This is a genomic window from Klebsiella michiganensis (assembly GCF_002925905.1).
Taxonomy (GTDB): Bacteria; Pseudomonadota; Gammaproteobacteria; order Enterobacterales; family Enterobacteriaceae; genus Klebsiella; species Klebsiella michiganensis.
This window is the reverse complement of sequence record NZ_PRDB01000024.1, coordinates 1-55,853: the sequence shown is the minus strand read 5'-3', so window position 1 is coordinate 55,853 and position 55,853 is coordinate 1. Positions and strand designations below refer to the sequence as shown.

60 protein-coding genes and 3 pseudogenes (1 of these 63 running past the window's edge) are annotated in these 55,853 nt (G+C 56.4%); 42 read left to right on the top strand and 21 right to left on the bottom strand.

Annotation, left to right across the window (positions count from 1 at the left end):
* The 6 genes from CDA56_RS28175 to CDA56_RS28150 form a co-directional block, all read left to right on the top strand.
* On the top strand, positions 1–320 hold the end of the coding sequence (locus CDA56_RS28175; RefSeq protein WP_103814039.1) for an NAD(P)-dependent alcohol dehydrogenase. 724 nt of this gene lie to the left of the window's left edge; only the last 320 of its 1,044 coding nucleotides appear in the window; the start codon falls outside the window, past its left edge; the stop codon is at positions 318–320.
* A gap of 24 nt (positions 321–344) precedes the next feature.
* Positions 345–1,181 (top strand): ketose-bisphosphate aldolase, encoded by an 837-nt coding sequence (locus CDA56_RS28170; RefSeq protein WP_103814041.1) that lies wholly within the window; start codon positions 345–347, stop codon positions 1,179–1,181.
* A gap of 4 nt (positions 1,182–1,185) precedes the next feature.
* On the top strand, positions 1,186–2,133 hold the full coding sequence (locus CDA56_RS28165; protein WP_048261794.1) for a sugar kinase: 948 nt from the start codon (positions 1,186–1,188) through the stop codon (positions 2,131–2,133).
* A gap of 9 nt (positions 2,134–2,142) precedes the next feature.
* Positions 2,143–3,126 carry an NADH-dependent methylglyoxal reductase gene (ydjG, locus tag CDA56_RS28160; RefSeq protein ID WP_032749514.1) on the top strand — a complete coding sequence of 328 codons (984 nt, stop codon included), beginning with the start codon at positions 2,143–2,145 and terminating at the stop codon, positions 3,124–3,126.
* A 133-nt stretch (positions 3,127–3,259) separates the two neighbouring features.
* Positions 3,260–4,018 (top strand): DeoR/GlpR family DNA-binding transcription regulator, encoded by a 759-nt coding sequence (locus CDA56_RS28155; protein WP_014228959.1) that lies wholly within the window; start codon positions 3,260–3,262, stop codon positions 4,016–4,018.
* A 141-nt stretch (positions 4,019–4,159) separates the two neighbouring features.
* Positions 4,160–5,518 (top strand): MFS transporter, encoded by a 1,359-nt coding sequence (locus tag CDA56_RS28150; RefSeq protein ID WP_047724040.1) that lies wholly within the window; start codon positions 4,160–4,162, stop codon positions 5,516–5,518.
* Positions 5,519–5,555: 37 nt separating this feature from the next.
* Here CDA56_RS28150 and pncA read toward each other — a convergent pair whose 3' ends face one another.
* The 3 genes from pncA to sppA all read right to left on the bottom strand — a co-directional run bounded on the left by pncA (position 5,556) and on the right by sppA (position 9,172).
* The gene (gene pncA, locus CDA56_RS28145) at positions 5,556–6,197 is read right to left on the bottom strand and encodes a bifunctional nicotinamidase/pyrazinamidase (RefSeq protein ID WP_049082155.1); all 642 of its coding nucleotides are present in this window, start codon (positions 6,195–6,197) and stop codon (positions 5,556–5,558) included.
* A 10-nt stretch (positions 6,198–6,207) separates the two neighbouring features.
* The gene (gene ansA / locus CDA56_RS28140) at positions 6,208–7,224 is read right to left on the bottom strand and encodes an asparaginase (protein ID WP_102802810.1); all 1,017 of its coding nucleotides are present in this window, start codon (positions 7,222–7,224) and stop codon (positions 6,208–6,210) included.
* Positions 7,225–7,318: 94 nt separating this feature from the next.
* On the bottom strand, positions 7,319–9,172 hold the full coding sequence (sppA, locus tag CDA56_RS28135) for a signal peptide peptidase SppA (RefSeq protein WP_014228962.1): 1,854 nt from the start codon (positions 9,170–9,172) through the stop codon (positions 7,319–7,321).
* Between the two features lie 166 nt (positions 9,173–9,338).
* On the opposite strand from sppA, the gene CDA56_RS28130 reads away from it, so the two are divergent.
* Positions 9,339–9,890, top strand: a complete 552-nt coding sequence (locus CDA56_RS28130; RefSeq protein ID WP_038424334.1) for an NAD(P)H nitroreductase — start codon at positions 9,339–9,341, stop codon at positions 9,888–9,890.
* 231 nt (positions 9,891–10,121) lie between these two features.
* Here the strand turns inward: CDA56_RS28130 and phoC are convergent, their stop codons facing one another.
* Entirely contained in the window at positions 10,122–10,868 is a 747-nt protein-coding gene (gene phoC / locus CDA56_RS28125) for an acid phosphatase PhoC (RefSeq protein WP_032749502.1), read from the bottom strand.
* Between the two features lie 227 nt (positions 10,869–11,095).
* Here phoC and selD point away from each other — a divergent pair, with 227 nt between their 5' ends.
* Entirely contained in the window at positions 11,096–12,139 is a 1,044-nt protein-coding gene (gene selD, locus CDA56_RS28115) for a selenide, water dikinase SelD (RefSeq protein WP_014228965.1), read from the top strand.
* 4 nt (positions 12,140–12,143) lie between these two features.
* Positions 12,144–14,157: pseudogene (locus CDA56_RS28110) on the top strand (DNA topoisomerase III).
* A 33-nt stretch (positions 14,158–14,190) separates the two neighbouring features.
* Here CDA56_RS28110 and CDA56_RS28105 read toward each other — a convergent pair.
* Positions 14,191–15,198: a phage integrase gene (locus CDA56_RS28105; RefSeq protein ID WP_104011495.1), complete on the bottom strand. Its 1,008-nt coding sequence runs from the start codon at positions 15,196–15,198 to the stop codon at positions 14,191–14,193.
* A gap of 87 nt (positions 15,199–15,285) precedes the next feature.
* The gene (locus CDA56_RS28100; protein WP_004201485.1) at positions 15,286–15,588 is read right to left on the bottom strand and encodes a helix-turn-helix domain-containing protein; all 303 of its coding nucleotides are present in this window, start codon (positions 15,586–15,588) and stop codon (positions 15,286–15,288) included.
* A 94-nt stretch (positions 15,589–15,682) separates the two neighbouring features.
* Here CDA56_RS28100 and CDA56_RS28095 point away from each other — a divergent pair, with 94 nt between their 5' ends.
* The 11 genes and pseudogenes from CDA56_RS28095 to CDA56_RS28050 all read left to right on the top strand — a co-directional run bounded on the left by CDA56_RS28095 (position 15,683) and on the right by CDA56_RS28050 (position 22,879).
* Positions 15,683–16,015 (top strand): Cox family DNA-binding protein, encoded by a 333-nt coding sequence (locus tag CDA56_RS28095; RefSeq protein WP_104011494.1) that lies wholly within the window; start codon positions 15,683–15,685, stop codon positions 16,013–16,015.
* A gap of 125 nt (positions 16,016–16,140) precedes the next feature.
* Entirely contained in the window at positions 16,141–16,419 is a 279-nt protein-coding gene (locus tag CDA56_RS28090) for a hypothetical protein (protein WP_228276616.1), read from the top strand.
* Positions 16,416–16,655 carry a DUF4754 family protein gene (locus tag CDA56_RS28085; RefSeq protein WP_032737937.1) on the top strand — a complete coding sequence of 80 codons (240 nt, stop codon included), beginning with the start codon at positions 16,416–16,418 and terminating at the stop codon, positions 16,653–16,655. The genes CDA56_RS28090 and CDA56_RS28085 overlap by 4 nt, the downstream gene beginning before the upstream one ends.
* 2 nt (positions 16,656–16,657) lie before the next feature.
* Entirely contained in the window at positions 16,658–16,930 is a 273-nt protein-coding gene (locus CDA56_RS28080) for a hypothetical protein (RefSeq protein WP_104011498.1), read from the top strand.
* Between the two features lie 68 nt (positions 16,931–16,998).
* On the top strand, positions 16,999–17,223 hold the full coding sequence (locus CDA56_RS28075) for a hypothetical protein (RefSeq protein WP_104011493.1): 225 nt from the start codon (positions 16,999–17,001) through the stop codon (positions 17,221–17,223).
* An 8-nt stretch (positions 17,224–17,231) separates the two neighbouring features.
* A complete protein-coding gene (locus CDA56_RS28070) occupies positions 17,232–17,798 on the top strand; it encodes a 3'-5' exonuclease (protein ID WP_242446381.1) in 567 nt (188 codons plus the stop codon).
* A 10-nt stretch (positions 17,799–17,808) separates the two neighbouring features.
* A pseudogene (locus CDA56_RS28065) lies at positions 17,809–18,764 on the top strand (DNA adenine methylase).
* Positions 18,764–18,988, top strand: coding sequence for a hypothetical protein (locus tag CDA56_RS28060; protein ID WP_228276615.1), 225 nt, complete (start codon positions 18,764–18,766; stop codon positions 18,986–18,988). The pseudogene CDA56_RS28065 and the gene CDA56_RS28060 overlap by 1 nt, the downstream one beginning before the upstream one ends.
* A gap of 10 nt (positions 18,989–18,998) precedes the next feature.
* The gene (locus CDA56_RS31015) at positions 18,999–19,154 is read left to right on the top strand and encodes a hypothetical protein (RefSeq protein ID WP_170064948.1); all 156 of its coding nucleotides are present in this window, start codon (positions 18,999–19,001) and stop codon (positions 19,152–19,154) included.
* Positions 19,130–20,239 carry a DNA cytosine methyltransferase gene (locus tag CDA56_RS28055; RefSeq protein ID WP_242446380.1) on the top strand — a complete coding sequence of 370 codons (1,110 nt, stop codon included), beginning with the start codon at positions 19,130–19,132 and terminating at the stop codon, positions 20,237–20,239. The genes CDA56_RS31015 and CDA56_RS28055 overlap by 25 nt, the downstream gene beginning before the upstream one ends.
* A gap of 24 nt (positions 20,240–20,263) precedes the next feature.
* The gene (locus tag CDA56_RS28050; RefSeq protein ID WP_104011490.1) at positions 20,264–22,879 is read left to right on the top strand and encodes a replication endonuclease; all 2,616 of its coding nucleotides are present in this window, start codon (positions 20,264–20,266) and stop codon (positions 22,877–22,879) included.
* A 10-nt stretch (positions 22,880–22,889) separates the two neighbouring features.
* Here the strand turns inward: CDA56_RS28050 and CDA56_RS28045 are convergent, their stop codons facing one another.
* From CDA56_RS28045 to CDA56_RS28035, 3 genes are all read right to left on the bottom strand, one after another.
* Positions 22,890–23,243, bottom strand: a complete 354-nt coding sequence (locus CDA56_RS28045; protein ID WP_104011489.1) for a hypothetical protein — start codon at positions 23,241–23,243, stop codon at positions 22,890–22,892.
* 440 nt (positions 23,244–23,683) lie between these two features.
* Positions 23,684–24,736, bottom strand: coding sequence for a phage portal protein (locus CDA56_RS28040; RefSeq protein ID WP_104011488.1), 1,053 nt, complete (start codon positions 24,734–24,736; stop codon positions 23,684–23,686).
* Positions 24,736–26,457 carry a terminase large subunit domain-containing protein gene (locus CDA56_RS28035; protein ID WP_104011487.1) on the bottom strand — a complete coding sequence of 574 codons (1,722 nt, stop codon included), beginning with the start codon at positions 26,455–26,457 and terminating at the stop codon, positions 24,736–24,738. The genes CDA56_RS28040 and CDA56_RS28035 overlap by 1 nt, the downstream gene beginning before the upstream one ends.
* Before the next feature lie 159 nt (positions 26,458–26,616).
* On the opposite strand from CDA56_RS28035, the gene CDA56_RS28030 reads away from it, so the two are divergent.
* From CDA56_RS28030 to CDA56_RS27955, 17 genes are all read left to right on the top strand, one after another.
* Positions 26,617–27,450 (top strand): GPO family capsid scaffolding protein, encoded by an 834-nt coding sequence (locus CDA56_RS28030; RefSeq protein ID WP_104011486.1) that lies wholly within the window; start codon positions 26,617–26,619, stop codon positions 27,448–27,450.
* A gap of 24 nt (positions 27,451–27,474) precedes the next feature.
* Complete coding sequence (locus CDA56_RS28025; protein WP_104011485.1) at positions 27,475–28,524, top strand: phage major capsid protein, P2 family; 1,050 nt, start codon at positions 27,475–27,477, stop codon at positions 28,522–28,524.
* 47 nt (positions 28,525–28,571) lie between these two features.
* Complete coding sequence (gene gpM / locus CDA56_RS28020; protein ID WP_104011484.1) at positions 28,572–29,468, top strand: phage terminase small subunit; 897 nt, start codon at positions 28,572–28,574, stop codon at positions 29,466–29,468.
* 102 nt (positions 29,469–29,570) lie between these two features.
* Positions 29,571–30,068, top strand: coding sequence for a head completion/stabilization protein (locus CDA56_RS28015; protein WP_104011497.1), 498 nt, complete (start codon positions 29,571–29,573; stop codon positions 30,066–30,068).
* Positions 30,068–30,268: a tail protein X gene (locus tag CDA56_RS28010; protein ID WP_064156990.1), complete on the top strand. Its 201-nt coding sequence runs from the start codon at positions 30,068–30,070 to the stop codon at positions 30,266–30,268. Before CDA56_RS28015 ends, CDA56_RS28010 begins: the two co-directional genes overlap by 1 nt.
* Positions 30,259–30,540 (top strand): hypothetical protein, encoded by a 282-nt coding sequence (locus CDA56_RS28005; protein WP_019724763.1) that lies wholly within the window; start codon positions 30,259–30,261, stop codon positions 30,538–30,540. The genes CDA56_RS28010 and CDA56_RS28005 overlap by 10 nt, the downstream gene beginning before the upstream one ends.
* The gene (locus CDA56_RS28000) at positions 30,537–31,088 is read left to right on the top strand and encodes a lysozyme (protein WP_104011483.1); all 552 of its coding nucleotides are present in this window, start codon (positions 30,537–30,539) and stop codon (positions 31,086–31,088) included. The genes CDA56_RS28005 and CDA56_RS28000 overlap by 4 nt, the downstream gene beginning before the upstream one ends.
* Entirely contained in the window at positions 31,085–31,480 is a 396-nt protein-coding gene (locus CDA56_RS30800; RefSeq protein ID WP_139536115.1) for a DUF2570 domain-containing protein, read from the top strand. The genes CDA56_RS28000 and CDA56_RS30800 overlap by 4 nt, the downstream gene beginning before the upstream one ends.
* The gene (lysC, locus tag CDA56_RS31725; RefSeq protein WP_419717588.1) at positions 31,371–31,628 is read left to right on the top strand and encodes an Rz1-like lysis system protein LysC; all 258 of its coding nucleotides are present in this window, start codon (positions 31,371–31,373) and stop codon (positions 31,626–31,628) included. Before CDA56_RS30800 ends, lysC begins: the two co-directional genes overlap by 110 nt.
* Positions 31,625–32,086 carry a phage tail protein gene (locus tag CDA56_RS27990; RefSeq protein ID WP_104011481.1) on the top strand — a complete coding sequence of 154 codons (462 nt, stop codon included), beginning with the start codon at positions 31,625–31,627 and terminating at the stop codon, positions 32,084–32,086. Before lysC ends, CDA56_RS27990 begins: the two co-directional genes overlap by 4 nt.
* Positions 32,083–32,721 carry a phage virion morphogenesis protein gene (locus CDA56_RS27985; RefSeq protein WP_104011480.1) on the top strand — a complete coding sequence of 213 codons (639 nt, stop codon included), beginning with the start codon at positions 32,083–32,085 and terminating at the stop codon, positions 32,719–32,721. Before CDA56_RS27990 ends, CDA56_RS27985 begins: the two co-directional genes overlap by 4 nt.
* Positions 32,721–33,305, top strand: a complete 585-nt coding sequence (locus CDA56_RS27980) for a phage baseplate assembly protein V (RefSeq protein WP_104011479.1) — start codon at positions 32,721–32,723, stop codon at positions 33,303–33,305. Before CDA56_RS27985 ends, CDA56_RS27980 begins: the two co-directional genes overlap by 1 nt.
* On the top strand, positions 33,302–33,670 hold the full coding sequence (locus CDA56_RS27975) for a GPW/gp25 family protein (RefSeq protein ID WP_104011478.1): 369 nt from the start codon (positions 33,302–33,304) through the stop codon (positions 33,668–33,670). Before CDA56_RS27980 ends, CDA56_RS27975 begins: the two co-directional genes overlap by 4 nt.
* Positions 33,657–34,556, top strand: a complete 900-nt coding sequence (locus tag CDA56_RS27970) for a baseplate assembly protein (RefSeq protein ID WP_104011477.1) — start codon at positions 33,657–33,659, stop codon at positions 34,554–34,556. The genes CDA56_RS27975 and CDA56_RS27970 overlap by 14 nt, the downstream gene beginning before the upstream one ends.
* Positions 34,549–35,151: a phage tail protein I gene (locus CDA56_RS27965; protein WP_104011476.1), complete on the top strand. Its 603-nt coding sequence runs from the start codon at positions 34,549–34,551 to the stop codon at positions 35,149–35,151. The genes CDA56_RS27970 and CDA56_RS27965 overlap by 8 nt, the downstream gene beginning before the upstream one ends.
* On the top strand, positions 35,102–39,385 hold the full coding sequence (locus CDA56_RS27960) for a hypothetical protein (protein ID WP_139536114.1): 4,284 nt from the start codon (positions 35,102–35,104) through the stop codon (positions 39,383–39,385). Before CDA56_RS27965 ends, CDA56_RS27960 begins: the two co-directional genes overlap by 50 nt.
* Before the next feature lie 79 nt (positions 39,386–39,464).
* On the top strand, positions 39,465–40,541 hold the full coding sequence (locus tag CDA56_RS27955; RefSeq protein ID WP_104011474.1) for a phage tail protein: 1,077 nt from the start codon (positions 39,465–39,467) through the stop codon (positions 40,539–40,541).
* 97 nt (positions 40,542–40,638) lie between these two features.
* On the opposite strand, the gene CDA56_RS27950 is transcribed toward CDA56_RS27955, so the two are convergent.
* Genes CDA56_RS27950 through CDA56_RS27925 form a run of 6 tightly spaced genes read right to left on the bottom strand, consistent with a single transcriptional unit; the run spans position 40,639 to position 46,135 of the window.
* Entirely contained in the window at positions 40,639–41,127 is a 489-nt protein-coding gene (locus tag CDA56_RS27950; RefSeq protein WP_104011473.1) for a phage tail protein, read from the bottom strand.
* Between the two features lie 14 nt (positions 41,128–41,141).
* Entirely contained in the window at positions 41,142–43,922 is a 2,781-nt protein-coding gene (locus CDA56_RS27945) for a phage tail tape measure protein (protein ID WP_104011472.1), read from the bottom strand.
* On the bottom strand, positions 43,912–44,052 hold the full coding sequence (locus CDA56_RS27940) for a GpE family phage tail protein (RefSeq protein WP_032415160.1): 141 nt from the start codon (positions 44,050–44,052) through the stop codon (positions 43,912–43,914). Before CDA56_RS27940 ends, CDA56_RS27945 begins: the two co-directional genes overlap by 11 nt.
* Before the next feature lie 32 nt (positions 44,053–44,084).
* The gene (locus CDA56_RS27935; protein ID WP_104011471.1) at positions 44,085–44,384 is read right to left on the bottom strand and encodes a phage tail assembly protein; all 300 of its coding nucleotides are present in this window, start codon (positions 44,382–44,384) and stop codon (positions 44,085–44,087) included.
* A 54-nt stretch (positions 44,385–44,438) separates the two neighbouring features.
* Positions 44,439–44,954 (bottom strand): phage major tail tube protein, encoded by a 516-nt coding sequence (locus CDA56_RS27930; protein WP_104011470.1) that lies wholly within the window; start codon positions 44,952–44,954, stop codon positions 44,439–44,441.
* Positions 44,954–46,135 carry a phage tail sheath subtilisin-like domain-containing protein gene (locus CDA56_RS27925; protein ID WP_104011469.1) on the bottom strand — a complete coding sequence of 394 codons (1,182 nt, stop codon included), beginning with the start codon at positions 46,133–46,135 and terminating at the stop codon, positions 44,954–44,956. The genes CDA56_RS27930 and CDA56_RS27925 overlap by 1 nt, the downstream gene beginning before the upstream one ends.
* A gap of 152 nt (positions 46,136–46,287) precedes the next feature.
* On the opposite strand from CDA56_RS27925, the gene CDA56_RS27920 reads away from it, so the two are divergent.
* The 4 genes from CDA56_RS27920 (at position 46,288) to CDA56_RS27905 (ending at position 49,077) form a co-directional block, all read left to right on the top strand.
* Positions 46,288–47,442: a phage late control D family protein gene (locus CDA56_RS27920; RefSeq protein ID WP_104011468.1), complete on the top strand. Its 1,155-nt coding sequence runs from the start codon at positions 46,288–46,290 to the stop codon at positions 47,440–47,442.
* Positions 47,443–47,486: 44 nt separating this feature from the next.
* A complete protein-coding gene (locus CDA56_RS27915; protein ID WP_104011467.1) occupies positions 47,487–47,735 on the top strand; it encodes an ogr/Delta-like zinc finger family protein in 249 nt (82 codons plus the stop codon).
* A gap of 108 nt (positions 47,736–47,843) precedes the next feature.
* Positions 47,844–48,176 (top strand): zinc ribbon domain-containing protein, encoded by a 333-nt coding sequence (locus CDA56_RS27910; protein WP_086073996.1) that lies wholly within the window; start codon positions 47,844–47,846, stop codon positions 48,174–48,176.
* Between the two features lie 4 nt (positions 48,177–48,180).
* The gene (locus CDA56_RS27905) at positions 48,181–49,077 is read left to right on the top strand and encodes a type VI secretion system-associated protein TagO (RefSeq protein WP_086073995.1); all 897 of its coding nucleotides are present in this window, start codon (positions 48,181–48,183) and stop codon (positions 49,075–49,077) included.
* A gap of 343 nt (positions 49,078–49,420) precedes the next feature.
* On the opposite strand, the gene gdhA is transcribed toward CDA56_RS27905, so the two are convergent.
* On the bottom strand, positions 49,421–50,764 hold the full coding sequence (gene gdhA / locus CDA56_RS27900) for an NADP-specific glutamate dehydrogenase (protein ID WP_004850048.1): 1,344 nt from the start codon (positions 50,762–50,764) through the stop codon (positions 49,421–49,423).
* Between the two features lie 182 nt (positions 50,765–50,946).
* Positions 50,947–51,357: a pyrimidine (deoxy)nucleoside triphosphate diphosphatase gene (locus tag CDA56_RS27890; RefSeq protein ID WP_009653472.1), complete on the bottom strand. Its 411-nt coding sequence runs from the start codon at positions 51,355–51,357 to the stop codon at positions 50,947–50,949.
* An 86-nt stretch (positions 51,358–51,443) separates the two neighbouring features.
* Between CDA56_RS27890 and CDA56_RS27885 the strand changes: the two genes are divergently transcribed.
* The gene (locus CDA56_RS27885) at positions 51,444–52,061 is read left to right on the top strand and encodes a CDP-alcohol phosphatidyltransferase family protein (RefSeq protein ID WP_046878586.1); all 618 of its coding nucleotides are present in this window, start codon (positions 51,444–51,446) and stop codon (positions 52,059–52,061) included.
* 139 nt (positions 52,062–52,200) lie between these two features.
* Here CDA56_RS27885 and CDA56_RS27880 read toward each other — a convergent pair whose 3' ends face one another.
* From CDA56_RS27880 to CDA56_RS31405, 4 genes and pseudogenes are all read right to left on the bottom strand, one after another.
* Positions 52,201–53,508, bottom strand: a complete 1,308-nt coding sequence (locus CDA56_RS27880; RefSeq protein WP_102802809.1) for a rhodanese-like domain-containing protein — start codon at positions 53,506–53,508, stop codon at positions 52,201–52,203.
* 78 nt (positions 53,509–53,586) lie between these two features.
* Positions 53,587–54,219: an ATP-binding cassette domain-containing protein gene (locus CDA56_RS27875; RefSeq protein ID WP_102802808.1), complete on the bottom strand. Its 633-nt coding sequence runs from the start codon at positions 54,217–54,219 to the stop codon at positions 53,587–53,589.
* A complete protein-coding gene (locus tag CDA56_RS27870; protein WP_104011466.1) occupies positions 54,219–55,754 on the bottom strand; it encodes an ABC transporter permease subunit in 1,536 nt (511 codons plus the stop codon). The genes CDA56_RS27875 and CDA56_RS27870 overlap by 1 nt, the downstream gene beginning before the upstream one ends.
* Positions 55,727–55,853, bottom strand: a pseudogene (locus CDA56_RS31405) (ABC transporter substrate-binding protein); the annotation flags it as partial. The gene CDA56_RS27870 and the pseudogene CDA56_RS31405, both read right to left, overlap by 28 nt.

Sequence of the window (55,853 nt, the reverse complement as noted above, 5' to 3'; positions counted from 1 at the left end):
TTGAAACGGCCGGGTCTGCCATCACCGTTAAGCAGGCTCCTTACCTGGTGATGCGCGGAGGAAAAATCATGATCGTCGGTACGGTTCCCGGTGATTCAGCCATCAATTTCCTCAAAATTAACCGTGAGGTCTCGATTCAGACCGTCTTCCGCTATGCCAACCGCTATCCGGTCACCATAGAAGCGATCTCCTCCGGGCGTTTCGATGTGAAATCGATGGTGACGCATATTTATGATTTTGAGGATGTTCAGCGCGCGTTTGATGAATCCGTTAATAACAAACGCGAGATTATTAAAGGCGTTATTAAAGTTAACCATTAATGTATTGCAAAGGGAGAAACAACCATGCTGGCAGATATTAAATATTGGGAAAGCGATGCCCAGAATAAACATTATGCGATTGCCCACTTTAACGTGTGGAATGCGGAAATGCTGATGGGAGTTATTGATGCAGCGGAAGAGGCTAAGTCGCCGGTGATTATCTCTTTCGGTACCGGATTTGTGGGCAATACCTCGTTTGAAGATTTTTCGCATATGATGGTTTCGATGGCCAAAAAGGCGTCGGTTCCGGTGATTGCTCACTGGGACCACGGGCGCAGCATGGAGATAATCCACAACGCCTGGGTCCACGGCATGAATTCGCTGATGCGCGACGCTTCAGCCTTTGATTTTGAAGAGAACATTCGCCTGACCAAAGAGGCGGTGGATTTCTTCCATCCGCTGGGTATTCCGGTTGAGGCGGAGCTGGGGCATGTGGGGAATGAAACGGTCTACGAAGAAGCGCTGGCGGACTATCACTATACCGACCCGGATCAGGCGGCGGAGTTCGTCGAGCGTACCGGCTGCGATTCGCTGGCGGTGGCGATTGGCAACCAGCACGGCGTCTATACCTCAGAACCGAAATTGAATTTTGATGTAGTGAAACGCGTGCGCGAGGCGGTATCCGTTCCGCTGGTGCTACACGGCGCGTCCGGCATTAGCGACGCGGATATTAAGCAGGCCATTTCGTTAGGTATTTCGAAGATTAACATCCATACCGAACTGTGCCAGGCGGCGATGGCGGCGGTACAGGAGAACCACAATCAGCCGTTCCTGCACGTAGAACGTGAAGTTCGCAAAGCGGTGAAAGCGCGCGCGCTGGAGAAGATCAAACTGTTTGGTTCTGACGGGAAAACGGAATGACAATATGGATAATATCGAGGTTATTTGTCTGGGTGCGGCTATCGTAGATATTCCTCTGCAGCCGGTGAGTAAAAATATCTTTGATGTCGACTCTTATCCGTTAGAACGCATCGCCATGACCACCGGGGGAGATGCCATTAATGAGGCCACTATTATTTCCCGACTCGGTCACCGAACAGCATTAATTAGCCGGATAGGGAACGACGCAGCAGGACATTTTATTCTTGAACACTGCCGCCGGGAGAATATTGATATCCATAGCCTGAAGCAGGATAGCGAAATCGATACCTCAATCAACGTGGGCTTAGTCACCGCCGATGGCGAGCGTACTTTTGTGACTAACCGCAACGGGAGCCTGTGGAAGCTGAATATTAACGATGTTGATTTTGACCGCTTCTCTCAGGCAACGCTGCTGTCGCTGGCGAGCATTTTTAATAGCCCGCTGCTCGACGGCAAAGCGTTAACGGAGATCTTCATTCAGGCCAAAGCGCATGGGTTAATTATTTGCGCCGATATGATTAAGCCGCGGCTTAACGAAACCCTTGAGGATATTCGTGAGGCGCTGAGCTACGTCGATTATCTGTTTCCCAATTTTGCCGAGGCAAAACTGCTCACCGGCAAAGAGACGCTGGATGAGATTGCCGACTGTTTCCTGAGCTGCGGCGTAAAAACGGTCGTCATCAAGACCGGTAAGAGAGGCTGCTTTATTAAGCGTGCCGATATGAAAATGGCGGTTCCGGCGGTTTCTGGCATTACCGCCATCGACACCATTGGCGCGGGGGACAATTTTGCCTCGGGATTTATCTCCGCGCTGCTGGAAGGCAAGCCGCTGCGCGACTGCGCGCTGTTTGCTAACGCAACGGCCGCGATCTCGGTGCTTAGCGTAGGCGCCACCACGGGCGTGAAGAACAGAAAGCTGGTTGAACAACTTCTCGACGAATACGAAGGGTAATAGCAGCAGATGAAAATGATTCCTTTAGGCAGTACGGATATGACGCTTTCCCGCATGGGATTAGGCACATGGGCCATTGGCGGCGGCCCGGCATGGAACGGCGATCTCGACCTGCAGATATGTATCGATACCATTGTTGAGGCACATCGCTGCGGGATCAATCTGATTGATACCGCGCCGGGCTACAACTTCGGCAACAGCGAAGTGATTGTCGGCCAGGCGCTTAAACAGCTTCCGCGCCGTGAAGTCGTCGTCGAAACCAAATGCGGTATCGTCTGGGAGCGGACGGGTAGCCTGTTTAACAAGGTCGGCGATCGCCAGCTGTACAAAAACCTGACGCCCGAGTCGATTCGCGAAGAGGTGGAGGCCAGCCTGCAAAGGCTGGGTATCGACACCATTGATATCTATATGACCCACTGGCAGTCGGTGGAGCCCTGCTTTACGCCAATTGCGGAGACCGTCGCCACGCTGAACGCGCTAAAGAAAGAGGGCAAGATTCGCGCCATCGGCGCGGCGAATGTCGATGTCGGGCATATCAGGGAGTACCTCAAACACGGCGAGCTGGATATCGTGCAGGCCAAGTACAGCATTCTTGACCGGGCGCTGGAAGCCGAGCTGCTGCCGCTCTGTCAGCAGAACGGTATTGTGGTGCAGGTCTACTCGCCGCTTGAACAGGGGCTACTGACCGGCACTATCGGCCGCGATTATGTTCCCGGCGGCGCGCGCGCTAATAAGGTCTGGTTCCAGCGGGAAAATATGCTGCGCGTGATTGATATGCTTGAGCAGTGGCAGCCGCTGTGCGAAAAATACCGCTGCACCATCCCCGCGCTGGCGCTGGCGTGGATTTTAAAGCAAAGCGATTTAATCACCTTACTCAGCGGCGCCACGGCGCCCGAACAGGTGCGTGAGAATATTGCCGCGCTGACCATCGCTCTGACGGATGATGATTCATTATTGATGAGACGAATGGCGGAAGCGGTGGAGACAAAATAAGAGCGGCATCATTGACCTCTGTTTCTGTGTAAAAGAATATTGGAATCTGCTATTCGGACATGTTATTTTGAAAACAAACATATCCTGGCAGAAGCCAGGGGGTTATTACTTTGCGGGAAACAGAGGTGTTATCGTGGCGGCAAAAGACAGGATTCAGGCCATTAAGCAAATGGTGACTAACGATAAGAAAGTGGCGGTTTCTAATTTAAGCGCAATTTTTCAGGTCACTGAGGAAACCATACGCCGCGATCTGGAAAAGCTCGAAGATGAAGGTTTTTTGACCCGAACGTACGGCGGTGCGGTATTAAATACCAGTGCTTTATCCGACAATATTCATTTTTATAAACGGGCAAAGTCTCATTTTGAAGAGAAGCAAATTATTGCCCGTAATGCCTTGCCGTTTATTAAAAATAAAACCACCATGGCTGCCGATTCCAGCAGTACGGCGATGGAGTTATTAAAGCTGCTAAAGGAGAGAAACGATCTCACGCTGTTAACCAACTCGGCGGAAGCATTTCATGAGCTGGCGCAGTCGGAAATAAATGTTGTTTCGACCGGCGGAGAACTGAATAAGAACACGCTGTCGCTGCAGGGGCGAATCACCAAGGAAATTATCAGTCGTTATCATGTAGATATTATGGTAATGAGCTGCAAAGGCCTCGATATGCAGAGCGGGGCGCTTGACTCTAACGAAGCGGAAGCGGAAATCAAGAAAACCATGATTCGCCAGGCAGCCGAAGTAGCTCTGCTGGTCGATCACTCCAAATTCGATCGTAAAGCGTTCGTCCAGTTGGTGGATTTTAGCCATATTAATTACCTGATCACTAATAAGGCGCCGGGTGCACAGTGGATTGCATTCTGTAAAGAAAATAATATTCAACTGGTTTATTAACTTCGCCGTTGGTGGTGTCGATATTGTTTTCGTTTGCACCTGGGTAATGCCATAAAAATTTAATGATGACGGACAGCGCGGCAAAAGTGACCCTGCCGCCAACGCCATACTTTATAATTTAGCTGAATTTGAGGCATCCAGATGGAACAATGTGACCCTATCGGCGCAAGATTAGACCGCTTACCCTTGTCGCGATTTCATTTTCGTATTTTTGGCATTATTAGTTTTAGTTTATTAATCACCGGTTTCCTCAGCTATTCCGGTAACGTGGTGCTGGCAAAATTAGTCAGCAACGGCTGGTCAAATAATTATCTCAATGCGGCATTTACCTCGGCGCTGATGTTTGGCTACTTTATCGGCTCGCTGACCGGTGGTTTTATGGGGGACTATCTCGGACGGCGCAAAGCTTTTCGCGTCAATTTACTGATCGTCGGGATCTCTGCCTGTGCGGCAACCTTTGTGCCCAATATGTACTGGCTTATCTTATTCCGCTGTCTGATGGGCTGCGGGATGGGCGCGCTGATTATGGTGGGCTATGCCTCATTTACCGAATTTATACCGCCCGCGGTACGTGGCAAATGGTCCGCCCGACTGTCGTTTGTCGGCAACTGGTCGCCCATGCTGTCGGCGGCCATCGGCGTTGTAGTGATCGCTTTTTTAAGCTGGCGGATGATGTTTCTGCTCGGGGGGGCGGCTATGCTGTTGGCCTGGTATCTGTCGGGGATGTATTTTATTGAATCCCCACGCTGGCTGGCCGGCAAGGGACAACGACATGCGGCTGAAGAACACCTCCGGCAGGTGGAGTCGCAAATCGAGAAAGAGAAAAACATCACATTACCGTCCTGGCAGAGTACTGCCCCGGTTGCGGAGCCGTGCGCGGAAAGCGGCTCTTTCTGGCTGCTGTTTAAAGGTCAGATGCTGCGGCGAACGCTGGTGGCGATCGCGGTACTGATCGCCATGAACATTTCGCTCTATACCATCACGGTGTGGATCCCAACGATTTTCGTCAATTCGGGGATCGACGTGACGAAATCTATCTTGATGACCGCGATAATGATGGTTGGGGCGCCGGTGGGGATATTTATCGCCGCGCTGATTATCGACCGTTTTCCGCGGCGATTATTTGGCTCATTTCTACTGATAATTATTGCGGTGCTCGGCTACGTCTATTCGATTCAAACCGCAGAGTGGGCCATCTTAAGCTATGGTCTGGTGATGATATTTTTCCTGTACATGTACGTCTGCTTTGCTTCAGCGGTATATGTGCCGGAGCTGTGGCCAACGCATCTCCGTCTGCGCGGTTCAGGTTTTGTTAACGCGGTAGGCAGAATTGTCGCCGTATTTACCCCTTACGGCGTCGCTATCCTGCTGACCCGCTACGGCGCGATTACCGTATTTATGGTTCTTGGTTTATTGCTGGCGCTTTGCGCGCTGATTCTGTTTTGTTTTGGCATCGAAACGCGCAACGCGTCGCTGGAAGAGATTTCCGCTCTGGCCTGAGATAACGCGCCGACAGAACAATGCCTGTCGGCGTATTTTATGCGTGGGTTTCCAGCCAGTCGTCAAGGGTATAGAGAGTTGCGCCCGCGGCGGCCATCTCCATAAACGCCAGATTGCTATCCTGCGGCTGAATATTCACCCCGCGGCAGCCGTCGGTAATCACGTTGACGGTGTAGCCCAGATTGAGGGCGTCAAGCACGGTAAACTTGACGCAGTAGTCGGTGGCGAGACCCAGCACCGTTAGCTCGCTGATGCCGCGCTCGCGCAGCCATGCATCGAGCTGCGTTTTCTGCCGGTGGCCGTTGTCGAAAAAGGCGCTGTAGCTGTCAATGGCCGGATTTTCCCCTTTGTGGAACACGGCGGCAATAGCCTGCTGTTTGAGCAGCGGATGCAGCGACGCGCCTTCGCTATTCTGCACGCAGTGATCCGGCCAGAACGTCTGCGCCAGGCCATCAAGCTCGCCCTGGGTATAGGGTTCGACCTGATGCTGACTGGCAAAGCTGCCGTGGTTCGCCGGGTGCCAGTCCTGGCTGGCAACCACCGTTTCGCCCCGCGCCAGGCTCCAGGCGATAAGCTGGTTGGCGACGTCCACCGTGCTGTCGCCCTGCGGGACGGCTAGCGCGCCGCCGGCGCAGAAATCATTTTGTAAATCGACCAGTAGCAGCGCGCGCTGGGTCATGTGCTTCTCCTTACTCATCGGGTGTCAGTTCGCCGCGCAGATTCTCCTGCATGGCGTGACGGATAGCCGCCACGTCCAGATCCTGGCTCAGCAAATAGTGTAGCTTGGTCAGCGTGGCCTCGACGGTCATATCAAATCCGCTAATCACGCCAGCCTGCGCCAGCGCGTTGCCGGTGGCGTAGCCGCCCATGTTGACCTTGCCGGACATACACTGGGTCAAATTAATCACCACGATACCGCGCTGGCTGGCTTCGGTCAGGACCTGAATAAACTCGCCGTTCTGCGGCGCGTTACCGACGCCATAGGAGCGCAGGATCAGCGCTTTGACCGGCTGGCGCAGGAAGTTGCGCACCACGTCGGCGGAAATGCCGGGATAAATCGTCACCACGCCAATCGGCTGCGGCGTGATAGGGTGCACCACCAGCTCGCCGCTGCCGTGCGGCGCGGGAGGCGTGCCGAGCCGGCGAATATGGATACCGGCTTCCAGCAGCGGCGCCAGGTTGGGCGAGGCGAAGGCGTTAAAGCCGTCGGCATGGGCCTTCGTCGTGCGGTTGCCGCGGTAGAGGCGATTATTGAAGAACAGCGACACTTCGTTAATCGGATAGTTGGCGGCGACGTACAGCGCGTTGAGCAGGTTAATCTGGCCATCAGAGCGCAGTTCGGCAAGCGGGATTTGTGACCCTGTCACAATGACCGGTTTTCCCAGATTCTCCAGCATGAAGGAGAGCGCAGAGGCGGTAAACGCCATGGTGTCCGTGCCGTGGAGGATCACGAAACCATCGTACTGGTCATAATGGTCGCGAATATCGTCGGCGATATGCTGCCAGTCTTCCGGCGTCATATCGGAAGAGTCCATTAACGGGGCGTATTCATGAATGGTGAAGTCCGGCATCTCCGGGCGGTGAAACTCGGGCATCAACGCCAGCTGGCGCTGTAAATGGCCGGAAACGGGGATATAGCCGTGTTCAGAACGCTGCATACCAATGGTGCCGCCGGTATAGGCAACGTAAATAGATTTCTTCTGCATAGCATCGCTTAGGTTAAACGTAGACAGGCGCAGTATAGAGGGGCGGAAGAAAAAATAAAGTAAATGCCGCCCCACGGGATGGGGCGGCAGAGGATTAACGAATATTGGCGCAGGTTAAGCAGAACGCGTAGCGGTTCTGCGGATCGTTGAATGCCGCCAGCTTATCGCTCTCGGTTTTCACCGCATTGGCCGCCGCGGCGACCGGTGCGGGCAGATACGCCTGGACCGCTGCCGGCAGCGCCGCGCGAACGGAACCCGTCAGGCTATCCACCACCATCGAAAAGAAGGTCGGTTCTTCCTGATAGTAGTTGATATGCCACTGTTTCAGCTTCGCCAGCTCGGCGGCTTTTGCCACCGCGTCGTCAAAGTCGCCAAGGCTATCGACCAGGCCGTTCGCTTTTGCATCTTCACCGGTCCAGACGTGGCCCTGAGCGATTTGGTCAATTTTCTCCGGCGTGCTCTTACGCGCGTTCGCCACCAGGGTGATAAAACGCTTGTAGCCGTTTTCGATGCTGAGCTGCATCAGCTGTTGCACTTCCGGAGGCAGCGCTTTGGTGGTTGAGACATCAGCCAGCGGCGAGGTGGCCACGCCGTCGGTATGGACGCCAATTGAGCCGAGGGTATCTTCGACGGTATTGATCACCCCAAAGATACCGATAGAGCCGGTAAGGGTGCTGGGGTTGGCGACGATATAATCCGCCGGGGTGGAGATCCAGTAGCCGCCGGAGGCTGCCATGCCGCCCATTGAGACCACCACCGGTTTACCGGCCGCTTTTGCCGCCGCCAGCTCTTCGCGAATCATCTCGGAGGCGCTGACGCTGCCGCCCGGGCTGTTAACCCGCAGCACGATCGCTTTCACTTTCGGATCGAGGCGCGCGTCGCGGATCTGCGCGGCGGTGGTGTCGCCGCCGACGTTACCCGGCGTTTCTTCGCCATCCATAATCGCGCCGTTAGCAAAGATAACCGCTATTGCGGAACCCTGGTCGGCAGGCGTTTTCAGCGTGTAATCGTAGTAGCTGATTGCGCTGTAGTTGTTGTCCTCTTTACTCCAGCCAAACTGTTTAGTCAGCGCTTTTTCCACCTCGGTAGAGGTGCCCAGCGCATCAACCAGCTTGTTATCCAGCGCGTATTTTGCCGTATCGCCATCGACTTTACGCAGGCCGTCAATCACGCCCTGAGCGCCGGGGAACAGCTGCTGAGCGGTGATCTGGCGGTTGGCGGCAATGGTATTGAGGTAGTTTTGCCACAGCTCGCCAATCCAGCGGCTGTCCGCCTCGCGCGCCGCCGGGGACATATCATCGCGGATAAACGGCTCTACCGCTGACTTATAGGTGCCGACGCGGAAAACGTGGGTCGACACTTTGAGCTTGTCGAGCAGCGATTTGTAGTACAGGCCGTTGGTCGCGAAGCCGTGCAGGTCCACTTCGCCCTGCGGCGAGAGCCAGATCTTATTGGCGAAGCTGGCCAGATAGTACTGACCCTGGCTATAGCTGCTGCCGATGGCATATACCGGCTTGCCGCTATCGCGGAATTCGCGCAGCGCTTTACCGATATACTGCATCGACGGCTGATCGCCGCCGGCAAAGTCCTTCAGATCCAGAACGATACCGGTGATATTGCGGTCGTCTTTCGCCTGGCGAATTGTCTGCACAATGTCGAACAGCGAGTTTTCCTGCAGGCGATCGGAACTGGCGCCAAACAGCTGGCGGCCAATCACGCCAAGCTTGCTGCTGGCCGAGGGTTTATCGACCACCACGCCGGTGATATCCAGCAGCAGCGCGCCGCGGGTAGCGTGCTCTGTCGTTGTACTGCTGAACTGGGCCCAGATGCCGACGCAGGCCAGCACCAGCACCAGGAAAACCACGTTCAGTGCGAGCTGGCGAATGAAATTGAGCACGCGCCATGTCCATTTAAAAAATCCGGCGAGCAGTCGCCAAAGAGTTCGCATGTATTCTCCCTAACCATAATCAAAAATGGGCGAGCCGCAGGGGCTGCCGCGTCTGGCTATCCTAATGAGAGTGCCGTCGGTTGTCAGCAGGAATCACCCGTTGGGCTGTAACAAAATCCTTGCGCATGTTAATTTTATGAAAAATCACATCACAGGAGTTATACAGATGGATGCTCTCGAACTACTGGTTAATCGCCGCAGCGCTTCACGTCTGACCGACCCGGCTCCGGCGGGCGAACAGCTGGAAAACATCCTTCGCGCTGGCCTGCGCGCGCCGGACCACGGGACGCTGCAGCCGTGGCGCTTCTTCATTATTGCCGATGAAGGGCGCGAGCGCTTCAGCCAGCTGCTGGAAAAAGGCGCGGTGGCGGCAGGGGGAGATGAAAAAGCGATTGAAAAAGCGCGCAGCGCGCCGTTTCGCGCGCCGCTGATCATTGCGGTGGTGGCGCACTGTGAAGATCATCCGAAGGTGCCAAAGTGGGAGCAAGAGATGTCGGCGGGCTGTGCGGTGATGGCCATGCAGATGGCGGCCGTGGCGCAGGGGTTTAACGGCATCTGGCGCAGCGGCGCGTTAACCGAAAGCCCGGTTGTACGCGAAGGGTTTGCCTGCCGCGAGCAGGATAAGATCGTGGGCTTTCTCTATCTGGGGACCCCGCAGCTCAAAGCGTCAACCACCATCGCTTTGCCGGATACCGCGCCGTTCGTGACGCGCTTCTGAGTCCGTTCTCGTTATGCCGGGCGGGCCCGGCTCACCGCCTCCTCGGGGGAAGTAGCCCGGCTAAGCGCAGCGCGAGCCGGGTGGAAGCAGTGTCAGTGTATCAGACTTGACACCTTTCCCGGAGGCGGTGCTGGCGCACCAGTCCGGACTACCAAACCGCGGACGGCTGGGAACCCGTAGCCGAGGCAGAGCGTTTCAGACGCCGCCTCCGGGCATTCAACGGCGACGATGTTACTTCTGTCGTTTCGCGAATTCGTCTTTCGCTTTCTGAAGCTGCTGCTGGAAGGCCGGATTGGTATGCAGCGTGGCGACGACCGCCGAACCGACGATACGCGCCGCGTCTACGTCGCTCTGCCAGTGATAGCCGCAGATCACCCGGCTCTCGCCGAGCTCAAAGCCGCGCTTAAGGATTTCATTTTGCCGCTGGGGATTAATCTCAGCCAGCACCAGCGCGGTGGCCCAGCCGATAGAGGTGTGGCCGGAGGGGTAGGAGCCGTTTTTCGACAGCGTATCCTGTTCCTTGGTGTTACAGGTGGCGACGCCATAAAACGCAAATGGGCGAATGCGCATGTACTTCTCCTTCGCTCCTCGCGTCGCCAGGTCGCCGGCATCTTCAATCATGTTGGTGAGCAGCTTGTGCAGCTCCGGCGCATCTTTGGCGGTAATGGGCGAGCCGAAGGCGCCGGAGAAGGCGTTGGCGACGCCGCCGCCGCTCAGGTTGGCGTCTTCAACCGCCAGCTTACCGCGCTCGGTGCCGCGCAGCAGACGGCCTTTCTCATACATCGCCTGATCGTTTAAAAACGCGATACTGCCCACTTCCGGCGGCGGCGGCAGCAGCGTCAGGCTGTCGATGGCCTGGGCGTTGGTCAGGTAGTAGAGATCGGGTTTTGTGGTGACGTCGTTACCGGCGGGAACCAGGGCGAAAGCGTTAAGGGAGAAGAGACTGGCCAGGCAAACGGCGAGAACACGCTTTTTCATGAAAACTTCCTTACGTTGTTATATGTCCAGAGAAAACAGAATTTATGCTTGTCATATTTCTGTCATTTTTTAGTAAAGGGTAAAATCACGTTGAAAAAGCGGGGCCGCATCGCAAAATCGGTTTTTTGTCTGCTTAATGAGCAACCATACGCGATTTCGGACTGTCGCACTTACCACTCCGCCATTTGGGCGCTACCATATCGGGATTGCAATGACAGGAGATGTCCATGAGCGAGCAAGCCATTCGTTTAACGCAATACAGCCACGGAGCCGGTTGCGGGTGTAAAATTTCCCCTAAGGTGCTGGAAACTATCCTGCAAAGCGACCAGGCCAAATTTATCGACCCGAATCTGCTGGTGGGCAACGAAACCAGCGATGATGCCGCGGTCTACGATCTCGGTAACGGCACGTCGATCGTCAGTACTACCGATTTTTTTATGCCGATCGTCGACAACCCGTTCGACTTTGGGCGCATTGCGGCGACCAACGCCATCAGCGATATTTTCGCCATGGGCGGTAAGCCGATTATGGCGATCGCTATTCTCGGCTGGCCCATCAATACCCTGGCGCCGGAAATTGCCCGTCAGGTGGTTGAGGGCGGGCGCTTTGCCTGCCAGCAGGCGGGGATCGCGCTTGCCGGCGGCCACTCCATTGACGCTCCGGAACCCATTTTCGGGCTTGCCGTGACCGGCGTCGTCCCGACCGAGCGGGTGAAGAAAAACAGCACCGCGCAGGCCGGCTGCAAGCTGTATCTCACTAAACCGCTGGGTATTGGCGTGCTGACCACCGCGGAGAAAAAGTCGCTGCTGAAGCCTGAGCACCAGGGGCTGGCGACGGAAACCATGTGCCAGATGAACCTCGTCGGCTCGGCGTTCGCCAACATTGACGGCGTGAAGGCGATGACCGACGTCACCGGCTTCGGGCTTCTGGGCCACCTGAGCGAAGTGTGCCGCGGCGCGGGCGTACAGGCGCAGCTTACCTATGCGGATATCCCGAAATTGCCCGGCGTCGAAGCCTACATCGCGGCGGGCGCGGTGCCGGGCGGTACCGGGCGTAACTTTGCCAGCTACGGCCATTTGATGGGCGACATGCCGCCAGCGTGGCGCGATCTGCTGTGCGATCCGCAAACCTCCGGCGGTCTGCTGCTGGCGGTAACGCCGGAAGCCGAGGCTGAGGTGCAGGCTGCCGCCGCTGAGTTTGGTATCACGCTTACCGCTATCGGCGAGCTGGTTACCGCCCGCGGCGGACGCCCCATGATCGAGATCCGTTGATTTCATGCGGCTGTTTATTGCAGAAAAACCGAGTCTCGGCCGCGCCATCGCCGATGTACTGCCAAAACCGCATCGCAAAGGCGACGGCTACATTGAGTGCGGTAACGGGCAGGTGGTCACGTGGTGCATCGGCCACCTGCTGGAGCAGGCCCAGCCCGACGTCTACGATGCTCGCTATGCGCGCTGGAACCTGCTCGACTTGCCTATCGTGCCGGAAAAGTGGCAGCTCCAGCCTAAACCGTCGGTGACCAAACAGCTTAACGTGATTAAGCGTCTGCTCGGCGATGCGCAGGAAGTCATTCATGCGGGTGACCCGGACAGAGAGGGGCAGCTGCTGGTGGATGAGGTACTTGACTACCTGCAGCTGGCGCCGGAAAAGCGTCAGCAGGTGCAGCGCTGCCTGATTAACGATCTCAACCCGCAGGCGGTGGAGCGGGCGATTAACCGCCTGCGCGCCAACAGCGAATTTGTTCCGCTGTGCGTCTCCGCGCTGGCCCGCGCCCGCGCCGACTGGCTATACGGGATCAATATGACCCGCGCGTACACCATCCTTGGCCGTAACGCGGGTTACCAGGGGGTACTCTCGGTCGGGCGCGTGCAAACGCCGGTGCTTGGCCTGGTGGTACGCCGCGATGAAGAGATTGAAAACTTCGTCGCTAAAGACTTCTTCGACGTCAAGGCGCATATCGTTACCCCCAAGGATGAGCGTTTTGTCGCCACCTGGGTGCCCAGCGAGGCCTGTGAACCGTACCAGGATGAAGAGGGGCGACTGCTGCATCGCTCGCTTGCCGAGCACGTCGTCAAGCGCATTGAGGGGCAGCCGGCGACGGTCACCGCTTATAACGATAAGCGGGACTCTGAGCCAGCGCCGCTGCCGTTCTCCCTCTCGGCGCTGCAGATTGAAGCCGCGAAGCGCTTCGGCTTTAGCGCGCAGAACGTGCTGGATATCTGCCAGAAGCTGTACGAAACCCATAAGCTGATTACCTATCCGCGTTCGGATAGCCGCTACCTGCCGGAGGAGCATTTTGCCGGGCGCCATGCGGTGCTGAACGCGATCGGCGTGCACGCGGCGGATCTGCTGCCGCAGCCGGTGGTGGATCCGGAGATCCGTAACCGCTGTTGGGACGATAAAAAGGTCGATGCCCACCACGCGATTATTCCGACCGCCCGCAGTTCGCAGGTAAAACTCAGCGACAACGAAGAAAAGGTTTACGGCCTGATTGCCCGCCAGTATCTGATGCAGTTCTGCCCGGATGCGGTGTTCCGCAAATGCCAGATCGATCTCGATATCGCCAACGGCAAGTTCGTTGCCAAAGCGCGTTTTCTGGCGGAAGCGGGCTGGCGAACCCTGCTGGGCAATAAAGAGCGCGATGAAGAGAACGACGGCATGCCGCTGCCGGTGGTGGCAAAGGATGACGAGCTGCTATGCGAAAAAGGCGAAGTGGTGGAGCGTCAGACCCAGCCGCCGCGTCATTTTACCGATGCGACGCTGCTATCGGCGATGACCGGTATTGCCCGCTTTGTGCAGGATAAAGACCTGAAGAAGATCCTGCGCGCAACGGACGGCCTCGGTACGGAGGCAACCCGCGCCGGGATTATCGAACTGTTGTTCAAACGCGGCTTCTTAACCAAGAAAGGGCGCTATATCCACTCCACTGACGCCGGGAAGGCGCTGTTTCACTCTTTGCCTGAAATGGCGACGCGCCCGGATATGACCGCCCACTGGGAATCTATTCTGACGCAAATCAGCGAGAAACAGTGCCGCTATCAGGACTTTATGCAGCCGCTGGTCGGTACCCTGTTCCAGCTTATCGACCAGGCCAGGAGCACGCCGGTACGCCGCTTCCGCGGAATTGTGGCCCCGGGCGACGGCAAGAAGAGCTTTAGTAAGGGGAAAGGCAGAGCCAAAGCGAAAGATAAAAAAAGCGCCGCCGGCCCTGCGGCGGAAAGTCCGCAATAAAAAACCCCGGGAAACCGGGGCTGCTGACCCCATGATATTACTGGCTATATGCTATTAATCATGGGGTTAGCTTATTTATGGGGTATCGACGTTAACCATCATTCACCGATTGGCTGGATAGAATATGGATGCCATTGCTTAGCGGATTGCGGCGCATCGCATCATCAAGATGGTCAGGGGCAAAGTGTGCATAAGCCATCGTTTGCTCAATCTTTGCATGTCCCAATATTTTGTTTAACGTCAAAATATTCCCCCCGTTAATCATGAAGTGTGCCGCAAAAGTGTGCCGCAATACATGCGTTGCCTGGCCTTTTGGAAGGTCTGGTTTTAACGCCTTGAGCGTTTTGCGGTATTCAACATAATCAACATTAAAAAGCCTGCCTGTGCTTTTGGTTTTCACGTACTCCATTACCTCCGGAGTAACCGGAACGGTGCGGGCCTTTCCGTTTTTGGTCTTGGTAAAGGTTACCTTACCATGCATCATGTTCTGAGCCAGCATGTTTAAAGATTCCCCCCACCTACCGCCTGTACTCAAACAGAGCACCGTAAGGCGTCGCGCATCGCCGGTAACCACTGACAAAAGGGCCTCAATCTCTTGAGTGGTCAGGTAGGACATTTCGGGTTTTTCTTCCTTCAGTGCGGGTATGCCTTTTAGTGGATTCTCTGCATGCAGATCATCAGCTTCAATTAGGACCCGAAAAAGCCCACGCAGCGAGGTCAGATCTCTGTTAACCGTCGATGCCTTTACCCCTTCGTAGAGGCGCTGGCTTCTATACTCAACGATAAAACCCTTATTGACCTTTGAAAGCCTGGGATCATCCATGTCGTTTATCACCCGTTTCAGTTCGCGCTTTCTTTTTTCCCCGTACTTATGGCTTCGTCCCTCCAGCTCCCACCACCTCGCAAGTAGCTCACTTAGCCGCCTGTGATCGGTTGGTTTATCCAGCCAGTCTTTGTCGTGCATATTGCTGATGACATATTTTTCAAAAGCAACAGCATCAGCTTTTTTGTTAAAAATCCGCTGTATACGACGTCCTGTCGCTCCGCGCGGTCTAATATCCACTTTATAGCGTCCACCATCGAGCAGCTTAACGGTCATAGCTGTCACCTCTGGTAAACACATTTTCTGGTGCCACGTAACAGATAGTTACGCGATGATTTTCATAGAGATAAGCAAGAAATATGCTTAGCCAATTTTCTGGTCTGAGGGCTGAGACGTGGTTTCGTCTTGCCCAAAGTGTGCGAGAGCCGGTGCGATTTGACCGGATTCAGGAGCAATCTTTCCGGTCATGAACCATAGGGCATATTTTTCAAATCTCGGGGTATTTAAAATTTTCATCATTACGTCGCCTTTTGGTATTGATTCCCCAGTTTCATAACGCCAAAGCGCATTGTGAGGAATTCCAATAATTTCAGCAGCTTCGTTGCGGCTGGTAATGCGCTCGCTTTCCCTCATGAGCTTGAGGCGTTCACTAATTGGCAAATTCATATTGCGTTTTCCAAATGTATGATCCAAAATTCAAATGCAGACACCGTTTTAGGGGTAAAAAAAGCAGTAATACCCCAAACATGGAGAATATCACATGAAAGATGCAGTTTTGATCGCACTGTTTAAGATTCCAGACCCGATTACCGCTGATGAGTTTTCCCGTCGCACTGGTAAAACGGAGTCAGCAGTCCGCCACATGATGGATCGTCGTTTGCTGCCGATGGTTACAGAACGTGAAGTTCTTGGCTCCGATGGTAGTACTCGCCGCCTTCTCATTCTGTGGAATGAGTGGCTGGAAATGGTTCACGAAGCCACTTCGAAACTTCCCCCTGAGCGCCAGGACTGGCGGGCAGGTTGGATTAAAAAAGCTAGCAAGCTTGCAAGCGACATGGGCGTGAACATGTTCAGTGGTGGGGGAGCAGCATGAATATTTCCACTAAAGAGGCAATGACGGACTGTGCACTAATAATCGTGGGAACGTGCATTTCTTCGATTGCCATTGCGCTAATAATAAAATTCATCACGACTTTTATTTACTAAGGGCTGGCAAGAATGAATAAACGCTACTCACAGCATGGCAAGTGCGCGGGAAACATTCGCATCACATCCCACGATAGCTTGCCGAAAGTCACCTGGATAAATAAGCACGCCGGAATTTGTTGCGGCTTCACCATCCGTGTATTACCGCGCAGGGTAGGTAAGAAGCGTTATCAAATTATGAAAGATGGTGATTCTTTCGGAATTGACTTTGCTTTATCGGAAGCACGCAAAACGATAGATCGCATTATTACCAATCACCGCTTTATTAATCATTGGGAGAACGGGAAATGAAACGCCTTTATGCTGAGCAGATTAATAAAATGCTGGAAGATTATTATTTCAATCTGGAAAACAACCCGCAAGGCCGTGAGTCGCATTACGGTGTATTAGCCAGTGGCGTCCAGCATATTTATGGTGCCGCCTTCTGCATGAATGATGACGACGCACTTAGTGATCTGCGCCCGTTCGTTAGCGCGATCATGAATGGCGAGATACCGTCTCCAGCCGCGATAGAGCTTGCTGTATGAGTATCTTCAGCGAAGATAGAACATCATGGGAACGTGAAATGCTGATCCGCGAGGCGATAGAAAACGCTGAGCAGGGTTTCACTGTCCACCTGAGAAATGGTGCGCGTATTACTGTCAGCTCTAACAGCCCGTCGATTGACTTAATTATTTACGGTCTGGAAAAAACCATTCGCGGTAATCATGAGCGCGCACGAATGACCTTTATTGATTTTATGTATTACTGGCACGAAAGGTTATTCAAGCAGGTTAAAAGAAAGTCGCGCCCTAACCACTAATTAACCAGCATTAAAAATAACGGCATTCATTTTGCCGGGGATTCGTTTTGCCTTTTTCAGGAGGTCGCATGTCGATCACGTCAATAAAACTGGATGGCGGAATAAGCGATCCGGAGTTTGTGGAAATAAGCGCCAACGCTCGGAAGCACGAACGCGCTCACCTTCTGGGCCTGCTGCGTATTTTCATCGGTCAGCTGAAAAAGGAAAGCGCTACCCCGGAAGAAATTTATTCATCAGTCGAGCGGTGGATTGATAGCCGCGAATTACCAATCAGCGAGGGCAACAAGCAATGAACCACTTAATGATCGATATTGAAGCGCTCAGCACCCAACCGAATGCAGTGATTTGCGCGATTGGCGCGGTTTTCTTCGAACCGTCAAACGGGAAAATCGGCCCGTCGTTCTATCAGACCATTGATCCGCGCACCTCTCAGAATCGCGGCGCTCATATCTCCGCCGATACGGTGATGTGGTGGCTCAGGCAGGATAAAGAACCTATTAGCGAGCTGGTAGGCGCGAAGTCGCATGAAATTGAGGTGATGCTGGGTTTCGCCAGATTCATTGAAGGCGCGTTCCCTGAAACCACGAAAAAGAATCTGAAGGTGTGGTGCAAGGGCGGTTCGTTTGACTTTCCGATCCTCAAATCTGCATTCGAGCGCTCATCGCTCGAAGGCGTTTCCATGCTGCCGTGGATTTACTGGAATGAATGCTGCTTCCGCTCGCTGCTTACGGTGGCTGGTGCTATCGGCTACGCCCCCCACCCGCGACGCTCAGTTGCGCACAACGCTTTAACCGACGCCGTCTATCAGGCCGAGCAGGTTTGCGAGATCTGGCAGCGCCTTACCACTCCACAACTCGAATCACTCTGAGGGCGAGGCAATGATTAAATCACCCATCAAATGGGCGGGGGGTAAAACCCGCGTCATGCCAGAGCTGCTGAAACATCTGCCGAAAGCTGATTGCCTGATTGAGCCATTCGTTGGCAGCGGCACGGTATTCATGAACACGGAATACCGTCGCTATGTGCTTTGCGACAGCAATCGCGCGCTGATCAACTTCTTTCGTATGCTGACTTCCAACACCGAGAGACTGATCGACACCGCGCGCAGAATGTTTCTGGATGGCAATAACGAAGAGCAGTATTACAAGCGCCGGGCGCTATTTAACTCCATGCAGTGGAGCGACACAGGCAAAGCCGATACCGCTTTGCTGTACGCCGCTTTGTTTTTGTACCTGAACCGCCATTGCTTTAACGGGGTATATCGCGTCAATCAGAAGGGTGATCATAACGTCCCGTTTGGGAAATATGCCGCACCTTACTTTCCGGCCGATGAGATGCACGGCTTTGCTGAAAAGGCCAACGACACAAAAGCCATTTTCATTGATGGCGATTTTAGTCACGTCATCCCTGACGTTATGCAGCTGACGTACGACGCAGTTATTTACTGCGACCCCCCTACATCCCGGCCAGCAAAACCGCCAATTTCACCACCTACGGCAAGCCGTTTACCCTGGACGATCATCGCGCCCTGGTTGCAACCCTGCTCGATGCTCATCGCCAGCATGGCACCCGCTCGGTTATCTCCAACAGCGATACCCCGGAAACCCGCGAAATCTATTCCGCTTTCAATCTCCATGCCTTCAGTGTTCGCCGCTCTGTCAGCGCCAAAAGCCGCGACATGGCCGGTGAAGTGATCGGCGTACTTCCTGATTCCGCCGATTGCTACACGCGCAGCTGCGCTAGCTGCGAAGACGTCGAGGAATGCTTAGCGCCGACAGCGATTTGGATCGGGGTTGATATGGCCGCCGGCTTCGATAACGGGGAGCCATTCTGATGAGCCAGATTGATGCCGTTGTTACTCGGGTGATCGAGTACTGGCCGATTGGCGACTTCTGGATGGTGGAAGTGGAGGTGATGGTCGATGGCCAGTACCTCCGCACTGATATCTCCGCGAGCACAAAACGCGAGGCCCGCGCTATTCAGCTTGGCGACACCGTGCTGATACCGGTTGTGAGTCTGGATAGCGACTTTGCCGATGAAGATGAATTGCCATTCTGAGGACCTGCAGATGAACAAAGAAATCAATTCTCGCCCGTTCTGGCGAAACCTCGTGATCTGCTGCGTGCTGTGCTCGCTGCTTTTTTGGTTGCCGATGGGCTATCTCGCTTTTCGTGTTGGCTCTGTGATGTGGGAGGTGCTGTGGTCGCTTATTACAACGAAATAGATCCGTACGCGGCCCAATGGCTACGCAACCTTATCGACGCCGGCCATATTGCGCCTGGCGTCGTTGATACCCGCTCAATTGAGGATGTCACCCCAAATGACCTTAAAGGATTCACACAGTGCCATTTCTTCGCCGGAATCGGTGGATGGTCGCTCGCACTGCGTCGGGCAGGTTGGCCAGATAGTCGCCCGGCATGGTCAGCATCATGCCCATGCCAGCCTTTCAGCCAGGCAGGCAGAAAAAAAGGATTTACTGACGAGCGGCACCTATGGCCCGCCGCACATTGGCTTGTCGGCCAGCGCCGCCCTGTCGTGGTCTTTGGCGAGCAATCTGGCAGCGCTGACGCGAATGACTGGATCGACCTTGTACAGGCTGACGTGGAAGCCCTGGGCTATGCATTCGGGGCGGTTGCGTTTCCGTCTGCGAGCGTCGGTGCGCCGCACCAGCGAGACCGTGCGTATTGGGTGGCCGACGCCTCTCGCGAACAATGGGAAGGGCGCGGGGAATTTCAACCGACAGGGGGGGTAAACCTTCAGACAGCAGCGTTATTAACTGGCTGGCCGACGCCGGCCGCGAACGAATTCGAACCGAAAGACTTGCAAAAGCTTTTGGAGAGAAGGGAGAAATACTCGACCAAATATGGAAACAACGGGTTCGGCCTGACGCTGGGGCAGTCAGTGCATCTGCTGGCAGGCTGGCCCACGCCAACGACAATCGACAACAATCAGATTGCGGGGCAGGGTGCGGCGGCCAATGCACCAAAGCGCGGGACGACGCTGGGCGGCGCTGCCAGACTGGCAGCATGGCCGACTCCGACAGCCACGGACGGAAAAGGCGGCTATCAGGGCGGGCGGATCCGCAACGGAAAACTATCAACGGACAGGCTGGATGTGGCTGCGCAGATTGCGGGGCCGGCCCGGTTAACAGTTTCTGGAGTGATGCTGATTGGCTCCATTGCCAGGATGGAAAGTGGCGGCCAGTTAGACCCGGATCATTCCCGTTGGCTAATGGGGTTCCCGCCAGAGTGGGAAGACTGCGCGCCTACGGAAACGCTATCAACATTGAAGCGGCGGCAGCGTTCATAAAATCCTACATGGCAGCGGTGGATCATGTCTGATTCCACCGCTTTGGCATGGAGCTGGAACGCCAAACGGCAGGCTATTAACCCCAATAGCGTTGCAGATTCTGCGATTGAGTATCTCACCCCGAAAGGCGAGCGGAAGAAGCTCGCCTATGCGGATTTGGTCGATACCGTTTATCGCACCCCCATGCGCCCGCGCGAAGGTGCCGCCCGGGAAGCATTCGACCGCAAAGGCCGAGCCCAATACCTGCGCCGCCGGGTTCAGACTCTACCGGCGTTTATCCGCAAGCGGTTCTCTCAGCGACTGGAGTCGCTGGAGAGCCAGGACCCAAAAGAGGCTGTACGCTGGTTGTTCAGCACGTTTGAGCGCCATGTGTTGCGTCGCGTTGATGCGGTAAACGCCCAATACCTGCCACAAAGCAACCTCCCGGCTATCCTTTTCCCGCTGCGCGATGATTTTCACTTACTGCCGTGGGCTGACAAAAAACGCCTGAAACGACTGGCTTATAAACTCGCAAACCTGATGAAAAGCGAGTTTATGCGCGAGTTTGATTTTCAGTACGAGAAAACCGCCGATGTAGAGTTTTCCACAATCTATGCGTATGGCGCGATCGCCAGTAAGGCGATGACACTCAATATCGCGATCCCTGGCTGGGTTCGGTACTGCGAAGAGGAGCTGGAAGCCGAAGAGGCGCTGCGTGCCGTTGCGCGCCTTCAGTCGGAAAAGTGGTGGTTAGGTAAAATCCGCAGAATCCATGACTGTTGGCGAGAACATCTCATGATAGCCGCGGGCTACGTCAGTAAAGTTGCGTCGCCATATTGTTCTGATCCGTGCTTCAAGGAATGGATGGCCCAGAAAAAAGCGAACTTCGAATACCTTCAGGCTATGGAGCTGGAAGATCAGGCCACCGGTGAGCGCAGCTCTTTACTGGACAAGGTCATGGGTAGCACGTCCAACCCCAAAAACGCCCGCGCCGAGCTGATGGTGCGCATGCGCGGGTTTGAGGACATGGCAACCGAAATGGGTTTGGTCGGCATGTTCTATACGCTAACCGCGCCGTCTCGTTATCACTCCACGCACGTAAAATCGGGCAAGCGCAACGACAAATATCGCGACGCTGGCCCGCGCCAGACGCAGAAATACCTTTGCAAAGTCTGGGCGCGAGTCCGCGCTAAATGGGGACGCGAGGGTATTCGTACTTTCGGCTTTCGTGTCGCCGAGCCGCACCACGACGCAACCCCACACTGGCACCTGTTGTTATTCCTGCGCCCGGAAGAGGTGGAATATGCAACGGCTATTTTCCGCAAACATGCACTGAAAGAGGACGGCAACGAGCCGGGGGCGCAGGAGCACCGCTTTACCGTTACGCCGATTGATGAAAAATTTGGATCGGCAACGGGCTATATCGCGAAATACATTTCGAAAAATATCGACGGCTACGGCATGGACGGCGAGTTAGACGATGAATCAGGCCAGTCCGTCAAAGAGATGGCAAAGCGCGTGCGCGCGTGGGCGTCGCGCTGGAATATCCGCCAGTTTCAGCAGATCGGCGGCGCCCCCGTGACCACTTGGCGCGAGCTGCGCCGGTTAGGTAACTGCGAGCTGGTTCTACATCCCGAGATCGAAGAGGCTCGCGCAGCTGCTGACGCGGCGGACTGGCCGGGGTACACCAACGCCCAGGGCGGCCCGTTGGTGCCTCGTGACTGCCTGCGCGTTCGTCTCAGCTACGAATACACCGAGGAGGGCAATGATTATGGTGACACGGTCGCCAAAATAACCGGTGTCTATTGCCCTCTCACCATCCGTGAATCCGTCATTTTTACCCGTACCACCGAATACAAAATTGTGCCGAAGCGCAAGCCGTCGCCGGTCGAGAATTTGACCTTAGAAGGCCGCGCAGCGGCCCCTCGGAGTTCTGTCAATAACTGTACGGGGCGCGCCGAATCGGACAAAAAACCGCCGTCAGAAACGGCGGTGTCAGCTGATAAAACCGTGCCAGAAGACAGTTCAGCGACAGAACTTCCGCTGAATATCGATGTTTTGAGGCGATATTCACGCCAGCAAAGGCAGGAAATCACCAGCCGGATCAGAAAATCCGCCCGCGAAAGCTCAGATCAAGCCTTCACGCGCACCGCGCGCGGCCTGCGCACGGCGATTGATGATGAAACCGCGCTGGCATGGGGGCCAAAAGTTACCGCCGCGAAAGATATGAGCCTGACGCCGGAAGAGGCGGAACGCCGCTGGCGCGAACAGCTGCGGATCGAGGCAGAGCGCCGCGCGGATAACTACGCCGCCGCGGTTGCGGAATATCAGAAGAAAAAGACCGAAGCCGCATTGCGCCAGGCGCAGCAACAGGAATCGACGCAAAAACACAGCATCTCCGAAGAGGTGATCGCCAGCATCGGCGCCCAGCTCCGGGACTGTCGGATTTTCGTCAGTGATGAAGTTGTGCGGTCAGTCGCTGGCGGCGCCCGCGTTCGCTACGGTGGCGATCTGCTCGCGGCGGACAATGGCCGGTTGCGTGAAGTGAAGGTGTGGCGGGCAGGTGAGAAAGATAAACCAACTTCCGAATATATGGCGATAAACAGCCTGGTTAAACGCTGGAAAAAAGCCACTAAATGCAGAGTTAAGAATAATATGTAGCGATTATGGTTTATTCTTTTCTATCATCGTCAAGGCTTACTCCAAGCTCTTTTAGTTGCCGCTCAAGTTGGGCCTTGGTTGATGAGTATACGGCATGATCTTTTAGCTCTACGAGTTCGGAGAATTTTTTCGGCGCAGTGTCATAGTGTGGTTTTTTTGCATGGTGATCTTGGGATTTATTGTGGCGTGTTAAGGCTTCCCATGAAGATTTAACAAGGGCGATAACAATAAAAAGAGCGAAAAAAGATGAGGTTATCGGGATGATTACGCTGAGGAGGGCATTTCCCGCTACATAACAAACAATCAAGCCGACAATAGCAGATAACGCAAGCGCTATTAGCGCCGCTATTTCTTTAAATTTCATAAAAATTACCTAGTGTCAAAATGATATTTAGTCGGGATGCACGAATGATAATAGCATTATTCATTTTGCGCAAAAGCGCACAAATTTGCACAATTTTTGAAACGGCGTTTTTGCTGCGCCGCCCCAGCACTGGCGGGGCTGGGCGGTCTGCACAAACTGCACAAAAAGAGGTTGGTTTAGCGCGCAGGCGAGGCGGGGGAGTAAGCGCGCGCTTTGGGGGTAGGGAAGGGGTCGATACACTTCACCAGAAGCCGCCTGACGGGCGCGCACTTTCGCGGTGCATCCGGCGAGCACGCAGGCAAAAGCACGCCAGAATGGCGCTGGCTGCGTCTGGTTGGGGATATGACATTGAGGTGTTGCGGGGTGGCCGACATGGCCGGGAATGATGGTGCTGCTGGCCGGTACCGCACCGCCGGGAATGGCAGTGCGGTACCTTCAGATCACTTCGGGGTTTCCAGCAGGGCGTAAGGGTTGAAGCGGATCACTTCTTCGCCTAGCCAGTCGTTAACATGCTTCATCGCTTCCATCACCGGCGTCAGCTCGTTGACCGCAAAAACTCTCGCCGCCTTCTCGACGTCGCCGAATGATCCGTTACCTTCCGGGATGGCACCCATCAGCTGCGGCGGAACACGGTGAGCCGCGAGCATGTCGTCACGCGTGGAGGATTTCACGCCGACAAACTCATCCTTCGCTGATATCTGGCTGAACGGCAGGATCTGCACGGCATCCTTGCCGACACCGGGCGCACTCAGCAGGATGTTTTTAAATGCCCCGCCGCGCCGTGTATCGGTCAATGTCTTCTTCAGGTTCTCCAGGCTTTCCCCGTCAGCCACTGCGCTGCTGACGTAGACAATACAACCGGCATGCGATCCGTTGTCGTAATACAGCTTGCGGAACTTGTCGGCAGAGTGGGCCAGGTTCGCCGACAGCAGACCGGCGAAGTACTCCGGCATGCCGTAGATCTCCTGGTGAATATCCGGGTTGATCACATGGCATACCGAACCGGTTTCGAACTGGTGATCATCGAGGCCGGACTGAATAAACCAGTAGGTATCGAGGTCAGAACCACGCCGGGTGTACTTCGCCAGTGAGTTACGAAACCCAATCGGCCCACGCAGGATGTTGCGGCGCATCTCAAGGTACGCGTTACCGAACACAAACCAGTCGAGCGCAAAGGCCGAGAACGCCTGACGCGACAACAGCCTGTGCGGGATGAAGCACCCGGCCAGCACGTTGCGCTTGAAGAACAGCGCCGACTGGTGCCAGCTCGCATATCCAAACTGGCGGGCCAGCCCGTACCAGCTGATCGGCGTCTCGTAGTACCGGCCATTGTTGGCGCAGTACATGTTATCCAGCAGGTCATGAGCACCGGTCACCGGCCACGGGCCATCAAACGTGAACGCGCTCAGGCCCGGCGCCGACTTCAGTGCGTCGGCGAGGTCGGCTTGCTCCCGGGCATACTGCCTGCCGCGCGGGGATTTTCGTCTGCTCATCAGTACTCCATAACAGTCATAGTGTTGCCGCCTTCCTGACCCAGCGGCTCGTTAACGGTGGCGAGCATGGTCGCCCAGGCGAGATCGCCGTGACTCACACCACGGGCGCGGTCGGTATCGTAGGTGATGACGCCACCGGGCGTGACCACCTTGCGTACAGCACAGAAAGCAGTAATTAGGTCATATTCGCCACGGTCATACTCCCAGCGGCCAGCGCGTATCAGTTGCAGCATTTTCAGTACCAGCATGCGCTTGCTGGCTGGCGAGAACTGGTAGCACACCGCCGCCGGAAAGCGTTTCTTCACAAGTTGGTACACCGCCTCACCAATACCGCTGCCGTCAATGCCGATGTGCTGGACGTTGTAGCGCGTGAGCATGCTGATAATCATGGCGGCCTGCGCCTCAAACTCCATGCCGCGCACGCGAATGGTTTCAATAGTGCGAAACTTTCCGCCGGGGATCAGTGGCGCTGCATTGACAGAGATGGCCCCGCTGTCGCCTTTGCCGCTGGATCCATTGGGGTCGTAGCCGATCCATACCGGACGATCGGCCACTGGTCGCATGGCGTAAGGTTTCCAGTCCGGCCACTCGTCGTAACCATCTGCACCGCAGCTCAGCAGTATGTTGTAGTCAAAGGCCGTTTCGCCGTTCTTGATGAAGGTACAGGCGTAGAGGTTGTCGTACTCTTCCGGGCTATTTTCCTCACGGATTTCGTCAATATCAGTCAAATCCCAGCCGTGATCGACCGCATCCTGCAGCGTGACTATTTGTCGCCAGATTTTATCCGGACACATCAGCCCACTGTTAAGCGTCTTCCAGGACGTGTCAAACTCCACGCGCTTACCGTGGCTGCGGCCCTTGTTGAAGGCCTCACCCGACCAGAAGGGGTACGCTTCGTGGCTCTCTGCCGATGGTGTAGAGAAGTAGGTGCGCGTTAAACCCTTCAGGGTTGCCATTGCACCGGCCACTTTCTTCAGGTTCGCGAACTGCCCGACCCAGAAAAACTCATCAAAGTACAGATTGCCGGTGTACGACTGTGCAGTTGCCGCCGACGTGCCGAGAAAGTGCAGCTCCGCGCCGTTGAACAGCTGGATCATGTCGCCGCCCTTCAGCTCAACATCAACTTCAGCGGCAGCGGCGCGAATAAAGCTGCGGAACTGGTACGCCTGGCGACGGCTGGCCGACAGGAATATCTGGTTGAGCTGATGCTTGTACTTCACGTCGTCAGACAGCGCGCGCAACAGTGCTTCGCGGGCAAAGTACCAGGTCGCACCAATCTGACGGCTTTTCAGGATGGCACGGTTACGGTGGTGATGGTTTTCATACCAGGTTTTCTGATGCCAGTGCAGCGAGTCGATGATGCTGGCACGCAGCGCGGAGATCTGCGCCTCTGAAAAGAAGTTTTGTTTCTTGCGGATCTTCTTCTTCGGCTGCGTCACTGGCGTGCCGTTATCCAGCTTTTTGAGCTGTCGTGTCAGCAGGTCAATTTCCTTGAAGTCACCCCCGGTCTTTGTGTCCTTACTGGTGAGCTGGATCAGTCGTGCATCAATGGACGTCGTGACACGCTGGATCGGCGGCGTGGTGTCCCACTCATCGCGCTTTTTCCATGAGTAAACCGTGTTCTGATTGATACCCATCAGGCGTGCGATCTCCGCTGGCGGGTATCCCTGCCAGTAGAGCTGCCGCGCCCGGTGCATGATGAATGCTTCTTCAATCGCCATTTGTCCTCCTCGCTTCCTGCCGGGGAGATTAACCCGCGCGCGCGTGCCCTTTCGCCCGCTTTTGGTTGTGGCAATACCCTCACAACAACAACGCGTTGAGCGCGTACGTCAGCCCCTGCCATCATCACCGGGAACTCAAAAACCAGCGAGTAAACGAACATGGCAGGCACAGCTAAACCCCGTAAGAAGTTTCGCGTTGCCGTCTCCGGGAATACCGTGGATGGCCGCGAAATTCAGCCGCAACACCTCCGCGATGCGGCGGCGAACTACAGTCCGGAGGTGTACGGCGCACGCGTCAACATTGAGCACTATCTCTCTATGTTTCCGGGTAGCGATTTTGGCGCAATGGGAGATGTGGTAGCACTCAGCACCGAAGACATTACCGATGGCCCGTTAGCCGGGCGAACGGCGCTTTATGCTGAGATCGAACCATCTGATCGCATGGTGCAGATGACCAATAAAGGCCAGAAGGTCTACTCCAGCATTGAGCTGCATCCGCAGTTCGCTCTTAACGGTAAAGCCTATGTTGTCGGGCTGGCAATGACTGACACCCCGGCAAGCCTGGGTACCGAACGCCTCAAGTTTGCGGCACAGCAACGCGCATCGGTGATGGCCTTCAACAACCAGCAAGGTGAGGCGCCAATGTTTACCGAGGCCCTGGAGGCCGAAGTGATCGAGCTGGCCGCACAGCGCAGCGATGAGGGTAAGCAGTGGTTTAACCGGGTCATGGGCATTCTCGGCAAGGGGCAGAAAACCGACGATCAGCGCTTCGGTCAGGTGCATCAGGCTGTTGAAGCGGTGGCGCAATCACAGGTTGATCTTGGCGAGCAGTTCAGTACTGCCGAACAGGAACGCCAGCAGGACAAAGCCGCTATCCAGAAGCTGACCACTGAACTTGCCGCACTTCGCCAGCAGCTTGAAGGGACGGACGGCAATTTCAGCCAGCGCCCGGCAGCAGGCGGTGGCGATAACGCGCAGCTCGCTGACTACTGATATCCATAACGAGAGATCCCGCACATGAGAAACCCTACCCGTAAGCTGTTTGACAGCTACGTTGCCCGCCAGGCACAGCTTAACGGCGTCAGCGCCGCTGCCGTTGCGGCACAGTTCAGCGTTGACCCGACTGTACAGCAGCGCCTTGAAGCGGCCGCTCAGCAGGATGATGCCTTTCTGAAGCTGATTAACGTCTTTGGCGTGGAAGAGCAGATCGGCCAGAAAATCCTGATCGGCAGCAAAGGCCCGCTGGCGGGCGTCAACAACAGCACCACCAACCGCCGCAATCCCGGCGCTAACGACAGGATGGATCCGTACAACTATCTGTGCCGTAAAACCAACTACGACTACGCCGTCAGCTACGCGCAAATGGATGCGTGGGCGCATCAGCCGAACTTCCAGCCGCTTATCAGTTCTGCTATGGCCCGTCAGATGTCGCTCGACCGCATCATGATCGGCTTTAACGGTACCAGCTACGCCGACCCGTCAGACCGCGCAGCGAATCCGCTGTTGCAGGACTGCGGCATCGGCTGGCTGCAAAAAATTCGTAATGAAGCTGCACACCGTCGCATTACCGGCGTGACGATCACCTCGCGTGACCAGAACAACGCCATTGTCGCCCAGGGCACCTATGGCAACGTAGCGGCGGCGGTCTATGACGCTAAAAACAGCCTCATGGACGAATGGCATAAGCGTAACCCTGACAACGTGGTGATTTTGTCCGGCGATCTGCTGACAACCAGCAATTTCCCGACCATCAACGCCATGAGTCAGACCAACCCGAACACCGAAATGCTGGCCGGTCAGCTGATTGTGGCGCAGGAACGCGTAGGCAACATGCCGACCTTTATCGCGCCTTACATGCCGGGTAACGCCATCCTCATCACGCCGTTTAAAAACCTCTCGATCTACTACCAGCGCGGTGGTCTGCGCCGGACGATCAAAGAGGAGCCGGAATACAACCGCGTGGCAACGTATCAGTCCTCTAACGATGACTTCATTGTTGAGGATTACGGCGCGGTGGCCTTTATCGACGGCATCACCTTCGCTGAAAAAGCAGAAGGCGGCGAGTAACTGTGCACAGGGCGGGCTCCGGCCCGCCGTTATTCGGGGAAGAGATAATGCTGACACCGGCACAAAAACATTTTCAGAAGGTCATGGCTGAGCGCCATGGCAAAACCGACGATCTTTCGGATACAGCCAGAACGGTGCACGAGCAAATCATGCACCGGCTGCGCATGGATCAGAGTGCATTGAAGCGAGTGCAGTCTGACCAGGCGAAAGCGGCCATGAAACGGCAGTTGCTGCCGCATTACGAGGGCTGGATCGAGGGCACGCTTGACGGCGACAGTGGCCGACAGGATGAGGTGATTGTCACCCTGATGGTCTGGGCGATTGATGCCGGTGATTACGCGCTGGCTGCCCGCATTGGTCGCTACGTCGTCACGCACGGCCTGCTGATGCCTGACCGCTTCAACCGTACCGCCGCTACCGTTCTGGTCGATGAGATTTGCGATCCGATTCTGGTGCAGGTCAAGGCAGACGACACCACCGACGTCACGCCATATCTGGCGGTACTCGATGAAGTGGCGGAGTTCACTGCCGACAGTGATATGCCCGACGTGGTTCGCGCCAAGCTCTGCAAAGTACGCGCCTTTGCGCTGCGTAATGGCACAACTGAAGAGCAGGCGGCCGCGCTGGAGTTACTGCGCCAGGCGCTGACGCTCGATGCGGGCGCCGGGGTGAAAAAAGAGATCGACCGGCTGGCTCGTGTGGTGAAAAAAGCCGCCGCACAGACAGGTGCCGACGGGGCTGATAGCACCGATGGTTCCGATGGCGCTGGCGATGCTGCCGGAGGCACCGCAGCGGACAGCGCGGGTGCAGGCGAAGCTGCAGCACCCTCAGAACCGGCGGCAGTGGCCAGCGCCGCAGCAACCAGAACCACCCGCAAAAGCACAACCCGTAAAACGGCAGCGCGCAAAACAACAGCCAGAAAAACGCCTGCCGCCAAAAAATAACCGACTTGCGCCCCGTGCGCTGGCGGCGCGGGCGGAGATTTGCAACGCATGGCGTTTGCTTTTCTCCGTCCGCTCACCGCCACCTATTCAGGAGATGACGCGATGAGCCTTGTAGCCGGTCGCACTGTTATCCCCTCTTCGGAGGATGTACCAGACACTGACGATGGTGGCGAGAAAGTCACTGCCGGAACGTTCTGGCCGGAAATCGCCCTGAGCGATGTGCGCATGGAAATGCGCATCAATGGCGCAGTGACAACCTCGCGCCTGAAGCAAGCCGTTATTGAAGGCGTGTCCCACACCCTCGATCAACTGGCTGACTGGCAGTCAATCCAGCTGGCGGCGGGGTATACCCGACTGGCTGATGTGCCAGCGGTCGAGGTGAACGGAGAAAGCGTGAAGGTTCATCGCTTCCGCCGGGCGGTATTCAGCATCGCCAGGGCGCACATCCTCGGCACTAACCGGGATGTGGACACCACCGGCGATGCAGGTGAGAAACGCGCCGTCGCGCTGGCTTCACAGGCCGATGATATGTGGCGTGATGCACGTTGGGCGATATCCGATATTCGCGGCGCCGTACGCAACACTGCGGAGGCGTTCTGATGAAAGTTCAGGCATTGCAGGGCGATACCGTGGATTTGCTGTGCCAGCGGCACTACGGCACCACACAGGGCGTGACTGAGATCGTCCTCGCCGCTAACAAAGCGCTGGCCGGTCAGATATTTCTCGACGCCGGCCAGGTGGTGGAACTGCCGGAAATCAGCAGCACCGCGACGCAGGAGACCGTACAGCTATGGACCTGATTAACCGCATCTGGAATGGCGTGACGTACTCCTGGTCAACGTTTCTGACGGGCGTTGGCGTCATGACGCAAAAGGACTGGCTCACCGCCGCCGGCATTCTGATTGGTATCGCCGCCGCTGCGTTGGGCGAGATGCACCGCCGCCGGATGGCGCGTATTCAGGAGACCAACAACACGCTGCTGAACGAACTGATCGACGCCATCCGCGACGACACCGAGAACCGCCAGGACGTTAAAGAGCTGATCCGCACCATCCGGGAGGCACCGCGATGAAAAAACGCATTATTGCCTGCTCAACCGCCGCGATCATCTCGCTGGCCGCCACGCTATGGCCGCAGGCGCTGCGAACCAGCCCGGAAGCACAGCTGAAAATGGCGAAGTATGAGGACTGTCGCAAGACCCCGTATTACTGCCCGGCGGGCGTGCTGACGGTGGGCATTGGCTCCACCTCAAAGGTAGAAAATCGCCAGTACGCCGAGGGCGAGATCGCCGAGCGCTGGGTTAACGATCTGATACGCGCCGAAAAATGCACGAACCGCGAGTTTAACGGCACCGCCGCACCGCAGAAGGTTTTCGAAAGCATGACCGACGGCACGTTTAACGTCGGCTGCACCGGTCTGGGCTGGTACACCAACAGCAAAGGCCAGAAGGTGCGAACCACCCTCTGGCGCCATGCGCAGGCGGGTAACTGGAAGGGCGTTTGCGAGCGACTGACGGACTTTGTGAACTCCGCCGGGAAACGCTCGCAGGGACTGGTTAACCGGCGGGTGGATTTTCAGGCGTGGTGCTTATCAGATCCGGCACTGAAGGGGGCGAAATGAAAGCGACTGCCATTCTTGCCATCGTGATGTTTGTTCTGCTGATTGCCGCCGTCAGTGGGTTTGCCTGGCAAAGCCATAAACGCGAGCAGGCAGAGCAATCGCTGACCAGTACCAAGGGACAGCTGAAACAGACCGGCGATTTGCTGACCGAGGTCAGGGCGCTACGCCAGGACGTCAGTCAGGTGGAAGCCGGGCTGAAGAAACTAAACCAGCAGCGCACCGTAACGGGAGAGCACCGACGTGAAAACATCAAAACCGCACTGGCCGGTAACGGCTGCGCCGTTGCTCCTTTGCCTGTTGCTGGCGCTGACAGCCTGTACCAACGAGCCGAAGAGGTCAGCACCGCTGATTATTCAGGAGCCCTTACCCGAAAGCCTGACGGCAAAAACTGACGTCCCGCCACCACCGGCCAGGCCGATGACGTGGGGCGGGCTGGCTGTCTGGACAGATTCATTACTTGACGCGCTGGATACCTGCAACGCCGATAAGGCGGGGATCCGTGAACTGGAATTGCGGCGCATAGCCAGGGGGATAAAGTGAAAAAAGCCGAACTACTACGCGCCGCGCTGATTGCCGGTAACACCTGGTGCAAAGCCAACCCGGAACAAATCACGGTCTGGGTGGAGAAAGGTCACATTCAGATCGAAGCGACCGGAGAAGCGTCGTTCATGTACCACTACACCATTCAGGTGCTGGCGATGGATTTCCCCGGCCAGATCGATGATCTGATGCTGCCGCTGCTGGCGTGGGTCTGGCAGCAGCAGCCAGACCTGCTGCTGAATCCCGACAATAACCGCAAGGTGGAGTTTGACGCCGATATCGTCAATGACGACGTCGCCGACATTCTGTTTAAGGTGCCGGTCTGGGAGCGCGTCATAGTGACAAATGACGCATTCGGCACGCCGAGGGCGGAGCACCTCGCCGAGTCCCGCCCGCGCTTCAACGGTGGCGAGTGGGAGACGGTCTTTGATCCGGAGTCCGGAGGCGCGCTGGTATGAGTAACGATCCGTCATTTCATCAGCTGGATGAGGTGTTTGCGGCCATTCTGGAGGGGGCGTCCGTACAAGGCCGCCTGCGCATGGCCAGAGGGATGGCCACGATGCTGCGCCAGAGCCAGAGCCGGCGCATCGGCAAGCAGGAAGATCCGGATGGCACGAAATATGAAGGCCGTCGCCGCAAGGTGCTGCGTGCGCGCGCGGGCATTAAATTTATGTGGCAGGGACAGGAAAGAAACCTGCGCAACTGGCGCACAACCCGCAGCAAGCGAGGGCGCATATTAAGCGGCTTTGACGTGGAGCGCGGGGCGCAGCGGTCATTCTATCGCGAGGACATTGAGCGCTATCTCGATATCAACCTGAGCGAGACGCGCCGCAATACCACTACCGCCGAGCCGATGTTTCGTCGTCTGCGTACCGCGAAATTCCTGAAGGCTCGCGCCACCGCCGATGGTGTTGAGGTGGGTTACTCCGGCGTAGCTGCCCGTATCGCCAGGGCGCATCAGGAAGGGCTACGCGATCGGATTAATGACAGCGGCGCGATGGCGGACTATCCACGCCGTGAGCTGCTGGGCCTGAGTAAAGCCGATCGAACAGCCATTTTCCGTCACGTGATCAACTCGCTAGGGGGGCGCTGATGGAGTTCGCCGAACTGCTTCGCCTGCTGGAGAACATCGCCCGCACCGGCACGGTGACGGAGATCGACGAGAAAAACGCGCGCGTTCGCGTGCAAAGCGGCGGGCTGGAGACTACCTGGCTGCGCTGGACAGCGCAGCGCGCCGGTGCGTTTAAGGTCTGGGTACCGCCATCTATTGGCGAGCAGGTCTGGTTCCTGTGTCTGGGCGGCAAGACCGACGTTGCCTTTATCGGCGGCAGCCTGTACAGCGACGACAATCCGGCCCCTGGCGCATCGCGCAATGAGATGGTGGTGACCGCACCTGACGGGGCGAAGTTTCGCTATGACGCGGAGGCGGGCGCATTGCAGGTGAAGGGGATTAAATCTGCCGTGGTTGAGGCGTCAGTCAAAATCACGCTGGACACGCCGGAGGTGGACTGTACCAACCTGTTGCGTGCGAAAAATCTTGATATTTCCGAGGGCGGGGAGATGCGCGGCAATTTCAATCACACCGGCGGGGCGTTCAGGTCTAACGGCGTGCAGGTGGATGACCACAATCACGGCGAGGTTGAGCGCGGCGGCGACTGGACGGTGGGCACAAAATGACAGAACGCTATCGCGGTATGAACGCTGCCGGCACCGGCACCCTGACTGATGAAGATCATGTGTGGCAGTCGGTTAACGACATTCTGCTGACGCCGGTCGGCAGTCGTCTGATGCGCCGTAACTACGGCTCGTTGTGCCCTGATCTTATCGACAGCCCACAAAACGACGTCACCCGCCTGCAACTGATGAGCGCGGCGGTGATAGCGCTGGCGGCGTGGGAGCCGCGGATTGTACTGGACACCATCAATGTGACGTACTCCGCCAGTGGCGCGGTGACTGCTGAGATGTCCGGGATGCTGACCGAGACGATGGAAAAAAGCACCCGCGCGGTGTCATTGAGGAGTAGTACCGATGCCGACAATTGACCTGTCCCAACTTCCATCGCCGACCATTATCGAAGAGCTCGATTACGAGACGATTCTCGTCGCTGTCAAGGCGGTCATGGTGGCGGCATTTCCGGAAGACGAGCAGTCAGCCGTTGCCGCTGCGCTGGGTCTGGAATCAGAGCCGCTGAACATCATCGCCCAGGCGATGGCGTACCGTGAGCTACTGCTACGCCAGCGTATCAACGAGGGTGCGGCCGCCTGCATGCTCAGTCATGCGACTGGCGACGATCTGGATAATATCGCGGCTAATCTGGACACGGAACGCCTCACCATCACGGCGGCAACCGACACCACCGACGCAGTAACGGAAAGCGATGAAGCGCTGCGCCTGCGCGCGCAGGCCGCGTTTGAGGGGATGAGCGTTGCCGGGCCGTCAGCAGCGTATGAGTATTTTGCGCGCAGCGCCAGCGGCCAGGTCTCTGACGCGCGAGCAACCAGCCCGTCACCGGCTGAAGTGGTGGTGGCAGTATTGTCCACTGAAGGGGATGGCACCGCGTCGGCGGAACTGCTGGCCGCCGTTGCCGCCGCCGTCAACGACGAGGAAGTGCGCCCCCTGGGGGACAGGGTGACGGTGCAAAGCGCGGAGATTGTCGGGTACGAGATTGACGCCACGCTGTACCTCTATCCCGGCCCGGAGTCGGAGCCGATTATTAACGCGGCAATGGCATCACTTCAGGTGTTTCTTGCGGATAACGATAAGAAAATTGGTCGCGATATTGTGCGTTCTGCTATCTCGGCGGCCCTGCACGTTCAGGGGGTACAGCGCGTCGTGATCAATACGCCCGCCGCTGATCTGCAGATCGATAACACCCAGGCCGCGCGCAATACCGGTTACACCGTGGACAACGGCGGGACAGATGAATAGCTCACTTCTCCCGCCCTCTTCAACGGCATGGATGCGCAGTGCCGAGAGCGCATCGGCCAGACTGTCGGCTATTACGGTGGCGCTTCGCACGCTGTGGACGCCGACCGCCTGCCCGGTCGATTTACTACCCTATCTGGCCTGGGCTCTGTCCGTGGACCGGTGGGACAAAAGCTGGCCCGCCGCTAAAAAAGTGGCAGCTATTCAGCAGTCCTACTGGCTGCATCGCCGTAAAGGCACTCGCGCCGCTGTGCGTCGGGTGATAGAGGATATGGGGTTTTCCGCCACGTTTGCGGAGTGGTTCGACGTCGGCGACGAGCCTGGAACATTCAGGCTTGAGGTGGACGTGAATGATGTTGGCATCACGCCAAAAACACTGGACGAACTCAACCGATTGATCGGCGATGCAAAACCGGTCAGCAGACATTTATCCCGAATGACCATATCGACCAGCTCCAGCGGGGATATCTGGACGGGACTGGCCTTATTTGATGGTGACGTTATCAGCGTTTATCCGCCGGGATATAAACCTGACGACAGCATTCACTATGACGCACAGCAGTATTTCTTCGGCAGCGTGTATTTTTCAGGAAAGTAATATGAATATTTCAGAAGCAATCAGTTGGGCTGATTTTATCTATCAAGTCTCCCGCGCGGATAGGGTTGAAGGAGGAACCGGCGGCGTTGCCAATATTCAGGCAAAGCAGCTGGCTGACCGCACGCAGTTCCTGAAAATGCTAATCGAGAGCATGTCAGATTACCGTGAGTATACTTTTTTTAAATCAGAATCAGACCCTGATGGAACAATTAGTGGGCTGGCGAACACCCCAACCGGGAAAATGTTTCGAGTCGCTCAGAATTTGAGCGATGAACTTGCGTATATTTATTATCTGAATGACTCAGGATCGGCTACCCCCTTTACGGCACTCCTTGGACGCGGGGCTATAACTCACAGCGTCAGGGAATTTCCATCGTTATCTGTAGCCCAAAATAATGTAGAGGCAGGAACTATCCTCGATGGCTCCAGATGCTGGGTAATGAACACTGCAGATGAAACACTGGCAGATGAGTACATCAATAACGGCGGTACGCTGGTAGCCACCGGGCGGAGCCTGTCATCAGCGGATTCTCTGTCCATCTTGCGGGAACTTGTGCAAAACAATCTTGAAGGGGATGAGGATAACGTCAGCCGCGTCATGGCCAGCGCTAATGATTTGGCTGAATCGTTGCGCAGCGTTTACCAGCGCTCGAAGATCACCATTAATTCAACCGGCGAATCCGGGCTTTCTCTGGATAATTCCGGGCTCATAATCTTTGATTCAGTAGTAAATGCTGATACATCCAATCCGCAGCATGTGACTGTAAAGGATTTTTCCGGCAGCACTGCACTCGATCTGTTGCTGTTACCCGGAGAATCATTGTCATCAGGCATACTGACAACACACTATGTTCAACGGGATTTCTTTGGGCTGCCGGTTTCTGACTTTATCGCCGAGTCCGGCGTTGTCCGTGCTGTTCTGAAGCTGGATTTGTCGTCTCAGGAGCTGAATGTATACCAGGCCAACGTGTTTGACAAAACAGGCATGTGGGCTGCCGTCACGCAGTTTGCTGCGCCGTTCGCGACAGCAAAATCAGTGTCGTCACACAGCGCCGGCGGCATTCAACTTGTCATTCCAAACGCAGATATTACGGCGGCCGGGTATGAACTGACAAAAGAGGGAGTTCAGCGATATCTGAGCGGGCTGGATAATCTCTTTTTCTGGTACAAAGTCACCTCCGTCGCCGCTCGCGCCGCCATTAACTTTGCTGTCGTGCCAGCCGGTGCTGCCACAGTTATTGCCGGAGCGAATGTCACTATTTCCGCATCGGCATACAGTGCGCCGGACATTCCCAAGGTCAATCTGGCGGCGATATCCCGCACCGCATCACAGAGAATACGTGAGCAAAATACCGTCAGGGCGACCACGCTTGCTCTGGCCTCTGGCGGGTTTTCGCTTCCGGAGCCGGGGATGGTGACCATCGGGGCTCAGGCATCTCAGCTTGACGCAACAGGCGCAGTTCATACAACCACGATCAGCAAGGCCGGGATCACTGTAGCCCGGCTTTACTGGCCGGGCGGGTCAAGCCGACTTGAAAACGGTACGATCACGTCTAAATTTCGCCCGTTCACACTGGATGACCTCACATTCCATTCCCGCGCTGAGTTAAGTTCGTCTCTTGTCCGGGTGCGGTATGTGCTGCCCGCAGGTTTTGGGCTGGAAGTTGATCTGAGTGATTTTCGTGTCATGGACACGTCCGGTCTTTTTGTGCCGGTTGCAACAGTTAACGGATCGACCACGACCCAGACGGCCGTCTCCGCATCTACAGTCGCCAATACCATTCAGTTTTCCGTTATGCTCACGGACCTGGCTGCGGCGGGGTACGGTGTTTCCGCCACGGACATTGACGATTCTGTCAGAGACTGGCTGGTTGAGTATGCAGATGAGTGCCTCTTTATGGCCTACACCGGGACGCTGAAAACGTACCGGGGCTATCAGGACTTCTTCAGTTTCAGTCTTGATGCAGGGGATTACACGCTGGATGCCCCTGCGTTCACCTACAGCGGTAAACGCTATGCGCTGAGCGGCAGCATCGATGTCTGCTACAGGCAATCTTTACCTGATGCTCTGCGGGGCGATTTCATCCGACTTGGCGCTGATGTCATGAACGCCACTTCCGTGGATATGACGAATATGCCGGTTCAGCTAAAAGTCAGTTTCCCGGCAGGGGCCGTTCCTGATACAAATGCTCTGGACGTCATGGATATGGATGGAAACGTATTTGAGTGTCAGTTTGCTGATGAGTTTCACCCCAATATTCGCACCGGGATTAATCGTGGTCGCCACCAGGATAAATCCCTGGCGTCAGGCTCGATCTTCATTCGGGACAGTATCGCCGCAGGCGCACAGAAATTTTATGAAGTCCGTGCGTATCGGAAGAGCATCCGCAGCGGATACTATCCAGGCCTGGTACCTTCCGCGAATGGCTACACTATCAGCGTTGGGGGGTATGTCTGGGAATTTAACGCCTCACAGGCATTTTTGCTGACAGCAGTAACGGACCCGTCAGGAACGCGGCATAATATTGCTCATGAGCTGCATTTTGCCTACGCATCCGGCAGCACAGTCAGTGAACCGCTGATCAGCCTGCGCCCTCGCATAAGACTGGTCAGCAGCGGGCCGGTATTCACCGAAGTGGAAATTACCACAGTGAATATGGGGGAGGGTTCCGTACCCGATGAGGCATTGCGTTCACTTGTCCGGGTTCGCCTGTTCAGCGGCGGTAAATGCCGGATCTACGTCATGACAACCAGCACCGTAGAACTGCCAGCATCCACGTTATACGGCGTCACATCGCGCATCAACTTTCTCGACGGTGCATACACCTATGATGCCGCGGCCATGACGGTTTATCACGACGACGAAACCAGCGGAAAACGCCTGTCGGTAACACTGGTTTCTGCAAACGGTGATACACACCGTGACGGCACAACATATGGTCCGAACCGACCGATGAGAGCGATTATCCTGACGCCGTCACCCACCACCACCCGGATGTATGCGGGCTGGCAGTTTACCTCAGTGAGCGATGCATCATTTACTGGCTGGACTGTGCCGAAAAACTGGACCTGGTCCCATGAGTTCTGGATCGATATGGAAACTTCGGTGACGAGTGCCGCATCCGGGACAACCGCGCGTGAAATTGTCAACCTGACGCAGAACCTGCCTGCCGGGTTCATTGGAGAGTGCGGGTTTCCGGCTGTCAGGCGTCGCGATGTCATGGACTGGATAGTTTGCCACGTCTCGGGGACAATGGAATGGTTTAACAGTGCCGCCGCCACGCCGTACGGCGGGGGAACCAGTACCACCAAACTGTTCCACTCATACACCTGGGAGGTAATGAAGCTGGTAAAAACCGGGAAAAGCACCCTGGATGCAGTTTACTTTGCTTTTAAGGCTTACATGACAGCCCGATGGGGAACCATGACGGAGGTTGGCCCGCTGTGGACCAGTGGCTCACTGCCGATGCAGTTTTCGTCCCGGCTTGTCGTCCCGGTCTGGCAGTACCTGTATGACCTTTCCGTTTCGGCAGGTGGCACAGCTAAGGTTACAGAGCTGAAAGCCGCCATTAAAAGCTACGCCGACGCCATCCTTGCCCATTACCAGACGTATGGCGGAGTCCCGGTTGACGGGCGGCAAAAAAATTCCGGGCCGTCCAACAGTAACGCAACGGCGCTGCGCGTTTTTGCGCTGGCCATCCATGCCGGTCTGGATACTGACGGCTCGTATCTGTCTGCGTTTAACGGCATTGAAGCACTGCTGACTAATCGCGATGGATTCATGAAGGCTGAGGGCATTATCACGGACGGTCCGTCAGAACGCCCATCAACCGGCAGGTATCTGCACTACCAGCTGTTTGCAGCGAATAACTATGTTATCGCGTGCAGGCTGCTGGGGAGAGTGCCGAAATTTGATTGTGTGAATCTGGCGCTGCAGGCCGCAACGGGAGGTGGCGGGTTTAATGAAATTGATTACTGCATTTCAGAGAGTCGCAGGGGGAGTGCGAACACCATTTCGTTCGCGATGATGCCGCTGATTCTGTCGGAACGTCCGTCGGCATTAAATCTGACGTCAGCTCTGGTCGATGTAATGAAAACCCAGTACGGACCGCGCCCTGGGTTCCCACTGCGTTTTTATAATTTTGACGGGACAACATCTGCGGGCCAGTCGCTGCAGGACATCAGTTTTGTGGCAACGACGCTGGCGGATATCTGGCTGTACTACAACATTTAATGAACTGAGGTCATGGATGAATGGACGGTCCACGTTAAAGGTACTGGCGCAAGAATCTGAATGACCCGGGGTAAAATCAATGACTAAAAAATACACTGCCATACTGACAGCCGCGGGAGTGGAAAAACTGGCCGCAGCCGCACTATCTGGCATTCCCGTGGGATTTGCTGAGATGGCTATTGGTGACGGAGGTGGCACGCTCCCAACTCCCTCCAGTGAGCAGCCCGGCCTGATTAATGAATTGTACCGCTCCAGACTTAACCGCGTGGTGATTGCAGACCAGGCAAATAACGTCATACGCGCGGAACTGCTGATCCCTCCGCAGGTAGGCGGATTCTGGCTCCGCGAAGCGGCGCTTTATGATGAGGATGGCAATTGTCTGGCGGTGGCAAACATGCCGGAGTCGTACAAGCCTTTACTGGCTGAAGGGGCTGGCCGATTCCAGGCGGTCAATTTGTGGATAGCCGTCAGCAATACTGCCAGCGTGGAGCTGAAGGCCGACCCGTCCGTTATTATGGCAACGGTGGAAGAGGTTGCCCGCGCCAAAAGCGAAGCGAAAGATTACACCGATGAGGTGACTGGTTCGCTGAATACGAATGTTCAGCAGGCTATTTCTGACGCTATTGCAGCGGCAAAGCGTGATTTCTGGGAGGATGAAAACCCGGTCGGCACGGTGAAGTTTTACGCGCAGAACGTTAACCCTAACGAGCGTTATCCGTGGTCGAAGTGGGTTTATACCGGCGAAAACAAAACGATCCGCGTCGGCAAGGCTGACGGTTCGGACGTTGCCACGACAGGCGGCAGCGATACTGTGACCATTGAACGTGCCAACCTGCCCGCCGTGCAGATTGATGTGAGCGGCGAAACCAGCGAGCAGCCTGAGCAAACACTGACTACAGCGGAAAATGGGGCGCATAACCACCAGGGCGGTGACGGTGCGCCGGGTGAACAGTGGCGGGAAGGGACGCACGGCACGGATAACCAGAAGGACGCTAATTTTAACCTGACCAGTGATGCGCCTGCGCACTCGCATGACGTTGTTATTCCGCCGCATAAACACTCGACAACCGGCAAAACCGCCAACCTCGGCGAGGGTAAATCGTTCAGCGTGGTGGAAGCCCACACCCTGCTGATGTGCTGGGCGAGGGTGGCGTAGTATCGAGTAACGTCGAAAATGACAGTGCTGCAGCATGGTCAAAAATGGCGATGTTTGCCGGTATAACAAAGCCCCTCGATGAGGGGCTTTTTGCTGGTTAAAACAGGCTGCCGAGGGAGTTTGATACCGAGTTAACGGCTTTGGTTGCGCTGGTTTTGAGATCATCCAGCACGTCACTGACCGAGGACGTCTGTAGCTTCTCGCGAAAATCTGCATCCGCGCGACTCAGGCTGATCGTGAACTCAATCTTTTTTGGGTTGCCGTAGCGATCAAACTCCGTCTTTCCCCGCTCCAGCCGCGTCATTACGTACATCCCGTAAATCTGCCCGTCACCTTCAATCAGCGGCCAGGGGCGACCGGCAAAGCCGATTGTCTCCAGCGCCGACAGTGACCACCGCCCGCCGGTGATTTCCGGGTATAGCACACCGTCAAGGGTGATCGTATCGTCACCCGGCCCGATATACTGCCAGGCCGCCGACTGATTAACCCGGTCATTTTTAACGTGTCGCCACTCCTGCGAGTGCCGAAGCTGCTGATACGGGACAGTGCGCAGCGTAAAAACAAACATCCCGAATACCATCATCATAGTGATAATCCCCTTTATTCCCGATCGCGGTATGAACCACGGTTAGCTTTGCGGGTGCTGGCCATCGCATCACGCACAGCGTTGCGAACCATTTTTTCAAGCTCCTGATCCGAGCGTTTGCCGACGTCGTTAAAGACCAGCTGGAAGAACGGCGCAGCACCCGACGAGGCAGCGACCGGCGCAGATGTTGCCCCCTGTGTCGCCGTCGGTACCGACAGAACACCACCGGCCGCAGCAGCAGACACGCGCGGCACAGGTTGCGGAATAACCCGCGCTTCCTGATAGGCACCACGCAGCGCAAGTGCACGCGGCAGGTTTTTAAAAACAATATCGCCAGGGCCAACTTTCTTCGTGTTGTTGGCCGTAGCTTTGGTATTCGTCTCGATGTTTTTCAGGTGTCCCTGAACTCCTCCGCCATTACCACCGAGAGGCGAGGAGGGAGATGAAACAGATGGTTTCCATTCTTTTTTAACCATTTTTTTCTGTTTCGGGTCCCATTCCCACATAACAGGTGACCAACCCCATTCCTTCTGCACCATCTTTTTCTGTTTGGGATCCCACTCCCATGATGTGGGGGGCTTGGTTGTGATGCTATTGGCCTTAGCTTTGGCTGCATCAAGACTGGAAGGGATCGCGCCAAGTTTTTCAAGAAGCAAGGAAACGCCTTGTGTTAGCAAGCGCAATGGGGTGAAAAGCAAATTAAGAGCGGTACCGAGAATTTCACCAAAAGTTTTTCCAGCACTGGCGCATTTATCCAGCGTGTCTTTACTGGTCTGCATTGGAGAGAGTAAATTCTTAAACCATCCCCATATCGCCTTAATGCCATCACCCAGCACTGAAAAAACGGGCGCCAGTGCTGAAAATGCATTCCTGAGTGGGGTTAGTCCATCCCAGACTCCGCTAAGAAATCCACCAAAGAATGCTTTAATGGGCTCCCAGAATTTCCAGATCACTAACCCAGCAGCAACAAACGCCAGCGCAATCAGGCCGGGAAGGCCCAGCAGGGTGGCAAGAATAACGCGCATCCCGGAAAGCACCAGATTGAGCCTGGCGACACTGGAAGTTGCGGTAATTGAAGACAACCCGATGTTTTGAATTGCCAGCCTCAGTTTCGCAAAGGGGCCAACGTAGAAACTGACGGCGAGACTGGCTACACCAATAGCCCCTGTAAGAGCAACCAGCGCCGCAGCGACAAGGACGAGTGTTTGTGTCAGTTCCGGGTTTTCGCTCGCCCATTCGCGAAGATGATTAACAAACGTGGTCAGCGTCTGCGTGATTATCCTGAGACTGCCATCCATCCCCGTCAGCACCTCCGTGCGCAGACCGTCAAATGCGCCGCCCAGCTTGCCGATATCTCCGGGCAGGTTATCGCGCAGGGTATCACCCAGCCTGTCGGCGCTTCCCCTGGTATCGCCGAGACGATTAGAGACGTTCGCCAGCGCCGAAAGAAACGCCGGGATCTGATCGATAGACAGGTCTTCAATCGGGGTACCAAAAAGCGAAATCGCGGCATTAGCCCGCGTCGCTGGATCCTGAATAGACAGCAGTCCTTTTGCCGTCTTCTCCATCGCCTTGCGCGCGCTTTCGCCGCCCGTGGCTATAGCCGATGACATGACAGCCGCATCAAGGCCGATCGCCTTATAGGCGCTGACGCTGTTCTTTGACATATCGGAGCCACGGATCGAAAACTCCTTGATCGCATCCCCGGTCTTGTCCAGCGCAAACTTACCCTGTTGCGCCATGCTGACCAGCAGCGACATGGTTTCCGCGCCGGTGAAGCCCATATTGCGGAAGTGGGTAGAATATTCGTGAAGGATTTCCGGCATCTCGCCGCGCATCCGTGTTGAAACGCGCTGCATCCCCGATGTAATAAGGTCGAACGCCTCATCGCTGCTACGGGCCAGGCCGTTTTTCATCATGATTGCAGCCATCTGGATCTGCTCTGTCATATCCCCGCCCAGCGCGGTTTGCAGATCCAGCGCCTTGCGGGAAATACGCGTCAGCTCATCGTCACCCACCTCGCCGAGGGCGCCCAGCGTACTGCGAACGCCCGCCACCGCCTCGGATATACGGGCAAGATCGCGACTGACGCCAGCGGCGTTAATATCCTGAATGATGCGGGAGTAGCGACCGCCGGATGCGGCACCCTCACCATTCTGGGCAGCAATAACGGAGGCGTGCTCCTGAGTCTGGATTTGCGGTGCCATCAGCCGTGCGCCCAGATAGCCAGCCCCGGCACTCGCCGCCGTCATCACCAGACCAGCACCACGCATCTTGCCGGCAATCTCTTTCGCGCGGTCATACTGCATGCGCGCTTGCGTGGCCGCCGCGAGCTGGCGACGTTCGCGCTCAAGGGTCTGGTTATATTGCTCTGTTCGGCGAATGGCGCTGGCAATAGTCTGACTGCCGCCCGCAAGGGAAACGCCGTGGCGACGGAGCGCCTCGGAGGCTCCCCGGAGACTCTCGGTCTCTTTATCGCGTCGGACTTTGAGACGATCCAGCTTCGCCGCGAGATCGGTCATCTGCTGGCGTTGCTTATCCGTCAGCGTGGCACCTGACCGCTGGGCCTGCTTCAGTCCTTCCAGCGTGCGGGTGGTGTCGTCGATAGTGCGGGAGGTTTTTTTAACGCTGTCGCGTAGACGGTTGAAGGCGGCAGATTGCCGCTCAACCTCTTTGATTGAACCCTGCGTTTGCTTGAGGGAGTCCGAAAGGCCGCCAATCGCTTTACTGGCGGCACTGACCGGACGGGTGAGCTTGTCAATGGCACTGAACGCAACGCGAATACTAAGATCCATCGTCGTCATCCTCCTGTTCATGGTTGCCGCTTCTGATGGCCGCCTTCTCGCGCCAGGCCATCAGCTCGCGCAGCTCCATGCCGTACATCTCGGAGGGCGGCCAGTGAAAAATAACTGCAATGTCGGCGATCAGATCGTCGACGTCAGAAAATACCGCCTCTCTTATTCGCTCTCCGTCTCCGCCGCGTTCGGTACGGACGGCGCCGGTTTCGTCAAAAAAGGCGTAATCTCTTCGCAGATGGCGGTAAAGTCACCGGTTGCCATAGTGCCAACATCAGAGGTGGTCAGTGATGGTGTGGTGACGCGAGTCAGCAGCGTAGAGACCGCATCGAAATCGAAGTTCAGCACATCAACCAGACGCAGGCCGCGCAGGGAGCCGGCCTGTTTGATATTGTCGTTGATGGTGATAGTAGTAATTTCCTGATCGCCGCGCTTAATCGGCTTACTGAGAATAATGGACATAACAGTTTCTCCGGGCGGCACTCTGGCCGCCTTAAAGGTGAGTAAAAAGGGTTATCAGCTGCCGAGGCCCAGCGCCGACATAATGCGATCCGGATAGAGATTCTGACCGTTCCGCTTGTAGATGAAGTTCAGCAGGTCGATTTCCAGCAATGGCTTATCGTCCACCGACAGCTTGTAGTAGGTGTTTTTGATGGCGTAAGTGTGGTTGGTGTCATCACCCTGCTTGGCATCACCTGGATCGATTTCGGTGATACGCCCGCGCATCTCAACTTCCAGCAGTGAGCTGGTGCCGCTGCTGTAAATCTCGCCGACAAAGCGCAGGCGCATTTCGTCGATATCACCGCCGTATTTCAGGATTAGCTTTTCGACCACACCGCCAACAACCATTGACGCATCAAGCGCCCCGGAATCCAGTCCCAGATCGACAGCAACAGCGCCCACCATGCCGCCGCCCTGATAGTCTTCGGTCTTGCGCGTCACTTTTGGCAGCGTCACGCTGGGAACCTTGCCGATATGGTTCACGCCGTCCACAAAGACGGTGAACAGCCGGAGTTTTTTAGGAATAGCCACTATTCACCTCCCAGCGATGCAAAAGCAGATTCGTAATACTGATCGGTGAACGTCTGGATCATCGTCAGATCTTCCAGCGGTGGCACAGGACTGTAGTTATAGCGCACAACAACCTTCCCTTGACGGATGCCCGTAACCGGATTATCAACGACGTCATACCAGCAGGCCGCACCAATCAGCTTGCCCGCCGTGACCAGCGCCTGAAGTTTGGCGTTAATCCCGCTCACCACGTCTTTCACGTTCGCAGGGGTCAGCGGGGTATCCACAGTGGTGAACTGCGCTTCCGCGATGCTGTCTGCCAGAATCTGCGCGGTTCGCGTGTACACCTCGAAAATGAATTCTTCGGTGTCGGTGGTGCGGTTGCCCCAGAAGCGGAAGCCGTCGCGCTTAATGAGCGTGGTGATCTCGTTGGCGTTCAGCTCGTTGGCGTCGGAATCTTCCGCCTGCAACGCCCAGAACACATCCTTCGAAATCCCCAGCACGTTTTTGACCGGCACGTTTGACAGTGATTTATGCCATCCCTGCTCGCTGTCGATTAGCGCCCGCAGACCCAGCGCATAAGCCACGGCAGGGAATTCTTCATTCACACCGGTTAGCGGGTTATAGGCTATGAAGTTCGGCCAGATCAGCATTCCTTCGCGTTCTGCAAACGTCTCGCGGTAGGTTTTCGCTTCCGCAATGGTGTCGCAGCCGTCGCAGTAGCTGTATGAGAACGCCCGCAATTGCTTCGCGATAACCCGCAGCTGTGCGGTCACTTCGGCGGTGTCGTACTCCGGAATGCCGAGAATGCGCGGACGATAGCCGGTTTTCTGCTCCGCCGTCAGAAAGGCAAACATACCCGTGTAACTGCCGTCCGCCTGCGTGCCGCCGATAATCAACTGCGACTGCGTTGGCTTGCCTTCACCGATCTCAGCTTCGGCAACGCGCACAACGATCACGCGGGTGCTGACCTGGTCGGAAATAGCTTTCAGCGATTTGTAGAGCGAACCGGTTTTACCTGCTTTGCCGAGTACGCTGATAACCCGCGTCACAAGCACCGGAGTGTTAAGTGGGAAGGTGGCGGGGTCGGCGTCTTCGGATACCGCGACCAGACCAATGACCGTTGAATCAATGTCATTGATCGCGGTCTGGAGGTCGGTATTTTCCTTGACGCGCGCCCCGTGGAAAAAGTTGTCGGTCATACTCTACCGCCATCATGTTGAGTGAGTTCGCGGTCATCTTCGCCGGGATAGGGGCCGCTGTCGTGCATTCAGGGTTGTGACCATCCCGCCACAACAAAAAGCCATCGCCAGTATCACGCGCGCATGAAACCATCAGCGGCGGAGGTAGATTCATGGCACTGACGACAGACACTATCGACAAAGCAAAAGCGTTACTGGACGAAGGGGCGCAGCGATTCCAGGACTATCAGTCCGAACTGTCGCGCGTACCGGCCTTCAGTATACTGATGGGCGGCAAAGCACTGACGCAGCTGGATCCGCGCATTATTTCGCTGGAGCTGACCGACAACCGCGGATTTGAGGCCGACGAGTTGACCATTGCTATCGACGACAGCGACGGATTGATCGAGCTGCCGCCGCGTGGTGCTGAGCTATCAGTATCGCTAGGGTGGCAGGGCGAACCACTGGTTTACAAAGGGGTTTACACCGTTGACGAGGTCGCCCATTCGGGGCCGCCGGACAAGCTGGAGATCACCGCCCGCAGCGCGGATTTTCGGGACGAGTTCAACGTCAAGCGCGAGGTGTCCTGGCACGACGTGACGGTCGAGCGCATCGTGTCGGCCATCGCCAGGCGTTACAAACTGACGCCGGTGATTTCCGAGCAGCTGATGAGCGCCGAGATTGATCACGCCGACCAGACCCAGGAAAGCGATATGTCATTTCTGACGAGGATGGCCGACCTGCTGGGGGCCATTGCCACCATCAAAAACGGTAGCCTTCTGTTTATCCTGCCGGGTGGTGGCGTCAGCGCGAACGGCAAAGCCCTGCCGCAGTTTGCGATCACCCGCTCCAGTGGCGACCGGCATTCCTTCCGCATCGCCGACCGTGACGCTTACACCGGCGTGCAGGCGTACTGGCTGGATCTGGAGTTTGGCAAAAAGAAAAAAGTCACAGTCAAGGCACGAAAGAAAAAAACTGAGAAGAAGCCGCGCAGCAGCGCAAGGGAAGGGGATTATATCGCCGGTGAAGACGGCAACGTTTTTGTTTTGAGGACAACTTACAGCAGCGAGATCGCCGCTCAGCGTGCAGCTGCTGCCAAGTGGCAGCAGCTTAAACGCGGTGCCGCCGAGTTCTCTATGACGCTCGCATATGGCCGTGCTGACTTGTACCCGGAAATGCACGGTACGGTATCAGGATTTAAGACGGATATTAATAATCAGGACTGGATAATTGCGAAGGCCACGCACACGATCGATGAGGGTGGATTTAAAACGCAGCTGGAGCTTGAAGCGAAAATCCCCGAATGGATTGCAGAAACGGAGTCATAGCAGCCATAATAACGGTGAGTTCAACTCCCGCCCGGGAGGCCATCATGTTCAAGTGTCCCATTTGCGGTGCCGTTGCTAAAACGCGCACCAGTCGCCCATTGAGTAATACCACCGTTCGCCATTATCACCAGTGCCAGAACTTTGAATGCAGTATCACATTCACCACCCTGAACAGCGTTGAAAAACTGGTAACAAAGCGCGGCCATCGCGAAGAGTTGCCGCCGGGATTTATCCCCTCAGATGCGTTCCCATCATCACACTATGGCGACGCACAATTAAGCCTCGCCGTATAAAACTAGCCCCGCATTTCGCGGGCTGTTTCTTGCCAATCCAGACCAATCCGATAAAATAAAAATGTTTTGTAACAAATAGCAATTAGTAAATAATTAAGGGGATGCTTTATGGCTTTGGTCAGTTGTCCTGAGTGCAGGAAGGAAGTAAGCGATTCAGCTTTGAGATGCCCATCTTGTGGCAAACAGCTAAAAAAACCTCGTCGCTCAATTTTTGGGAAGTTAATAAAATGGGCATTCATTCTGTTTAATATCTTCATGATCTACGCTGTTTTTAAGGGATTAGGTGGCAGCGGTGAGGTGATCAGTCAAGCCTCATCGGACGCGGAAAGAGCCGGGGCCGCTTTGGGCGCGGGATTGGGAATGATGGCCATTGGTACTATTTGGGTTATTGGCGATATTGTCATTGGAATACTGGTGTTCCTTACAAGACCAAAGGGATGATCTCATGAAGAAAAGCTTTGTTTTCATTGTGACATTTTTAGCCGCTTCCGTTTCTTTGGCTACTCATGCTCAAGAGGAACCAAGGGACTTTAAAGGAGTTCTTCAGTGCCGAACGATAGAGGATAGCTCTCAGCGCCTTTCTTGTTACGATAATTCAATTCCACCTACGCGAACGAAGAGTGCTAAAAAATTTGAAAGTAGAGATCAATGCCCTGATGAAAAAACGGATGAGGGGCGCCTGACCTGCTATGACCGATTTTTCTCACCAACGTTTAAACCAACGAGTTCAGCCAAAACCACACCTTCAGGTTCAGAGGTTGGTAAAAACGAGGTGATCAGTAAAGAAAAGCTAATTGAATGCCGCTCAGAAATAAATGGAACCAAACGATTAGCATGTTATGACAAGCTTTTCCCTCAAGATATAAAAGAGGAAGTTGCGCCCGCTGCGGTAGAACCAGCTCAGAACCCTGGAAAATGGCTGACTCACATAACAACATCTCCGGTTGATGACTCGAAAAACGTGGTTTTAATGCTGCCTAGCAATGATTCCATCAGAACCCCATACGGCGAGACAGTTACACCAACGATTTTTGTAGCCTGCCGTGAAAAGAAAACTGAAGTTTTTATTAATTGGGATGTGTATTTAGGGCTAGAGGAAACGAGCATGCTTTACCGGTTTGATAAGCAAAAAGCGGTGGAAAGAAGCTGGTCAATTTCTACTGATACCAAGGCCGTTTTTTACAGTGGGCGGGATATTGATTTTGTTAAAGCCATGACGAAAGCCGATAAGATGTTCGCAAGGATAACTCCTTACAACGAAAGCCCGGTGTCTGTAACATTCGATTTGGCGGGACTCAATAGCGCACTGAAACCATTACAGCAAGCCTGTGGCTGGAAATAGAGTTGATAGGTTATGAAGATAAGCCACGGGTAACCGTGGCTTTTTGTCGATGTGGTCACAGTGTGGACACTGTTTGATAAAAATCCTTTTCTATCAGTGGGCTGATGGCTTCCTTAGCGCACCATCCCTGTCTTGATTGGTTTAAAAGGCAATAATTTTGAAAGGGGATGCATTCACATGATACAAAAGCCCCGCACTGACGGGGCTTGGTGGATGCTAAGTGGATGGCATGGATTTTAATCCTTTAAAATTCAGGCTATTACAGTTCTTATAAACCCCGGGAAACCGGGGTTTTTCAATTATGCTCCGAACCCATATACAGGGGTTCATTCAGCGAATGGAATTAAATAACACCCTGCGCCAGCATAGCGTCAGCAACCTTCACGAAACCGGCGATATTCGCGCCGCGTACGTAGTTGGTCTGCTTCGCTTCACCGCCGTATTCAACGCAGGCGTGGTGGATATCCAGCATGATATGGTGCAGACGAGCGTCCACTTTCTCCGCTTTCCAGCCCATACGCGCGGCGTTCTGTGCCATTTCCAGTCCTGAAGTGGCGACGCCGCCGGCGTTGGCCGCTTTACCCGGCGCGAACAGCACGCCCGCTTCGAGGAACAGATCGGTCGCCGCGATAGTGGTTGGCATGTTGGCGCCTTCCGCGACGGCCTTCACGCCGTTGGCAATCAGCTGGCGGGCAGCGTCGACGTCCAGCTCGTTCTGCGTGGCGCACGGCAGAGCGATATCCACCGGCACGGACCACGGCTGCTTACCTTCAAGGTAGGTCAGGCCGAACTCGCGCGCGTAATCCGCCACGCGGCCGTGGCAGCGCTCTTTAATGTCGATCAGGCGCGCCAGTTTTTCTTTGGTGAAGCCAGATTCGTCAACCACGGTACCGTTGGAGTCGGAAGCCGTAATCACCCGCGCGCCGAGCTCCATGGCTTTCTCAATCGCGTACTGCGCCACGTTGCCCGACCCGGACACCGCGACGCGAGCCCCTTCAAAGCCCAAACCGTGGCGCTTAAGCATCGCTTCGGTGAAGTAAATCAGTCCGTAACCGGTGGCTTCCGGACGAATCAGGCTGCCGCCGAAGGAGAGGCCTTTACCGGTGAAGACGCAGGCGCTGTTGTTGGAGAGCTTACGCATCATTCCGGCCATAAAGCCCACTTCACGACCGCCCACGCCGATATCACCGGCCGGCACGTCGGTATCCGGACCGAGGTGGCGATACAGCTCAGTCATCAGCGACTGGCAGAAACGCATCACTTCGCCATCGCTTTTTCCTTTAGGATCGAAGTCGCTGCCGCCTTTACCGCCGCCCATAGGCAGGGTGGTGAGGGCGTTTTTGAAGGTTTGTTCAAAGCCGAGGAATTTCAGAATCGACAGGTTTACAGAGGGATGGAAACGCATACCGCCCTTATACGGGCCGATGGCGGAGTTGAACTGCACGCGCCAGGCGCGGTTAACCTGAACCTGATTGCGGTCATCAACCCAAACGACGCGGAACTGGATAGCACGCTCCGGTTCAACCAGACGTTCCAGCAAATTCATCTGACGATAGCGCGGATTTTCCTCAAGGAATGGCCACAGGGTGGTCATCACCTCGCGGACCGCCTGAGCAAATTCAGTTTGATTTGGATCGCGCTGTTGAACGCGGGCGAGAAAACCTTCCAGAGTGCACGTCTGATCCATAGATATAAGTTCCCCTTATGGTTGTGGTTGCGTCTATTTATTATGATTCGGCCCTTGAAAAAGCCGATTTTCCGACTATACCATCGGAAATCGTTAGTTAAGCAAGGAAAAATTGTTCAGAAAGCAAAATTTATAATCAGGCGGTGGTCATAATCAAAAACGATGACAACCACCCGATAAAATTAGCGGGAATGGAGAGCGGCGCGCTGGGCGATAAAGGCTTCGAGCAGGGGAATATCGGCTGGCGCAAGAGGGAAGGTTAACGCCTCCTGCGGTGAACACCAGCGCAGCTGGCTGTGGTAGCGGGCGATGGGTTCGCCGTTAAAATGCGGAACCCACCAGGCGTGAAGATGTATCAGGCGGGCGGACACTTCGCGCTGGTGGCTGGCGATGTAGCATTCCGGCCGGGCGTCGATCGCCAGCTCCTCCTGGAGCTCGCGCGCCAGCGCCTGGGCCTGGGTTTCGCCGGGTTCGACTTTACCGCCGGCCAGTTCCCACATTCCCGGCTGATCCGCGTGGGGCGGCCGCTGCGCCAGCAGAATTTGCCCGTTGCGTTCGATAATGGCGGCAACAACATCAAGGGTTTTTAGCATGTGAATCATCGTTCTGTACGGGATAATGGCCTATTATCACCGTCCTTGTCCCCGTCAAACAACCCTGAATTCGCTGGAGAGACTTTGTGCTTGACCGTCATTTGCATCCCCGCCTGAAACCTGTCCTCAACGCCGCCGTCGCCCTGCTGGATCGTCCGGCTATCTCTCCCGATGGCCTGACGCTCTTTGGCTTTGCGATTGGCGTGCTGGCGCTGCCGTTTTTAGCCCTGGGCTGGTATCCGGCGGCGCTGGCGGCGATCGTGCTCAACCGACTGCTGGATGGCCTGGACGGCGCGCTGGCCCGGCGACGCGGATTAACCGATGCGGGCGGTTTTCTCGATATTTCGCTCGATTTCCTGTTTTACGCCCTGGTGCCGTTTGGCTTTATTCTTGCCGATCCGGCGCACAACGCGCTGGCGGGCGGCTGGCTGCTGTTCGCGTTTATCGGCACCGGCAGCAGCTTTCTCGCCTTTGCCGCGCTGGCGGCTAAGCATCAAATCGATAATCCGGGCTACGCCCACAAATCGTTTTATTATCTCGGCGGGCTGACGGAAGGGACGGAAACTATCGCGCTGTTTGTGCTGAGCTGCCTGTTCCCGGCGTGGTTTGCGTGGCTGGCGTGGATGTTTGGCGCACTGTGCTGGCTGACGACCTTTACGCGGGTGTGGAGCGGATACCTTACCCTGAAGCAGGTAAGAGATTGATGGGCGGGTTTTTCCCGGCTCGGGCTGCGCTTAGCCGGGCTACGGGGCCGCAGTCGTCAGCGGTCCGGTGCGCCAGCGCCGTCTTCGGGAATGCGCCGGGAAGGATGCTTCCCGGCGGTGCATATGGCCAACAGGCGAATTACATACTGCTTTCCGGGCCGCGTTCCCCGCGCGAGACCGGGTTTTTCGGGTTGCTGCTCCACTCGTACCAGCCGCCGTCGTAGACCGAGACGTTGTTCCAGCCCATCGCCCGGGCGTACATAAAGGTTTCTGAGGCGCGCCAGCCGGTACCGCAGTAAAAAGAGACCTGCTGGTTCGGCAGAATATTCCATGATTTCCACATCGCGGCGATATCATCTGCGCTACGCATGGTGCCGTCCGGATTATGGAAATCCTCCATATGGGTGGAGTCGCTTCCGGCATGGCCCCAGCGGGCTCCGGCAATCTCCCCCATCGGCTTGATATAGCTGTAGCCGCTGGTGGTGCCGATAAACTCCGGCCAGGAACGAATGCTCACCAGCGAGGCGTCCTGACGGTGCAGCAGGGCGCGAGCCTGCTCGGTATTGAGCATCAGCTGCGGCTGACCCGGGATCGGCGCGCCGAACTCCGGCTCGGGCTTCTGCTTCGGCGGCGTTCCGCGCTCGACCGGCAGCCCGGCGTCGGACCAGGTTTTCCAGCCGCCGTCGAGCAGGCGCACATCCTTCACCCCGGCGTAGAGCATGATCTGCGCCACGCGGGCGGCGGCATACACGTCGCGACCGTACAAAATCACCGTGGTGTCATGGCGAATACCGTGTTTTGCCAGCATCGCTTTAAGCTGCGCGTCGGAGACTTTGTTCCATAGCGGCTCGCTCTCCACCTCGTTGGTATCGATATACCCGGCGCCCGGAATATGGCTCAGCAGATAAAACTTCGGCGCGCCCCAGGCGGCCTCGAACACCTTCCAGTGCCCGGCAGGCGCGGCGGTGACCGGTTTACCCTGCTGGAGGTCGTGCAGCCACTGCGGATACACCAGCTGTTCAAAATGCGGCAGCTTCTGCAGGCGGTCCGCCTGGCTCAGGGCGTCGCCGAGCGAGCTGAGGTGAGTGAAACCAGCCGCCTTAAGGCGCGCCGCGACTTTCGCGTTGTCGTCGGCGTTGCCGTACAGCGCAATCGGCGTAGAGGCCTGCAGATTGTGCAGCTTAGCCCAGGCGCTCAGCTGTTCATCGTTCAGCGAGCCAAGCCAGCTGGCGGCGAGGTTGAGCGCCTGCGGTTCATGGCCCTGAGGGCCGTCGGCGCCTTGCGGCCAACCGTTATAGAAAGCGCTAAGGCGCGTGTCAATAGCGACGCCGTTGTGCTGTTGCAGCGTGGAAAGCATTAGCGTTGGCATGGTGTCAGCGGCGGAGGTGGAAGCAGCAGCAAGCCCCATCAGCAGGGCGAGTGCGGTCAATTGAGAAACACGTTTCATCGAAATGCCCGGCAGTAGAAAATTGAGCGGCAATTCTCCGCGAACAACGCGGAGAATTCTTTGCGATAGCGCAGGCTTTCATTGCCAGAGCCCCATATGCAAACAGCGCCCGCCGGCGGGCGTATCCTGGTCATCATGCGTGACCAGCACCGCGGGGATCGCCTGCCGCGCCAGTTCGTTGAACACCCAGCGGCGAAAATCGGCGCGCAGCGCAACGTCGAGGCGGTTAAACGGCTCATCCAGCAGCAGCGCCCGCGGTCGGGCCAGCAGGGCGCGCAGCAGGCTGACCCGCGCCCGCTGGCCGCCGGAAAGGGTGGCCGGATCGCGCGTATAAAACCCCGCCAGACCGGCGCGCTCCAGCGCCTGTTCGACCTGGGCTTTGCGCTGGGGGCCGCGGACGTCAGCGGCAAGCGTCAGCAGTAAATTTTGCCCGACGCTGAAGTGGTCGAACAGCAGCGCGTCCTGGAACAGGATGCCGATGCGCCGTCGCTCGGTGGGTAAACTGTCGCAGCGCTGGTTATCCAGCCACAGCTCGCCGGCGGCGCGAAAATTCTCCGCCAGCGCGCCGACCATCCAGGCGAACAGAGTTGATTTACCGCTGCCCGAGGGGCCCATCAGGGTCAGTATCTCGCCGGGAGCAACGGAAAAGTCGACGTTGCGCAGCAGCGGCTCTCCGTTGAGGCTGAGAGTCAGGTTTTTGACGATCAACATTAGCGTAATCCTTGTCGATAGCGGCCGGTCAGCCAGGCCAGCAGCGCGGTGGCGGCAAAAAACAGCGCCGGCAGCAGTAGCTGCCATAGCGCCTGCGCGGCCAGAGTGGACGTCTCGCCGCCGCTGCTCAGCGCGACGGCTTCGCTGGTGAGCGTCGGGAACCGTCCGCCCCCCAGCCATAACGTCGGCAGATATTGCGCGATGCTTACCGAAAAGCCCACCGCCAGCGCGGTCAGCAGAGGACGCGTCAGGGCGGGTAAGGTAACCAGCCAGAAGATGCGGCCTCGTTGCCAGCCGAGGGTGCGGGCGAGCAGCTCCATGCGCGGGTCGCGAGCGCGCCACGCGGGACGCAGAATAAACAGCATCCACGGCACGACCCACAGCAGGTGCCCCCATAAAACGGCGATCCACTCACCGTCCAGCCACGTATACAGCGCCAGCTGATATTGGCCGTCTACCAGCGGCAGCGCCGGTAAAATCAGCGGCAGCCAGATCCATCCGTCGAAACGGGAGGGGCCAGACGCCAGCCACAGCAGGCAGATAACCGCGCCTAGCGACGCTGAGCAGAGTCCAAGCCACAGGCTGTTGCCGACGCTATCGCTGACCGGCTGGCTATTCTGCGCCGCCGCGGCAAGCAGCAGGGCGCAGGCCACGCCGCACAGCGGCAGAAGAAGGGCGAAGCTTTTCCCGGCGAGCGCCCGCGGCTGCGGGCGGCGGATCCCCTGAACCTGCGGGATCCGCCGTCGCCAGAGACGCCAGACTCCCCACGCCGCCAGCGCCATGATGGCGAGCGTCAGCAGCAGTACCAGGCTGGCGAGGGCGCCTTTCGCCTGCTGGATCTCATCGCCCTGGCTTAACCATTGCCAGGCCAGCACCGCCAGCGTCGGCGGGTTACCCGGGCCAATCACCAGCGCGACGTCGACCGCCGAAAGGCTCCAGGCGGCGGTGCCCAGCAGCGCTATCGACAGCGCCGGAAGCAGCGTGGGCAAGACTAACCATTTCAGGCACTGCCAGCGTCCGTAGCCGAGGCTTTTTAATACCGTCGCCTGTCCGGCCAGGCGTTTCTCGCCTAACAGGCCATAAACCACCCACAGCAGGAACGCGCTCTCTTTGAGCGCCATCGTCAGACCCAGTCCAATGCCGTAGCGGTCAACCGGCGGGGTAAAAAAGGGCAACAGGCGCGGGAGCCAGCCGCCATCGGCGAAGAGCAGCAGGGCTGCGGTGGCGAAGGCCACGTGAGGTACCGCCAGCAGCAGAGGGAGCCTTGCGGCCAGCCGCCGCCAGCCGCCCGACGGCCAGAGTGCGGCCACGACGGTGAGCGTGATGATCAGCGCGCCGCCAACCGATAGCAGGGTTGAGACGAGAGTCGCCGCCAGCGCCTGGCTGAATTGCGGGTCGGCAAACAGCGACAGCCAGCGCGCGCGGCGGAGCGCCGGAAGCGCCATCAGCGCAGCGGCCGGCAGCAGCGGCAGATAGATCAGCGCGACGGCGGCCCAGGCCAGCAGCCTTAGTGCGTGCCGTAGCGGCGCAGCCATTCCTGCTCCAGCGCGTCAACCCAGGCCGCGTGCGGTTCACCCAGCATCGGCGGCATATTCTGCGGCACAACGGCGTTAAAGGCCTGCCGCTCAGTCTCG

Coding starts and splice junctions, on each gene's coding strand:
- ydjG (WP_032749514.1), top strand. CDS start 2,143: ATGAAAATGATTCCTTTAGGCAGTACGGATATGACGCTTTCCCGCATG.
- ansA (WP_102802810.1), bottom strand. CDS start 7,224: ATGCAGAAGAAATCTATTTACGTTGCCTATACCGGCGGCACCATTGGT.
- CDA56_RS28045 (WP_104011489.1), bottom strand. CDS start 23,243: ATGAAATTTAAAGAAATAGCGGCGCTAATAGCGCTTGCGTTATCTGCT.
- CDA56_RS28090 (WP_228276616.1), top strand. CDS start 16,141: ATGAATAAACGCTACTCACAGCATGGCAAGTGCGCGGGAAACATTCGC.
- CDA56_RS27925 (WP_104011469.1), bottom strand. CDS start 46,135: ATGACCGACAACTTTTTCCACGGGGCGCGCGTCAAGGAAAATACCGAC.
- CDA56_RS27890 (WP_009653472.1), bottom strand. CDS start 51,357: ATGCTAAAAACCCTTGATGTTGTTGCCGCCATTATCGAACGCAACGGG.
- CDA56_RS27920 (WP_104011468.1), top strand. CDS start 46,288: ATGGCACTGACGACAGACACTATCGACAAAGCAAAAGCGTTACTGGAC.
- pncA (WP_049082155.1), bottom strand. CDS start 6,197: ATGACCCAGCGCGCGCTGCTACTGGTCGATTTACAAAATGATTTCTGC.
- CDA56_RS28105 (WP_104011495.1), bottom strand. CDS start 15,198: ATGACCGTTAAGCTGCTCGATGGTGGACGCTATAAAGTGGATATTAGA.
- CDA56_RS28060 (WP_228276615.1), top strand. CDS start 18,764: ATGAGCCAGATTGATGCCGTTGTTACTCGGGTGATCGAGTACTGGCCG.
- CDA56_RS28040 (WP_104011488.1), bottom strand. CDS start 24,736: ATGAGCAGACGAAAATCCCCGCGCGGCAGGCAGTATGCCCGGGAGCAA.
- CDA56_RS27960 (WP_139536114.1), top strand. CDS start 35,102: ATGACGCACAGCAGTATTTCTTCGGCAGCGTGTATTTTTCAGGAAAGT.
- CDA56_RS27950 (WP_104011473.1), bottom strand. CDS start 41,127: ATGATGATGGTATTCGGGATGTTTGTTTTTACGCTGCGCACTGTCCCG.
- CDA56_RS28030 (WP_104011486.1), top strand. CDS start 26,617: ATGGCAGGCACAGCTAAACCCCGTAAGAAGTTTCGCGTTGCCGTCTCC.
- CDA56_RS27980 (WP_104011479.1), top strand. CDS start 32,721: ATGGAGTTCGCCGAACTGCTTCGCCTGCTGGAGAACATCGCCCGCACC.
- CDA56_RS27880 (WP_102802809.1), bottom strand. CDS start 53,508: ATGAAACGTGTTTCTCAATTGACCGCACTCGCCCTGCTGATGGGGCTT.
- CDA56_RS28025 (WP_104011485.1), top strand. CDS start 27,475: ATGAGAAACCCTACCCGTAAGCTGTTTGACAGCTACGTTGCCCGCCAG.
- CDA56_RS27870 (WP_104011466.1), bottom strand. CDS start 55,754: ATGGCTGCGCCGCTACGGCACGCACTAAGGCTGCTGGCCTGGGCCGCC.
- CDA56_RS28005 (WP_019724763.1), top strand. CDS start 30,259: ATGGACCTGATTAACCGCATCTGGAATGGCGTGACGTACTCCTGGTCA.
- CDA56_RS28015 (WP_104011497.1), top strand. CDS start 29,571: ATGAGCCTTGTAGCCGGTCGCACTGTTATCCCCTCTTCGGAGGATGTA.
- CDA56_RS28075 (WP_104011493.1), top strand. CDS start 16,999: ATGTCGATCACGTCAATAAAACTGGATGGCGGAATAAGCGATCCGGAG.
- phoC (WP_032749502.1), bottom strand. CDS start 10,868: ATGAAAAAGCGTGTTCTCGCCGTTTGCCTGGCCAGTCTCTTCTCCCTT.
- CDA56_RS28095 (WP_104011494.1), top strand. CDS start 15,683: ATGAAAGATGCAGTTTTGATCGCACTGTTTAAGATTCCAGACCCGATT.
- CDA56_RS27975 (WP_104011478.1), top strand. CDS start 33,302: ATGACAGAACGCTATCGCGGTATGAACGCTGCCGGCACCGGCACCCTG.
- CDA56_RS27985 (WP_104011480.1), top strand. CDS start 32,083: ATGAGTAACGATCCGTCATTTCATCAGCTGGATGAGGTGTTTGCGGCC.
- CDA56_RS31015 (WP_170064948.1), top strand. CDS start 18,999: ATGAACAAAGAAATCAATTCTCGCCCGTTCTGGCGAAACCTCGTGATC.
- gpM (WP_104011484.1), top strand. CDS start 28,572: ATGCTGACACCGGCACAAAAACATTTTCAGAAGGTCATGGCTGAGCGC.
- CDA56_RS27935 (WP_104011471.1), bottom strand. CDS start 44,384: ATGTCCATTATTCTCAGTAAGCCGATTAAGCGCGGCGATCAGGAAATT.
- CDA56_RS27905 (WP_086073995.1), top strand. CDS start 48,181: ATGAAGAAAAGCTTTGTTTTCATTGTGACATTTTTAGCCGCTTCCGTT.
- CDA56_RS28165 (WP_048261794.1), top strand. CDS start 1,186: ATGGATAATATCGAGGTTATTTGTCTGGGTGCGGCTATCGTAGATATT.
- CDA56_RS27970 (WP_104011477.1), top strand. CDS start 33,657: ATGCCGACAATTGACCTGTCCCAACTTCCATCGCCGACCATTATCGAA.
- CDA56_RS27915 (WP_104011467.1), top strand. CDS start 47,487: ATGTTCAAGTGTCCCATTTGCGGTGCCGTTGCTAAAACGCGCACCAGT.
- CDA56_RS27910 (WP_086073996.1), top strand. CDS start 47,844: ATGGCTTTGGTCAGTTGTCCTGAGTGCAGGAAGGAAGTAAGCGATTCA.
- CDA56_RS28170 (WP_103814041.1), top strand. CDS start 345: ATGCTGGCAGATATTAAATATTGGGAAAGCGATGCCCAGAATAAACAT.
- gdhA (WP_004850048.1), bottom strand. CDS start 50,764: ATGGATCAGACGTGCACTCTGGAAGGTTTTCTCGCCCGCGTTCAACAG.
- CDA56_RS28050 (WP_104011490.1), top strand. CDS start 20,264: ATGTCTGATTCCACCGCTTTGGCATGGAGCTGGAACGCCAAACGGCAG.
- CDA56_RS28035 (WP_104011487.1), bottom strand. CDS start 26,457: ATGGCGATTGAAGAAGCATTCATCATGCACCGGGCGCGGCAGCTCTAC.
- CDA56_RS27955 (WP_104011474.1), top strand. CDS start 39,465: ATGACTAAAAAATACACTGCCATACTGACAGCCGCGGGAGTGGAAAAA.
- CDA56_RS28010 (WP_064156990.1), top strand. CDS start 30,068: ATGAAAGTTCAGGCATTGCAGGGCGATACCGTGGATTTGCTGTGCCAG.
- sppA (WP_014228962.1), bottom strand. CDS start 9,172: ATGCGAACTCTTTGGCGACTGCTCGCCGGATTTTTTAAATGGACATGG.
- CDA56_RS27965 (WP_104011476.1), top strand. CDS start 34,549: ATGAATAGCTCACTTCTCCCGCCCTCTTCAACGGCATGGATGCGCAGT.
- CDA56_RS28130 (WP_038424334.1), top strand. CDS start 9,339: ATGGATGCTCTCGAACTACTGGTTAATCGCCGCAGCGCTTCACGTCTG.
- CDA56_RS28070 (WP_242446381.1), top strand. CDS start 17,232: ATGATCGATATTGAAGCGCTCAGCACCCAACCGAATGCAGTGATTTGC.
- CDA56_RS28085 (WP_032737937.1), top strand. CDS start 16,416: ATGAAACGCCTTTATGCTGAGCAGATTAATAAAATGCTGGAAGATTAT.
- CDA56_RS28150 (WP_047724040.1), top strand. CDS start 4,160: ATGGAACAATGTGACCCTATCGGCGCAAGATTAGACCGCTTACCCTTG.
- CDA56_RS30800 (WP_139536115.1), top strand. CDS start 31,085: ATGAAAGCGACTGCCATTCTTGCCATCGTGATGTTTGTTCTGCTGATT.
- CDA56_RS27945 (WP_104011472.1), bottom strand. CDS start 43,922: ATGGATCTTAGTATTCGCGTTGCGTTCAGTGCCATTGACAAGCTCACC.
- CDA56_RS28000 (WP_104011483.1), top strand. CDS start 30,537: ATGAAAAAACGCATTATTGCCTGCTCAACCGCCGCGATCATCTCGCTG.
- selD (WP_014228965.1), top strand. CDS start 11,096: ATGAGCGAGCAAGCCATTCGTTTAACGCAATACAGCCACGGAGCCGGT.
- CDA56_RS28100 (WP_004201485.1), bottom strand. CDS start 15,588: ATGAATTTGCCAATTAGTGAACGCCTCAAGCTCATGAGGGAAAGCGAG.
- CDA56_RS27875 (WP_102802808.1), bottom strand. CDS start 54,219: ATGTTGATCGTCAAAAACCTGACTCTCAGCCTCAACGGAGAGCCGCTG.